This is a genomic window from Bradyrhizobium sp. 139, assembly GCF_023074175.1.
GTDB lineage: Bacteria > Pseudomonadota > Alphaproteobacteria > Rhizobiales > Xanthobacteraceae > Bradyrhizobium.
Genome location: NZ_JADPKS010000050.1, coordinates 52758 through 103919 on the forward strand (window position 1 = coordinate 52758; position 51162 = coordinate 103919).

The following is a 51162-nucleotide window of genomic DNA, read 5'->3' on the forward strand; positions in this document are numbered from 1 at the left end:
CGGGTGGTATTGTGCTGCGGCGTGGGGCGCCGCCGCTGATCGCCGTCGTGCGCCAGCGCAAGCGTAACGAATGGGTTTTGCCCAAGGGCAAGCTCGATGACGGCGAGACGCCGAAACAGGCAGCGCATCGCGAGGTGCTGGAAGAGACCGGCCACCACGTCGCCATCCACGAATTTTTGGGCACGCTCGTCTATCAGTCGGGCGGCCGCTCCAAGGTCGTGCATTTCTGGCGCATGGAGGCCGAGGGCGGTCCCGTCCGCAAGCTGATGAGCGACATCAAGGCGATCGACTGGCTGACGCTGGAGGACGCGCTCGCGCGCCTGTCGCGCGAATATGAGCGCGCGTTCCTGACCCAGACCGGCCCGATCGCGATCGCAGCCGCCGGCCTCGCGGCGGCTGATGCGGAAGCCACACCGCGGCTAGCGACCGACGATGTCGACGTCGCCATGCAGGCGCTGACATCGACCGAAGCCGCCACGGTCGACGAGCCGCGTCATGGCCTGTTGCAGAAGGTGAGGGTGTGGCTGCGCGGCGAGGCGTGAGTTCTCTTCTTCACCTCGCCCCGCTTGCGGCAGGGCAATCGCATATGAAAAAAACGGGCGGGAGCTCGCCTGCGGCCATCCTTCGAGACGCCCGCCTGCGGCGGGCCCTCAGGATGAGGTCGCGTTTCGCGGAGAGATATCAGACCCTCGCATGGGCGGGGCGACGTTCAAACGCCAGGTCCCTGGGGCCGGCGTCGTCACATCGTCATGGCCGGGCCGTCCCGGCCATCCACGCCTTGATGCGCGGTACGAAGAACGTGGATGTCCGGGACAAGCCCGGGCATGACGAGTGATTGTGTACGTCGCGGCGGGTGACGCCTTCGGCATCAGCTCACGCGCTTCCAGATCTGGCCGCCGCAGAACATGCCGCCGAAGGCGCAGCCCTGAACACGCATCGCGTTCGGTCCCTTCATCGCGATCGTCGAATCGTAGTTGCGGCCGGAGTCGGGGTCGTGGATGCGGCCGCTCCACTTCGAGCCCTCAGGCTTCATGTTGATCAAGATCCGCTCATTGGTCTTCTCTGCATAGCCGCACAGGCTGGTGCCGCACTGTTCGACGCGGACATTGCCCTTGTTCTCTTCGCTCGCCCACACGCCGATCGGCGTGCTGGCGGCCGGCGCAGGCGCGGTGGCCATCGGAGCCGGAGCGGGCGCCGGAGCAATCGCGACCGGCGCGGGCGCAGCAACGGGCGCCGTCTGCATCGTGTTGTCGTAGGCGGCGGCCGGAGCAGCGGTGATTGTCGCGGCCGGGGCGGCGGGAGCAGGAGCGGCGGACGCAGCCGGCGCGGTCGCCTGCACCGGCGCCTGCTGCACGGGAGCCGGCGCGGGCTGCGCAGTCGTGGCCGGAGCCGGCGTGGTGTCGATGTCATCGTCCTTCGAACCGCCAAGGCCGTTGAGGTTGATGTTGTTCAGCTTGATCGGCTTGTCCGACAGACCCGGCGCGACGATGGTCACGCAGTTGAGCGAGGCGCAGTTGCGCGGCGTCTCGATGCGGATGTGCTGGCCTTCGATCTGGAACGAGATCGAATTGCCGGCATGCGCGGCGGTGGTCGAAGCGAGGAAGAGCGCGGTGGCGGCGATGGTGAGCTTGTTCATGACAACCTCCGAAAATTGCGTGGTGCCGATATGGACTGAAGTCGCTGGTGGATGAAGCCGGGTTCGACCCTAGGCCTGCTAGGTCCCGCCTTCTGTGATGGACGTCACAAGGGTCCGGCGCCGTCTGGGCGAGGCAGACGATGACGTTGAAAGCCTCCGGCAAGCTCCGTGTCAAAGCCTGCGTGCCTGGCCACTTCTTTTGCTGCGGCAATGACTGGATGCGCGTCGAGGAGCAGCGGGAGAAGCTGATCACGACGTCGCGGCAATGGAGTGCGAGGTCGTAGCGTATCGCGATACAAGCGCAATCTACGAAAAGGGAAGAGCGGCAGCCTTCGATGCGCTTTGATGCGTCGCTAGATCATGCCGAGCACGATGGCGCCGACGAAGGCCATGGCGAGGTACGCGGCGATAACGCTCAATCTTGCAGCGAACGTCATGAGGTCGCTCCCGCTGCTCGCGCGCTCTGCGCGGGAGCAGCATGGTTAACAGAAAGTCTCTTTTCGAAAAAGTCAGCCTTGCTGTCGCTCATCCCGGCGGCATTCTGGCGTGCGCAGGCCGGCATGGTTAAAGAAGGCTGAAATCAACGCGTTGAAGAGTCTTTAAGTAAATTCACCGAACCTGCGTGCATGACGCGCGGAGTTCGTTTGTATCTCGTCGGCTCCATCGTCCTTGTTTCGCTAGCGGGTTGCGGACGCGGCTTCTTCCAGGCCGAACGTGAACCGTGGCGGGCCGAGGCCGAAGCGGCGTGCCTGAAATCGGGCGCGGTGAAAGAGGGGCCAGATCTCGTCCGCATCGACCCGATCTCCGGGCCAGGCATGTGCGGCGCCGAGTTTCCGCTCAAGGTCGCGGCCATCGGCGAAGCCTCGAGCAGCTACGGCTTTGCCGATGAGGAACTGCGCCCGCCGGGGAGCGTCGGCAACCAGCCGCGCTGGCCGGTGACGCAGCCGCGATCGAACTTGCCGCAGAGCCAGAACTATCCGGCCTCCTCCTATCCGCAGCGGTCGAATTATCCCGAGAGCGCGGTGCGTCAGCCCTCCGGCTATGCCGCGCCGTCCGGCCCGGTGTCGTTGAACGCGCCCGGCGTGGCGCCGCAGGACGACGAGATCGACCTGCCGCCCGAGGGCACCGATGCCGCGGGCGCGGCGCGCTACATGAATGCGCCGAGCTATCCGGCGCGGCCGGCACCGTACTCGCAGGCGCCCGTGCAGCAACCGCTGCCGCGTCTTGGTCCGGCGCAGGGCAATCCCGTCACCGCCGTCGGTCCCGTCGCGATCAAGCCGACTGCGACGCTGGCCTGTCCGATCGTCTCCGAGCTGGACCGCTGGCTCGCCGACACCGTGCAGCCATCGGCGATGCGCTGGTTCGGCGCACGCGTCGCCGAGATCAAGCAGATCTCCGCCTATTCCTGTCGCGGCATGAACGGCAATTCGCATGCCCACATTTCCGAGCACGCCTTCGGCAATGCGCTCGACATCGCCGCTTTCGTGCTCGCCGACGGCCGCCGCGTCACCGTAAAAGATGGCTGGCGCGGCATGCCGGAAGAGCAGGGGTTCTTGCGCGACGTGCAGTCGGGCGCGTGCGCGCATTTCACGACGGTGCTCGCGCCGGGCTCCAACGTCTATCATTACGATCACATCCACGTCGACCTGATGCGCCGCGCCAGCCGCCGCCTGATCTGCCAGCCTGCCGCCGTCTCCGGCGAAGAGGTCGCCGGGCGCGCTCAGCAGCGCAACCCCTACGCTGGCCGGCGTGATCCCACCATCACCGGCTCGCTCGGAACGCGCAAGAGCACGACGCGCAAGCAGGAAGAGGACGAGTACGCCGACGATTAAGATGACCGCCGACATCATCCGCTATCTCACCCACCCGCAGGTGCAAATCGATCCCGCCGTGCCGGTGCCGCAATGGGGCCTGAGCCCGGTCGGTCGCGTGCGCACCGAGACGGCGGCACAGGCGAACTGGCTCGCGAACACCACGCAAATTATCTCCAGCGGCGAACGCAAGGCGATCGAGACCGCCGAGATCATTGCAGCCCGGCTCGGCCTCATGATCGAGATCCGCGAGGCCATGCACGAGAACGACCGCTCCGCGACCGGCTTTCTGAAGCCCGTCGAGTTTGAAGCGGTTGCCGATCAGTTTTTCGCGGAGCCGCATCTCAGCGTCCGCGGCTGGGAGCGCGCCGTGGATGCACAGGCGCGCATCGTGCGCGAGGCCGAAACCGTGCTCGCCCGCAACCGTCCGGGCGATGTTCTCTTCGTCGGTCACGGCGCCGTCGGTACGCTGCTGTTCTGCCGCACTGCCGGCCATCCTATCGATCGCGCCTACGATCAGCCCGCCGGCGGCGGCCACGTCTTTGCGTTCACGCGCGAGGCGCGCCAGATCCTGCACAGCTGGCGACGACTGGAAGAGATCGGGACGTAGCTCGGTGAAGCTGGAAACTCATTTCGAGGTCGGCTTCGACGGTGCGGGGACCAGCCCCATGCACCGCTGCACCTCGCCGGGGACGTTGTAGGTCCGCATGATATGGCGGCTGTCGCGCAGGCCGGTCGCCTCACGTTGCACCACGAACATCCAGAGCGCCTGGCCGGCTTCCATCACCAGCTTGCGCCGGACCGGCTGCATCGAAGCAGGCACCTCCGCGGCAGCGTGCGCGGCGTCGAACTCGCGCAAACGCGTGAGCGCCTGTTCGAGTGTACGGCCCATCCGGCCAAGCGCGGAGGCCTGTTCCTGGACGATCTCATAATGGAGGATATCGACGGGCGGGCGAAGATCACGAGACATGAGCCCAAATATAATGGCGCCGGAGCGGCCGACGCAACGCGCGTCCTGCTTGCCGTTATTTCGCGCGGTACGCCGCCAGAAACATCCGCGTCGCGCTGTCGACCACCTCGATCATGCGTTCTTCCGACGGCGCGGGTGCGGCCTGGAAGACGAAGGGCAGGAACAGTGAGGCCTTGCACAGTTCCATGAACTGCGACGCCGCAAGATCGCTATCGTCGATCTTGAGATCGCCGGACGCGACGTGGGCCTTGAGATAGTCGGAGAGGCGGTTGATGGTCTTGTCCAGCACGCGCAAATAATAACGGCGGCCGACATCGGGCATGCGCTCGGCGATCGCCATCACGGTGCGGATCGCCGATCCGCCGCCGGGCCGGCAAAGTAGGTGGATGTAGGCGCGGCCGAAATCCCTCAGCGTGGTCTCAGCGTCGCGCGCGGGATCGAAATTGAACACGACCTGGCCGAACTGGAGCGCCTCCTGCTCGAGGATGGCTTCGAACAGGGCGCATTTGTCGGCGAAGTAGACGTAGAGCGTGCCCTTGGAGACCTGCGCGGCACGCGCGATCTCGCCCATGCTGGCGCCGTCAAAACCGAGATCCATGAACACCTTGCGGGCACCGTCCAGAATTTGGCGGCGCTTGGAGCTGTCCTCCTCCGGAATGACGTGCAGATGTTCGCGACTGGCTACAACCATTGGTTCAGCGTCTCGGAAGGTTTTTGCATTGGGCCCGGACTATGAAACCCAAATAGAGGATTCGGGCCAGTAGGGTCCCGCCCGGCATATTATGTATGTTGACCGAACCGTTCGGTCAATGGTATTTGGAATGGCGGGAGGGAACCGGTCGCAGGACGGCCGTCCTTGATCGCGCTTTATTTCGGGGAGGCCTTTATGGCCGTATCGAGAGACCAGGCTGCGCGCGTCCTTCACCAGGAAACGGTGGAGACGCCGGAGCAGGCCGGCAGCGAGGCTGCGACCGAGAAATCTGCCGTGCTTGCCGAGCAGTTGCGCTCTCATGTGGCCGAGGAAACCAAGCGCCGCACCGCTCAGGCGCCGGAGAAGCCCGTGACCGACAAGCCGGCCACGCCTGTGCTGGACGCGTCCGCCGCCGCTGGCGCGCGGAAGTCCGGCAAGCGCAAGTTCGTCCTGACGGGTGTTGGCCTCGTGCTGGCGCTCGCGGTCGCGAGCTATGCCGGCTACTACACGCTGGTCGGCCGTTTCCACATCGCCACCGACGACGCCTATGTCCGCGCCAACAACACCATGCTGGGCGCGCGCGTTGCCGGCCACATCTCTTCGATCCTCGCGGGCGACAACACGACGGTGCGCGCCGGGGACATCGTCTTTCGTATCGATGACGGTGACTACAAGATCGCGGTCGATGCCGCCGCGACCAGGATCGCCACCCAGCAGGCCACTATCGATCGCATCGGCCGCCAAATTGCAGCGCTCGACAGCCAGGTTGCGCAGGCCAAGGCGCAGCTCGTCTCCGCCGAAGCCGGCCTCAAGCGCGCCGATCTCGATTATGAGCGCCAGCAGGCGCTGAACAGCAAGGGTTTTGCCTCGCGCGCTACCTTCGAGAGCTCCGAAGCCGGACGCGACCAGGGCGCCGCCGCGGTCAAGGCTGCGCAGGCCGCTTACGACGTCGCCGTCAGCAATGTCGATGTCGCCAAGGCGCAGCAGGCTGAAGCGAAGGCGCAGCTCGCCGAGCTCAAGACCTCGCTCGCCAAGGCCGAGCGCGATCTCGCCTTCACCGCGGTGCGCGCGCCGGTCGACGGCACGTTCTCGAACCGCCTGGTCAGCGCCGGCGACTTCGTCGCGGTCGGCCAGCGTCTCGGCAACATCGTCCCGCTCAATGACGTCTATATCGACGCCAATTTCAAGGAAACGCAGCTCAAGCGCATCCGTCCCGGCCAGCCGGTGACGATCAAGGTCGATGCCTACGGCATGCGCAAATTCTCCGGCGTCGTCGACAGCATCGCGGCGGGCGCGGGCTCGGTGTTCACGCTGCTGCCCCCTGATAACGCCACCGGCAATTTCACCAAGATCGTGCAGCGCGTGCCGGTCCGCATCCGCGTGCCGAAGTCGGTCGCCAGGCAGAACCTGCTGCGCGCCGGCATGTCGGTCTACGCGAGCGTCGACACCAACAAGGGTGCGGCCGACGCCGACAGCGAGATCGATCTCGACGATCCCACCATGGTCCATCCGCAGTAGGCGCTTCAAGCGCTGCGAGGTCAGACCATGGCGAACGCCACGACTGCTTCACCTGCCATGATGGGCAACCCCGCATCGGAGCGCATCGCGCCGAAGCGGCTGTTCGCCTTCGTCATCATGGTGTTCGGGATGTTCATGTCGATCCTGGACATCCAGATCGTCTCGGCCTCCTTGAGCGAAATCCAGGCCGGATTGTCGGCGAGCTCGAGCGAAGTGTCCTGGGTTCAGACCGCCTATCTGATCGCTGAAGTCATCGCGATCCCGCTGTCGGGATTCTTGTCGCGCGCGTTCGGCACGCGGCTGTTGTTCGCGATCTCGGCGGCCGGCTTCACCGCCTCGAGCCTGCTCTGCGGCTTTGCCACGACCATCGAGGAGATGATCCTCTGGCGCGCGCTGCAGGGTTTCCTCGGTGCAGGCATGATCCCGACGGTGTTCGCCTCGGCCTACACCGTCTTCCCGCGTTCCAAATTCCACATCGTCGGTCCCATCATCGGCCTCGTCGCAACGCTGGCGCCGACCATCGGGCCGACCGTGGGCGGCTACATCACCGATCTGATGTCGTGGAACTGGCTGTTCTTCATCAACATCGTGCCCGGCATCGCCATCACCCTGGGCGTGCTGGCGCTGGTCGATTTCGACGAGCCGCATTTCGAGCTGCTCGATCGTTTCGACTGGTGGGGCTTGATCTTCATGGCCGGCTTCCTCGGCACTCTGGAATATGTCCTCGAGGAAGGCCCGCAATATGAATGGATGCAGGACACCTCGGTCGCGATCTGCGCCTGGATCTGCGCGATGTCGGCGATCGCCTTCTTCTGGCGCGTCTTCACGGCGGCCGAGCCGATCGTCAATTTGCGCACCTTCTCCAATCGCAATTTCGCTGTGGGCTGCGTGCTGCAGTTCTGCATTGGCATCGGCCTCTACGGCCTGACCTATATCTATCCGCGCTATCTCGCCGAAGTGCGCGGCTACAGCGCACTGATGATCGGCGAGACCATGTTCGTCTCCGGCATCACCATGTTCCTGGTTGCGCCTCTGGTCGGCCGCCTCATGGTGAAGTTCGACATGCGCTACATGATCGCGTTCGGCCTCATCGTGTTCGCGATCGGTTCCTACCAGATGACCTGGATCACGCGCGACTACGATTTCTACGAGCTGCTCGTGCCGCAGATCCTGCGCGGCGTCGGCATGATGTTCGCGATGGTGCCGACCAACAACATCGCGCTCGGCACGCTGGAGCCGGACCGGGTCAAGAACGCGAGCGGCCTGTTCAACCTGATGCGCAATCTCGGCGGCGCCGTCGGCCTCGCCGTCATCAACACCGTGCTCAACGACCGCACCGATTTGCACATCACCCGTCTCCAGGAGCGCGTGACCTGGGGCAATGCGGCCGCGACCGAAACCCTGACCATGTTCATGCAGAAATTTCAGGGGCTCGGCGATGCCACACTGATGGCGATGAAGCAGCTCAGCCAGCTCGTGCACCGCCAGGCGGTGGTCATGAGCTTTGGCGACGCCTTCCTCATGCTGACACTGTTCTATCTCGGCCTCAGCCTGCTGGTCACACTGCTGAACAAGCCGGCGTCGATGGCCGGCGGCGGCGACGCGCACTAATTTGCAACACTCGTGCGTGATCTCGCGCGAGCCCCGTTGCAAATCACCAACTCCACATCTATAAAGCGCACCTCATTCATTGAACCGGGGAGGGATTTGCATGATTTCGTCGCATTCGCAGATCGCACGCCCGCGCTCGGTGAAGTTCTGGCTCGGTATGTGCTCGGCCTCCTAGAGGCCCTTTCCGCCAGCTTCGATTGGGCTCCAGGTCCCGATCACACCGCTTCCCAAGTTAAAGCCAATCTTAAGTGACGCCGCCTCGGCCCTCGCGGCCGGCTTGCGTCCATCGATGGAGCCGGCTCGCAAAAAGCGGCCGGATGATGCCATGACCGCTCTGTCAAAAAAGCCCGCGGCGATACGCGTGGTGCTGCCCTTCGTGTTCCGGCACTGGCTGAACCAGCCGGGGCGCGGCCTCGTCGTGGCCGGCAGCCTGCTGGGGGCGACCATCGCCGACCTGTTCATGCCGGTCTTCTCGGGACATTTGATCGATGCGCTGACCCGCGGCCCGTCTGATCCCGATGCGCGCCATGCGGCGCTGGTTGCGTTCGGCGCCATCGTGGCGCTGGGCGCGGCTTCGATGGTGCTGCGACTCGCAGGCCTCCAGGCCATCGTGCCGTTCACGTTGAAGATCATGTCGGACGTCGCGCAGGACGCATTCATGCGCGTGCAGCGCTTCTCGACCGACTGGCATGCGAACGCCTTCGCGGGTTCGACCGTGCGCAAGATCACGCGCGGCATGTGGGCGCTTGATCTGCTCAACGACACCATCCTGCTCGCGCTTCTGCCTTCCCTCGTCGTGTTGATGGGGTCGATGGTCCTGCTTGGCGCGCACTGGGCCTCGCTCGGCGCAGTGATCGCGCTCGGCGCGCTCGCCTATGTCTCGATGACGGTGCTGTTCTCGACCCGCTACATCGCGCCGGCCGCGCGTGTCTCCAACGCCTGGGACACCAAGGTCGGCGGCACGCTGGCGGACGCATTGACCTGCAATGCCGTGGTGAAATCCTTCGGTGCGGAAGCGCGCGAGGACGCGCGGCTTGGCCGCGTCATCAGCCGCTGGCGCGTGCGGGTGCGGCGGACCTGGTTTCGCTACAACTACACCGCTATGTCGCAATTTTCGCTGCTGCTGTGCCTGCGCGGCTCGGTGATCGGCGGGGCGGTCCTGTTGTGGATGTCCGGGCATGCCTCGCCCGGCGACGTCACCTATGTGCTGACGAGCTACTACGTCATCCATTCCTATTTGCGCGACGTCGGCATGCACATCAACAACCTCCAGCGTTCGGTGAACGACATGGAGGAGCTGGTGGCGATCCATGACGAGCCGATCGGGATTGCGGACGCGGTCGACGCGCGACCGACCGCGATTGACGGCGGCGAGATCGTGTTCGACGACGTCACGTTCCATTATGGCGGTCATCGCGCGCCGCTCTATGACGGACTGTCGCTCACGATCCGCGCCGGCGAGCGCGTCGGCCTAGTCGGCCGCTCCGGCTCCGGCAAGACAACCTTCGTCAAGCTGGTACAGCGGCTCTACGACGTCTCTGATGGCCGCGTGCTGATCGACGGGCAGGACATTGCTCTCGCCACGCAGCAATCGCTGCGCAGCCAGATCGCGATCGTGCAGCAGGATCCGATCCTGTTTCACCGCTCGCTCGCCGAGAACATCGCCTATGGCCGGCCCGGTGCCAGCCTGGAGGCAATCGAGCGGGCAGCGCGGCTGGCCAATGCGCACGATTTCATCCTGCGCCTGCCGAAGAGCTACGGCACGCTGGTCGGCGAGCGCGGCGTGAAGCTGTCGGGCGGCGAACGACAACGCGTGGCGCTGGCGCGCGCTTTTCTGGCGGATGCGCCGGTGCTGATCCTGGACGAGGCGACTTCGAGCCTGGATTCTGAATCGGAGGCGCTGATCCAGCAGGCGATGGAGCGGCTGATGAAGGGCCGGACCTCGATCGTGATTGCGCACCGGCTGTCGACGGTGCGCAGCCTCGATCGCATCCTGGTGTTCGACCGCGGCGCGATCGTCGAGCAGGGCACGCACGCCCTGCTCGCAGGCAAGCCCGGCGGCATCTATCGCGGCCTGTTCGAGCGCCAGGTGGTGGAGCTCGGGCACGTCGCAGCGGCGGAATGAGAAATGGCGCACGGCTGACGGACGAAGGTCCGGAAAGCCGCGACGCCAGGGAATGGACGACATGAAAGATCTGACGAACGGCTCCATCGCGAAGCACATCCTGGCCATGGCACCGCCGATCATGGTCGGCATGGTCACGATCATGGTTTGCCAATTGGTCGATCTGTACTTCGTCTCGGGGCTAGGCGAGGCGGCGATCGCGGGTGTCGCTGCGGCCGGCAACGCCGGCTTTCTCGTCAACGCCCTGATGCAGGTGCTCGGCGTCGGCGCGGTTGCTTTGATTGCACACGCCGTGGGCCGCAAGGACCGCGGCGACGCCAATCTCGTCTTCAACCAGTCGGTCGTCCTGTCAGTGCTGTTCGGGCTGCTGACGCTGGTGGCGGGCTTCGCACTGTCGCGCCCCTATATGCGCGCGGTTGCGGCCGACGAAGCCACGGTTGAAGCCGGCACGATCTATCTGCTCTGGTTCATGCCGGCCTTGGCGCTGCAATTTGCGACGCAGGTGATGGCGTCTGCATTGCGGGCGACCGGCATCGTGCGGCCGAGCATGCTGGTGCAGGCGCTCGCCGTGGCCATCAACATCGCGCTGGCGCCGGTGCTGATTTCGGGCTGGGGCACCGGGCATGCGCTCGGTGTTGCCGGAGCCGGGCTTGCCAGCTCGATCGCCGTGTTCGTCGGCGTGCTGATGCTGCTCGGGTATTTCCTCAAGCTGGAGCGTTACGTCGCGTTCCATCCTGCGCAATGGCGGCCGCAGCTTCGGCAATGGAAGCGGATCCTCAATGTCGGCCTGCCCGCGGGCGGCGAGTTCGTGATGGTCTTCATCATCATGGCGTGGGCTATTACGTGCTGAGCGTTTTCGGCCCGGCGGCGCAGGCCGGATTTGGCATCGGGACGCGTCTCCTTGGCCTGATCCAGATGCCGGCGCTCGCCGTCGCCCTCGCCGCAGGGCCGATCGCCGGCCAGAATTTCGGTGCAGGCAACGGCGCGCGGGTGCGGGAGACTTTCGTCAAAGCGGCGCTCATCGCGACTGCCGTGATGGTCATTCTCCTGATCCTCGCGCAGCTCGCGCCAGGCCTGTTGCTTGCCGGCTTCTCGAATGATCGAGAGACAATGGCGGTCGCGTCGCTCTTTCTGCGGATCGTCTCGCTCAACATGATGGCGCAGGGGCTGATCTTTACCTGCTCCAGCATGTTCCAGGGGCTCGGCAATACCAAGCCGGTGTTGTGGACCTCGGCAACGCGGGTCCTGACCTATTCCCTGCCGTCGATCTGGCTCTCGACGTGGCCGGGCTTCCGGATGGAGCACGTATGGTATTTGTCGATCGCGACGACAACGCTTCAGGCCGGCTTAAGCGTCTGGCTGTTGCGCCGCGAGTTCAGCAAACGCCTCGTACTGCCGCCGCGAGAGAACGTTGCGGAGCCAACGCTTGTCGAGCCGGCCGTGCCACCCGTGCGCGAGCCCGCGTAGCGACGGTTTGAACGGACGCGCGCTTGTCCCCCACCCACGGCCGTGGGGATGGCGCGAATCTACCGGGGATCGGAATGACCGAGCTGTTGACCGAGTAGGGGCGAGCGTCCTGGCTCTCCGCGATCTGGGCGGCGCGTTACCGCACGCCGGCCCGCTTCGTCGCTCTGGTCGCGCTGCTACTGCCGTGGACCACCACCGGGCTGACCTTTGCACTCGTGTCCTGGCTGATCGCCTTCGCGTTCGTGGATCTCAGGGAGTTTCCGCGCTCATTGCGGCGCCCGATCTGCCTCCTGCCGATCGGACTGGTCGTTCTCGCCGTCGCCGGGATGCTCTGGTCGGATGCGCCATGGCCTGAGCGAGCCCATGCGATCGGACCGCCGGCGAAGCTCCTGGTGATTCCGCTGCTGATCTATCAGTTCGAGCGCTGGCCCCACGGCAACTGGGTGTTTTCCGCGTTCCTGGCGTCGTGCGCGGTGTTGATGCTGTATTCCTTCGCCGCCGCGATCGACCCCGCACTGTCGCTGAAACTGTATCTGTCGCGCGGACCCTACAAGGTCGAGAGCGGGATCGCGGTCCGCAACTATATCGACCAGAGCCAGGAGTTCGCGCTCTGCGCGATCGCGCTGGTCTATCCGATCGTGACGCTGGTCCGCCGGGGTCCGCATTCGGATCGCGGCGCTGTTCGCCATATCGGCGATCGGCTTCCTTGCCAACATGATGTTCATGGTGGTCTCGCGCACGGCGCTGGTGACGCTGCCGATCCTGCTCGCGGTGTTTGCGCTGCTGCATCTGCGCTGGCGGGCGGCGCTCGTCGCCGGCGGAGCGACGGCGTTGGTCGCCGTATCGCTCTGGGCCGTGTCGCCGCATCTGCGCGCGACCGTCGGCAAATTCCAGAGCGATTATGAAAGGAGCTTGGAGGCCGAGAACAATTCGATCAGCGGCATGGGCTCACGTCTGGAATACTGGCGGAAGTCCCTGGGATTCATCGCCGACGCGCCGCTGATCGGGCACGGCACCGGCCCGATCCGAGGCCTGTTCGCAAGTGTGGCCGTCGATGCGGATATCGATCCACTGCGCGGCGAGGTCGTCAGCAACCCGCACATCAGACCCTCAGCGTTGCCGTGCAGTGGGGCGTCGTCGGAATCCTGGTGGTGCTCTATGCGCTGTGGCTTGCGCACCTTCTGATGTTTCGCGGCGAGGGGCTGGCCTGCTGGATCGGCATGCTGATCGTGGTGCAGAACATGCTGTCCTCACTGCTCAACACGCATTTGTTCGATTTCACCTCGGGCTGGATCTACGTGCTCGATGTCGGCGTCGCCGGCGGCATGGCGCTCGCTGCGAAGAAGACACAGAGCTAATGCGCGCCAAAGCTGTTCCAGACGAGGCCGAGACCTGACAGGAACAAGAGGCCGAGCACGACATCGCCGAAATGTTTGTCGCTCAGCGCGTGATAGACGCGCGCACCGGCCCATGCGCCGATCAGCGTGCCCGGGAAGGCGACCAGCGCGAGCCAGACCACCTTGAAGGCGACGAGGCCTGACGCCGTCTGCAACACCAGCGCGGTGGCGAGCACCGTGGAATTGAAGAGCTGGAAGATGCCGCGGCGCTCGTGCTTGTTCCAGCCGCGGATATTGGCCCACAGGATCGGCAGCGGTCCCGACAGGCCGGCCAGGCCGCCCAAAATGCCGCCGGCAAAGCCGATTGCGCCGTCGGCGATCCGGCCGCCGAACGTGACGGCGAGCGGCCTCTTGTTCAGGTAGAGAGCCGTTGAAAAAATCAGGATCAGCACGCCGACGCTCAGCTTGAACACTTTTGGATCGGCGGAGGCGACCATCATGGTCCCGAGCGGCACGCCAATCAGTCCTCCGATCAGGAATGGCCAGACCAGCGACAGGTCAAAACTCTTCCACATCGACGGCAGCGTCGAGCTCTGCGCGATCACCGAGCAGATCAGCACCAGCGGCACCGCGAGCGAGGGCGGCAGCACGTAGAGCCAGATGCCGAGCGCCATCAGCGCCGTGCCGAAGCCGGCCAGCCCCGAGACGAAGCCGCCGGCCAATGCGCCGAACAGCAGCAGCGCGTAAGTGAGCGTTTCCAACAGATTGTCCTTGTCGCAATGGGCGATACCGAACTGTTGATCGCCACCGCCCGCATAGCACGGTTGCGGCCGTGCAGGTCAATTTCAAAACCGCACGCAAGCGTGATCCCCACCGGTGGGCGTTCGCGAAAGACAGGCCTACATGATGGCCGTAGCTGAATCTGGGGGCCCGCCCGACGCGATGATGCGCTCCGATTGGCCTCTCCCCGAACGAGATGATGGAGAACGACCATGACCCGCACGAAGATTGCCGTTGCGGCCGCGCTGCTGTCTGCTGCGGCCCTGATGCCGACCATGGCGCAGGCGCAGTTTTCCGAGCCCGCGGCCTATCAGGCCGCCCATCCCGATCGCGATGTGCTGAATGGCGGCCAGCTCACGCCTGCGGCGCGCGCGGCTCTCGGCCAGCAGGGAACGCCGAGCGATGCCTATGCATCGCAGGCCTATCCGTCAGCCGTTGCGCCGGTGGTCCGCTCGCGCCATCGCCATCGCCATCGGCAATAGTAAGCGGCTCATTGGTTAAGCATGATCATTCTCGGACAACCGCTGCACACTTTTCCGGATCATGCTTTAGACGATCTGCCTGGTGTCGGCGGGTCTGTGCAGCGCGCCGACCAGGATGCGCAGCGCTTCCGTCAATTCCGCTCGATTGCGCGCTGCGCCGAGCGAGACGCGCGCTGCATGCGGCGGTGTTCCGTTCACAGTGAAAGCATCGCCGCCGACGACTGCAAGACCATTCCGCAACAGATGCGCGGCGACGTCGGGACGGCCATCCGGCAGCCGCAGCCAGAGATGATGCGCGGCTGGCTTGGCCAGGAACCGAAAGCCTTTCAGCGCGCGTTGGGCAAGCTGCTGGCGGCCGACCGCCTCGTTGCGGATGGCGGTGATGATGCGATCGGCGATGCCGTTCTCGATCCAATGCGTCACCAGCGCTACCATCAACGGCGCCGGCATCTGCACGGTGGCCTGCAAGCAGGCACGCATGTCCTGCTGCGCGGCGTGGTCGGGAGCGACGAGGTAAGCGACGCGCAGCGCCGGCGCGATGCATTTTGAGAGCGTTGTCGCAAGATAGGTCCGCTCCGGAATGAGGTTTGCGATCGGCGATGCCGAACGGTCGAGCAATCCGTAGGCATCGTCTTCGATCAGCGCCGTATCGGCTTCGCTGATGATCTTTGCGATCGCGTTGCGCCGTTCGGCGGAAAGCGTCGCGGTGGTCGGATTGTGCAGCGTTGGAATGAGATAGACGGCTTTCGGTCGGTGCGTGCGGCACGCCTTCGCAAGTGCATCGGGCAGGATGCCGCCGTCATCCATGGCGACGCCAACGAGCTTGACGCCGAGCTGTGCCGCGGCGGCCTTGATGCCGGGGAAGGTGAGGGCTTCCGTCAGCACGATTTCGCCGGGCCGCGCCAGATGGGCGAGCAGGTTGAACAGGATCGTCTGTGCGCCCGGAAAGATCACGACTCTGTCGGCCTGCGCGTGCGGAACGCGTGCACGCATCCAGCGTGCCGCGACCTCGCGCTCATGCGCGCTGCCGCCGGGCGGCTGATAGTTGAGATGCGCGGTCAGGCCCGATTGCGCGCGGACGGCTTCCATTCCCGCGATGATGCGCTCGTCGAGCTGGGCCTCGAGTGGATGCGGCGGCACGTTCATCGAGAGGTCGATCGCGACGGGGTGGGGCATGTCGACCGCGCGGCGCGCGCTGGTCTCCGATACGAAGGAGCCTCGTCCGACCCGGGCTTCCATGATGCCGCGGCGCCGCGCCTCGGTGTAGGCGCGCGTCACCGTCGTGAGATCGATGCCGAGCACTTTGGCCAGCGCGCGCTGCGTCGGCAGTTGCTGGCCGCGCACCAGCCGGCCCGCGGCGATGTCGGCCTCCATGGCCTCGACGATGCGCTGGTAGCGCGGCCCGCTCAGCTCCGAAATTGTAGGGGTCCAATCCATGCAATATAGCCCATTCTCCTTTGAATGTATGGATAGAGGATATTATTGTATGGATCGGCGAAAAGGAAGAGGTGTGGTCATGGCGACCAATTCAGTTTCTCTGGCGAAGGCGATGTGGCGCGGTTTTCGCGGCAAGTGCCCGAACTGCGGCGAAGGGCATCTGTTCGGCCGTTTCCTGAAGGTCACCGATACCTGCGATCATTGCGGCGAGGAGCTGTTCCACCAGCGCGCCGATGACCTCCCCGCTTATCTCGTGATCGTCGTGGTCGGCCATCTCGTGGTGCCGGCGATCCTCGCGGTCGAGACCGCCTATGCGCCGGCAGTCTGGTTGCAGCTGGCGGTGTGGCTGCCAATGACGCTGTTTGCTTCGCTGGCACTGTTGCAACCGACCAAGGGCGGCATCGTGGGACTGCAATGGCAGATCGGCATGCACGGCTTCGAGGCAAGCAAGCTGCGGCGCGAGCTTGCGCCGGTGCTGGTGAAGGTGGACACGCGCGCGGCCTGAGCGGCAGCGTTTACATCGCGCGCTCGGCCCCTACACTCCATCGTACAAACAAGAACGATGGAAACACCGATGGCCGCACGCTCGAAGACTTTTCTGCTCTGTCATGGCGCATGGTCCGGCGGTTGGGCCTTGATTCGTCATTGCGGGGCGTGCGCAGCACGAACTATGAATGCGCAATTGCGCATCATGGCTCTCGCTTCGCGAGCCCCGGAATGACAGCCGGGCCAAAATGGTGAGGGGCCCGATGCGGTCAGCATCGAACCCCTCGTTGCAAGATATCAGCCGGCCTGTAAGCCGGGTTCTGTAGGGCACCGTCCGCTTGCGCGAACGATACGTGACGGCCATTCCTCTGGGACCATGTTTGCACATGGCCTCGAGCAACCTACCCGGACGGCGGGCCTGACATCGCCCCGCGGCGTTATCGCTTGCGCGAACAGCCCGCTACGCCGTCCCTATTCGGTTTTGCTCCCGGTGGGGTTTACCATGCCGGCTCCGTTGCCGCAGCCGCGGTGCGCTCTTACCGCACCTTTTCACCCTTACCTCGCCAAAGCCCCCGAAGGGGCGACGGCGGGCGGTTCGTTCTCTGTGGCACTTTCCCTAAGGTCACCCTCGCCGGACGTTATCCGGCACCGTATGTCAAGGGAGCCCAGACTTTCCTCCCCGGCGGCCTTTCGGCCCCTGCCGGAGCGGCCGTCCGGCCGACTGACGGCTTACGCATGGGGCATTTGTGACGGTTCCGTCAAGCGGAGATCGCCGCGCACGCGGTCGTCAAATAATTTATCCTGAAGATGTCGTTTGGTGTGTGCCCCGTTCGACTGCATGTCGGCGATCCAGCCGAACAACAGGAGTAACCGATGCAGTATCTGCTGCTGATCTACCGGAACGAAGCGAAACTGATCAACATGACTCCCGAGGACCGGCAAAAGGTGTCGGCGGAGTACGGTGCTTATACCCAGTCCATCGTCCAGAGCGGCAACTTCAAGGCTGGCGATGGCCTGCAGCCGACCACGACGGCGACTACCGTCCGCGTGCGCGAGGGCAAGATCATGACAACCGATGGTCCGTTCGCGGAGACCCGCGAGCAACTCGGCGGCTACTATCTGGTCGAAGCCAAGGATCTCGATACCGCGATTGCACTGGCTGCGCGGATTCCGGAAGCCAAAGAGGGATCGATCGAAGTCAGGCCGGTCATGATCTACAAGTGATTTCGTCCACCGATATCGACAAGATCTTTCGCGACGAGGCGGGGCGGGCGCTGGCCACCCTGATCCGCCTCGTCGGCGATTTCGATCTCGCCGAGGATGCGCTTCAGGATGGCTTTGCGGTCGCGCTCGAGCGCTGGCCTGCGTGCGGGATGCCGGACAATCCGCGCGCCTGGCTGGTCAACGTCGCCCGCAACAAGGCGATCGATCGGGTCCGCCGCCAGATTGCGTTTCGCGGCAAGCAGCAGGCGCTCGTACACGAGCTCGAGCTGAACGCGCAGGCGCCCGACGAGACGCCGGCGATGCTCGACGATGATATGCTGCGGCTGATCTTCACCTGCTGCCATCCCGCGTTCGCGCCCGAGGTCCAGGTCGCATTGACGCTGCGCACCGTCGGCGGGCTCTCGACCTCGCAGGTCGCGCGGGCTTTCCTCGTCGGTGAGGAAGCGATGGCGCAGCGCCTCGTCCGCGCCAAGCAGAAGATCAGGCTCGCCGGCATTCCCTATGAGGTGCCCGAGCCCGACGCGCTGGCGCCGAGGCTCGACGGCGTGCTGGCCGTGATCTATCTCGTCTTTACCGAAGGCTATGTCGCGACCTCGGGTGCAGATCTGATGCGGGCCGATCTTGCGGTCGAAGCCATCCGGCTCGGCCGTTTGCTCGATCGGCTGATGCCCGATCGCGCCGGGATCAAAGGCCTGCTCGCCCTGATGCTGCTGCATGACGCGCGGCGCGCCGGGCGCGAGACCGCCGCCGGCGACATCGTGCTGCTGGAAGAGCAGGACCGCACGCTGTGGGATCGCGCGCAGATCGAGGAAGGTCTGCGATTGGTGGACGATGCGCTGCGCGTGCTCGGGCTGCCGCAAGCCTATGCGGTGCAGGCCGCGATCGCGGCGCTGCATGCGCGTGCGTCGAGCTTTGAGGAGACTGACTGGCCGCAGATCGCCGGACTCTATGAGGTGCTGCTGCGCATCAGCCCGTCTCCCGTGATCGAGCTCAACCACGCCGCGGCGGTGTCGATGGTCGACGGTCCGGACCGCGCGCTCGATCTCGTCGACGCGATCACCGCGCGCGGCGGGCTTCGTGGCTATGAGCCATTGCCGGCGGTGCGTGCGGATCTGCTGCGACGGCTCGGCCGCAAGGACGAAGCGCGCGAGGCCTATCGCGCGGCGACGGAAGCGACGCAACTGGAGCCGTTGCGGCGGCTGTATGCGCGAAGGATGAGGGAGATGGATTGAGTTTCGTCATGGCCGGGCTTGTCCCGGCCATCCACGTTCTTCCTGCGCGGAGACAAAGACGTGGATGCCAGGGACAAGCCCGGGCATGACGGAGCAAGAGGTACATTCGCGACGACGGATCCTATTTCGACGCCACCGCCGCCCCCTCCGCCGGGAGGCTCGCCAGCAGCGCCTGCAAGGTCGACAGCGTCGAGTGATCCGCGACGCCGTCGAGCCGCGCCGGGCGGAAGTGGCGCTGGAAAGCGGTGACGACTTCCATCGTCGCGGCGTCGTATTTACCGGTCAGCGGCACGCCGTAGCCATATCGGGCGAGCGCCTGCTGGAGGCTCAGCACCTCGTCGCTGATGGTGCCGAGCATCAGGCTCTCGCCGCGCACGACCGGCGCGGGTGTCACCCAATGGCCGACGCCGGAATTGGCCAGCGAATGCCATGGGAATTTCTCGCCGGGGTCCTTCTTGCGCGCAGGTGCGACGTCGGAATGGCCGAGCACCCGGTGCGCGGGCACCTTGCGGCGGAGCATGATGCCGCGGCACAGCGCGATTACGGCAGCAATCTGGCGCAGCGGAAACTCCGGATAGCCCCAGTCATGGCCGCGATTGATGATCTCGATGCCGATCGAGCAGGAGTTGACGTCGTCTTCGCCGGCCCAGGACGAGGCCCCCGCGTGCCAGGCGCGCCTTGACTCGGGCACGCATTGCACGATGCGGCCGTCCTCCAGCACGACGTAATGCGCCGACACTTCGGTGCCCGCGGTGCACAGCCTCGCCAGCGCACCCTCGACATCGGGCATGCCGGTGTAGTGCAGCACGATCATATCCGGCTGCCGTCCCTTGTTGCGGTCGCCATGATTCGGCGAGGGGATGATGTCGGAGACGGTCGAGGAATCCGGGTCGAACGTCCGCGTATTCGCCGCGGCCTTGGGAACCGGGAGAACGCGTTGACGCTTCGAATCAGATCCAGACGGCGTGGACGAACCGGACGACATAGACAGCTCAAGTCTGACAGAGAGTGGGCCAAGCCCTTCTCTTTACTATTCCTTTACCCTCCGCCGCGCGCAATCGCGCGGCGCGGTTAACGGATGCATTTTGGCGCATGTGTGTGGATGGAGCATCACCGCGGAGTCGGTTTATGACGCCAGGTCACTTTTTTGCGTCAAGTCACCTTTTCGACTTGGAGCGAGCCGATCAACGCTTTCTTAACGCTAAGGGCCGTTACTGAGGGATGAAGAGCCGACCCGCGTCCGGAGGCGGCCAAAGCGTTTTTGGCTCGAAATCCCATGGCTGCCCGACAAATTCCACTGGGAATACTGGGTTGGCGGCCCGGGATGACCGGGCTCGGTAACCATGCTGCACAAGGGTTGGGTCGTGGAACCGCCGCGACGCGGAATCATTCGAGGTGCTATGGGCTCGTTCGTCCCCGATCTGGCATCGACGTCAGGCTGGGCGTCCGGCAGGCGTGGCGCATGAGCTCGGCTCCGCATATCCCCGTTCTCGGCCGCGAGGCCATCGACCATCTCGCCCCGCGCGAGGGTGGTATCTATATCGACGCCACCTTCGGCGCCGGCGGCTATAGCCGCGCCATCCTCGACGTCGAGGGAACCCGCCTGATCGCGATCGACCGCGACCGCACTGCGATCGCGGGCGGTGCCGAGCTGGTCGAACGCTCCGCCGGCCGGCTGACGCTGGTCGAGGACCGCTTCTCCAATCTCGCCGAGGTCTGTGCGGCGCAAGGCCTCGATGTCGTCGACGGCGTCGTGATGGACGTCGGCGTCTCCTCGATGCAACTCGACCAGGCCGGCCGCGGCTTCTCCTTCCGCCTCGACGGTCCGCTCGACATGCGGATGGGGCAGGCAGGTCCGACGGCGGCCGACATCGTCGCGCGCGCTTCGGAAAGCGATCTCGCTGACATCATCTATCTCTTTGGTGAAGAGCGGCATTCGCGCCGCATCGCCCGCGCCATCGTGGCGGACCGGCAGGAGACGCCGTTCACCACCACGCGCGCGCTCGCCGATCTCGTCGGCAGGGTCGTGCGCTCAAAACCCGGCGATATTCATCCCGCGACAAGAACGTTCCAGGCCCTGCGCATCTTCGTCAATGAAGAGCTCGAGGAACTTCAGACCGCGCTTGCTGCCGCCGAGCGCGTGCTCAAGCCCGGTGGCCGCCTGGTGGTGGTCTCGTTCCATTCGCTGGAAGACCGCATCGTCAAGAATTTCCTTGGCGAGCGCTCCAGGACCGGCGGCGGCTCGCGGCATCTGCCGGAAGTGGCGCAAGTTCCGCCGAGCTTCCAGCTCCTGACGCGGCGGCCGGTGATCGCCGGTGAGGAGGAAGTTGCGCATAACCCACGCGCGCGTTCGGCAAAACTGCGCGCTGCCGAGCGCACCTCTGCGCCCGCGCACGAGGACGGCGAGACGTCGTCCTGGCCAAAACTCTCCGACGTGATGAGGGGCGGCTAGCGCATGCGCTTCATCCACCTTCTCGTCATCGGCGCGCTGATCTTTGCGGCAGCCTATGTCTACCGGATCAAGATGGACTCCACGGCGCGCACCGAGAAAGTGCTGCGGCTGCATGCGGAGATCCGCGAGCAGCGCGACGCCATCGCGGCGCTGCGTTCCGAATGGGCCAAGCTCGATGCGCCGCTGCGCCTGCAGGGCCTGTCCGACCGGCATCTGCAGCTCAAGCCTGTCAACGGCACGCAATATGATCCGCTGAAGAACCTGCCGGAGCGTCCGCCGCGGATGTTCAGGCCGGGCGAGCCGGATCCGATCGGGGCCATGCTCAACACCATCGAAGCCGCGAGCGATCCCGACACGGTGACGGGCTCGGTGACTCAGCCCGAGGACAAGCCATGAGCGCTGCCGTTCCGGCCAAACCAACTGAACCGTTGCGGCAGCGGCTGATCCGTAGCCTGCTCTACGGGCGCAATGTTGACCGCGCCGCGAAGGCGCGCGCGCGCGTCGGCCTCGCGATGCTGGCCTTCGCCGGGGTCTACATCCTGATCGGCAGCCGGCTCGTGATGTTTGCGATCGGCGCCGACGCCCACGGCGCGCGCCGTGCTGCTGCGCAGGAGGTGGTCGCGACCGCGCGGCCCGACATCGTCGACCGCAACGGCGCTATCCTTGCAACCGACGTCAAGGCGGCGAGCCTGTTCGGCGAGCCGCGCCGCATCATCGACAAGGACGAAGCGATCGAGTTGCTCACCGCGACAGTGCCCGACCTCGACGAGGCCGAGGTGCGCGAGCGCCTGTCGGCGCGAAAGGGTTTTGTCTGGCTGAAGCGCGAGATCACGCCGAAGCAGCAGCAGGACATCCACAAGCTCGGCATTCCCGGCATCGGCTTCCTGCGCGAGAACAAGCGCGTCTATCCGACCGGCAACGAGGTCGCCCACCTCATCGGTCTGGTCAACATCGACAATCAGGGCATCGCCGGCATGGAGAAGTGGCTGGACAATCAGGGGCTCGCCGATCTCCACCGCGCGGGCTTTGCCACCGACCGGCTGCAGAAGCCGATCGAGCTGTCGGTCGATCTGCGCGTCGAGCACGCGCTGCGCGACGAACTCCTGAAGGCCAAGGAGAAGTTCCACGCCAAGGCGGCTTCCGGCATCGTCTCCAACGTCAAGACCGGCGAGATCGTGGCGATGGTCTCGCTTCCGGATTTCGATCCCAACAATCCGAAGGAAGCGCACGACCCCGATCGCATCAACCGCCTGACCACCGGCGTCTACGAAATGGGATCGACGTTCAAAGCGTTCACGCTGGCGATGGCGCTCGATTCCGGCAAGATCAACCTGAACTCGTCGTGGGATGCGCGCGGAAACCTGCACTACGGCAAGTTCACCATCCATGACAGCCACTCGCTCGGGCGTTTCATCAACACCAAGGAAGTGTTCACCTTCTCGTCCAATATCGGCGCCGCGCGGATCGCGCTCGGCCAGGGGGTCGAGGCGCACAAGGCGTTCCTGGCCAAGATGGGACAATTGACGCGGCTGCGCACCGAATTGCCCGAGAGCGCGGCTCCGCTGGTGCCGCGCCGCTGGGGTGAGCTGAACACGGTCACCATCGCGTTCGGTCAGGGCCTGTCGGTAGCGCCGCTCCAGGCGGTGATGGGCATCAACGCCCTGGTGAACGGCGGTTATTTGATTCCGCCGACATTCATGAAGCGTAGTGAGTCCGAAGCTGCGGCGATGGCCAAGCGCGTGATCAAGCAGGAGACCAGCGACAAGATGCGGTTCCTGATGCGGCTCAATGCCGAAATCGGGACCGCAAAAACCGCCGACGTCAAGGGCTACTATGTCGGCGGCAAGACCGGCACGTCCGAGAAGGTCATCAATGGCCGCTATGCGAAGAAGCGGGTGCTCAACTCCTTCACCGCGATCATGCCCTGCGACGATCCGAAGTATCAGATACTGATCATGCTGGACGAGCCGCAGGCGCTGCCCGAAACGCATGGTTTCATCACCTCAGGCTTTAACGCGGTGCCGACCGGCGGCAAGGTGATCGAGCGGATCGCGCCGCTTCTGGGCATTGAGCCGCGATTCGACCTGCCGCCGTCCGAGCGCCTTATTCTTGCAGCATCCAGGACAACTCAGTAATCAACCGGGAAGGCCGTCGCCGCCGCTGAGTCGGGAGTTCCCTGGAGATTCGGCTTTCCGGCAGGGCATGTCGACTGGAAGACCATGAAGCTGCGCGACCTCCTGGGTCAGGACATTCCGGGCAATGATGCCGCAATCGGGCCCGCTGCCGCGGTGCTCGAGGTGACGGGTGTTGCGCTCGACAGCCGCGTGGTCAGGCCGGGCGATCTCTTCTTTGCACTCGCGGGCAGCAAGACCGACGGCACCCGCTTCACCGATGCCGCGATTGCCGCAGGCGCGGTGGCGGTCGTCGGTGATCACGCGCCGGCGGCGAGCAAGGTGCCGTTCATTACGGTCGCCAATCCACGCCGCGCGCTGGCGCTGACTGCTGCACGATTTTATCCGGCGCAGCCCGCGACGATTGCGGCGGTGACTGGCACCAGCGGAAAGACGTCGGTCGCCGCATTCACGCGGCAGATCTGGGAACGGCTGGGGCATGTCTCCGCCAGCATCGGCACCATCGGCCTCGTCTCGCCCAAGCGCACGGTCTACGGCTCGCTGACGACGCCGGATCCGATCGCGCTGCATCGACAGCTCGACGAGATCGCGCGCGAGGGCGTCACCCATCTCGCCGTCGAAGCGTCCTCGCACGGGCTCGACCAATATCGCCTCGACGGCGTGCGCGTCTCCGCCGGCGGCTTCACCAATCTCTCCCGCGATCACATGGATTACCATCCAACCGTCGCGCATTATCTCGCAGCAAAGCTCCGGCTGTTCCGCGAGCTGGTCCCGCCCGGCGGCGCGGCCGTGATTTCGGCTGATCACGACAGTTCGGCGGAAGCGATCGGCGCGGCGAAGTCGCGCGGTTTGCGCGTGATGGCGGTCGGGCGCAATGGCGACGGGGCAGGCGAGGGCATTCGTCTCGTGGCCGCCGAGGTCGATGGCTTTTCGCAAGTCCTCGCGCTCGAGCATCGCGGCAAGCGCTCTTCGATCCGGCTGCCGCTGGTCGGCGAATTCCAGATCGAGAATGCGCTGGTGTCGGCCGGCCTTGCGATCGGCACCGGCAGTGACGCGGCGAGTGTGTTTGCGAGCCTCGAGCATCTCGAAGGCGCCAAGGGACGTCTCGAACGCGTTGGCGAGCGCAATGGCGCGCCGATCTTCGTCGACTACGCGCACAAGCCCGATGCGCTGGCGAAGGCATTGCAGGCGCTGCGGCCTTACGCCAAGCGCAGGCTGGTCGTCGTGTTCGGCGCCGGCGGCGACCGCGACGCCGGCAAGCGTCCGATCATGGGCGAGATCGCGGCGGAGAATGCCGACCGCATCATCATCACCGACGACAATCCGCGCAGCGAGAAGCCGGAAGCCATCCGCGCCGCGATCCTCGCCACCGCAAAAGGTGCCCGCGAAATTGGTGACCGCGCAGCGGCGATCCGCACCGCGATCGGGGAGTTGGAGGATGGCGATGCGCTGCTGATCGCCGGCAAGGGACACGAGACCGGGCAGATCGTCGGCGGCGAGGTTTTGCCCTTCAGTGATCACGAGGCGGTCGCCGCCGCATTAGCGTCGAGGATTGCATGAGCGCGCCGATATGGACGGTTGCCGAAGTGGCGCGTGCGCTGGGCGCCGCCGGATCATTCCCGGACACGCCGATCGACTTCGTCACCCAGGACAGCCGCCTGGTGAAGCCGGGCAGCCTGTTCGTCGCGCTGAGCGGCACGCCGAGCGGCGGCTTCATCTCGGCCTTCGCCAGTGCGCGCGACGGCTGGGAGTTCGCGGACAAGGCGGAAGCCTCGGGCGCTGCCGCGATGATCGTGCCGCACGAGATCGCGGGCATCGGCATTCCGCAGATCATCGTGAAGGACACGCTGATCGACGGCCTCTGGGGCCTCGCACGCGGCGCCCGCGCGCGCTTCAACGGCCCGGTGATCGGGCTCACCGGCAGCGCCGGCAAGACCAGCACCAAGGAATTTCTGGCGGCCTATCCGAACGCCTATGCCAGCCCGTCGAGCTTCAACAATTTCTGGGGCGTGCCGCTGACGCTGTGCAACGCCAGGCCCGACGCCAGCCTCTGGGTCGTCGAGATGGGCATGAACCAGACCGGCGAGATCGCGCGGCTCAGCGAATTGACGCGGCCGACCGTCGCGCTCGTCGTCAACGTTCAGCCGGTGCATCTGGAAAAGCTCGGCTCGCTCGAAGCCATCAGGCGCGAGAAGGTGTCGATCGCGCTCGGCCTGCCCTCGGACGGCGTGCTGGTGCTGCCCGCCGGGATCAAGGCGCCCGAATGGAAGGGCAAGGTCGTGCGCTTCGGCGAGCACGCCGAGGTGCACGAGGTCGCGCACGCGCCGCACGGCGAGAGTTGGCAGGTGGTGGCCGCGATCGGCAAGAAAGAGATCGCCTTCAGCCTCACCCCGGGCGCACCGCACCGCGTGCAGAATGCGCTCGCTGCGTTGGCTTCGATCCGCGCAGCGAACCTCGATGTGGCGACGCTCGCGGTCAAGCTCGACCGGGTCGGCATCATGACCGGCCGCGGCGTCGAGCAGGCGGTTGGCGGCGTCACATTGATCGACGACAGTTTTAACGGCAATCCGGCCAGCGTGGCTGCTGCGCTGCAAAGCCTCCAGGCGCGCAACATGACCGGCGGCCGCCGCATTGCGGTGCTCGGCGACATGCTGGAACTGGGCGATGATGCTCCAAGCTACCATACCGGCCTCGCCAGGCATCTCGAAGGCATCGACGGCGTCTACTGCGTCGGGCCGCTGATGCGTCAGCTGTTCGAGGTGCTTCCAGCCGGCAAGGGCCTCGGCTGGCACGACGATCCCGCCACGCTGAGGCCGGGCGAGGTCGCAAATCTGCTGAGGGCAGGCGATGTCGTGGTTGTCAAGGGCAGCAAGAAGATGTTCTGGGTCAACAAGTTTGTGCCGGGCCTAGTGGCCGCCTTGCAGGCAAAGGCGTAAACTGCTTGGAAGGCGCTGTTCCCGAATCCCACCCCTTGCGGCGCGAAGCCGTCCGTTTTCCCAGAGGTCGCCCGACCCCATGATGAAGACCAGCGAATGCGCATGAGGCACGCAAGGCCAAGGTTAAGCCAAGGCGACGTGCGAAAGGCGCCATAGGACCATCTGAATGTTTTACTGGCTGATCGAGCTCTCCAATACATTTCCGGGCTTCGGTGCCGTTCGCACCTTCCTGAACGTCTTCCGCTACATCACCTTCCGCACCGGCGGCGCCGTCGTCACCGGCGCGCTGTTCGTGTTCCTGTTCGGACCCTGGATCATCGACCATCTGCGCATCCGCCAGGGCAAGGGCCAGCCGATCCGGGCCGATGGCCCGCAATCGCATCTCGCCAAGAAAGGCACGCCCACCATGGGCGGGCTGATGATCCTGTCCGGCCTCACGGTCGGCACCGTGTTGTGGGCCAATCCGCTCAACCCCTACGTCTGGATCGTGCTGGCAGTGACGCTCGGCTTCGGGTTCGTTGGCTTCTATGACGATTATCTCAAGGTGACCAAGCAGACTACGACGGGCTTCGGCAGCAAGCTTCGCCTGCTGATCGAGGCGGCCATCGCGCTGGTCGCCTGCTACGCACTGGTGCGGCTGAACCGCGATCCCGCGTCGACCGCGCTGACGATTCCTTTCCTGAAGGACACCGTGCTGCATTTCGGCTGGTTCTTCGTCGCGTTCGGCGCCTTTGTCATCGTCGGCGCCGGTAACGCGGTGAACCTCACCGACGGTCTCGACGGCCTTGCCATCGTGCCTGTGATGATCGCGACCGCGAGCTTTGCGATGATCGCCTATCTCGCCGGCAACGCGGTGTTCGCCGATTATCTCCAGATCAAATATGTCGCCGGCACCGGCGAACTGGCCGTGCTCTGCGGTGCGCTGCTGGGCGCCGGCCTCGGCTTCCTCTGGTTCAACGCGCCGCCGGCCTCGATCTTCATGGGCGACACCGGCTCGCTTGCGCTCGGCGGCATGCTGGGTGCGATCGCGGTGGCGGTGAAGCACGAGATCGTGCTCGCGGTGATCGGCGGCCTGTTCGTGCTGGAGGCGGTCTCCGTCATCGTGCAGGTCGTATCGTTCAAGCTCACGGGCAAGCGCATCTTCCGGATGGCGCCGATCCATCACCATTTCGAGCAGCTCGGCTGGACCGAGCCGCAGATCGTGATCCGCTTCTGGATCATCTCGGTGATGCTGGCGCTCGCCGGCCTCTCGACGCTGAAGCTGCGGTGACCGGTCGATGATCCCGGTTACGTCCTTTGCCGGCAAGACAGTCGCGGTGTTCGGCCTCGGCGGCTCGGGGCTCGCCTCCTGCCACGCGCTGAAGGCCGGTGGCGCCGAGGCGATCGCCGCCGATGACAATGCCGAGAACGTTGCCAAGGCTGCGCAAGCCGGTTTCATCACCGCCGATTTGCGCAATGTCTCCTGGGCAAATTTTTCGGCCCTCGTGCTCGCGCCTGGCGTGCCGCTGACCCATCCAGTTCCGCACTGGAGCGTCCTGAAGGCCCGCGAGGCCGGCGTCGAGGTGATCGGCGATATCGAGCTGTTCTGCCGCGAGCGTCGGCGGCATGCACCGGACGCACCGTTCATCGCGATCACCGGCACCAACGGCAAATCGACCACCACGGCGCTGATCGCGCATCTGACCAGGTTCGCGGGCTACGACACCCAGATGGGCGGCAATATCGGCACCGCGATCCTGTCGCTGGAGCCGCCGCGCATGGGCCGGGTCCACGTCATAGAGATGTCGTCCTACCAGATCGACCTCACGCCCTCGCTCGATCCCTCCGTCGGCATTCTGCTCAATGTCAGCGAAGACCATATCGACCGTCACGGCACCATCGCGCATTACGCCGCGGTAAAGGAGCGTCTCGTCGCCGGCGTGCAGGCCGGCGGCACTGCGGTCGTCGGTGTCGATGACGGTTTTTGCCGCGACATCGCCGACCGGCTCGACCGCGCCGGCAAGAACGTTGTGCGGATCTCCGTCAAGAATCCGCTGGCGAGCGGTATCCATGTCGAGCACGGCATCATCGTGCGCACCGCGGGCGGCGCCCGCAGCGAGATCGCAAAGCTCGGCGGCATCGGCTCGCTGCGGGGCCTGCACAATGCACAGAACGCGGCCTGCGCCGCGGCTGCCGCGCGCGCGATGGGCATCGGCCAGGATGTGTTGCAGAACGGCCTGCGCAGCTTTCCGGGCCTTGCGCACCGCATGGAGCAGGTCGGCCGCCGCGCCAACGTGCTGTTCGTCAACGACTCCAAAGGCACCAACGCCGACGCCACCGCGCATGCGCTGTCGTCCTTTGCCGACATCTTCTGGATCGCCGGCGGCAAGCCGAAGGCAGGCGGCATCACGGGCCTTACCGGCTACTTCCCGCGCATCCGCAAGGCCTATCTGATCGGCGAGGCCGCGCCGGAGTTTGCCGGCACGCTGGGCACGCAAGCTCCGCACGAGATCAGCCAGACCCTCGACGTCGCGGTCGAGCACGCCGCGCGCGATGCGGAAGCATCGGGCATCACCGACGCGGTCGTGCTGCTGTCGCCCGCCTGTGCCTCCTTCGACCAGTACCGCAATTTCGAAATCCGCGGCACAAAGTTCCGCGAACTGGTGCAGGCGCTGCCGGGTGTGAAGCCGGCAGTGTAAGTTCCCGTAGGATGGGTAGAGCGAAGCGAAACCCATCGCTCTCGAATTGATGGGTTTCGCTTCGCTCTACCCATCCTACAATTCGAAACATCCGCGATTCCTTAACCCCCCGGTAACCAACCTCGGCGACCAATGGATGACCTCCGTCCGAAAGCGGCCGCCCATGCTCTCCCGAGAAGAACGCACCCCCTTTTCCGAGTGGTGGTGGACCGTCGACAAGCCGCTGATGGGCGCCATCCTGGCGCTGATGCTGACCGGCGTGATCCTGTCGCTGGCGGCGAGCCCGCCGGTTGCGACCCGCATCGGGCTCGATCCTTTCCATTTCTTCAGCCGCCATGTGATGTTCCTGGCGCCGTCCTGCATCGTGCTGCTCGGGGTGTCCTTCATGTCGCCGCGCGCGATCCGCCGCTCGGCGTTGATCATCTTCGCCGCCAGCATCATCCTCATCGTGCTGACGCTGGCGATCGGCCCCGAGGTGAAGGGCTCGCGGCGTTGGATCACGCTGCTTGGACTCAATATCCAGGCCTCTGAGGTGGCCAAACCGTCTTTCGTCGTCATCGCGGCCTGGCTTTTCGCGGAATCCACCAGGCGGCCTGAGATGCCGGCGACCTCGATGGCGCTGGTGCTGCTGTTGATGCTGGTCTCGCTGCTGGTGATGGAGCCCGACTTCGGTCAGACCATGCTGATCCTGATGGTGTGGGGCTCGCTGTTCTTCATCGCGGGCATGCGCATGATCTGGGTGTTCGGCCTTGCGGGCGCCGCCGCGGCCGGCTTGTTCAGCGCTTATCTGTTCGTTCCGCACGTCGCCGGCCGCATCAAGCGCTTCATGAATCCGGCTTCCGGTGACACCTTCCAGGTCGATACCGCGATGGAAGCCTTCTACAACGGCGGCTGGTTCGGGCTCGGGCCGGGCGAGGGCATTGCCAAGCGTAGCCTGCCGGACAGCCACACCGACTTCGTGTTCGCGGTTGCCGCCGAGGAGTTCGGCATCATCCTGTGCCTTGCGATGCTGGCGCTGTTCGCCTTCGTCGTCATCCGCACGCTCTCGCGCGCCTATGCCAATGAGGACATGTTCTCGCGCTTTGCCGCCTCCGGCCTTGCGATCCTGTTCGGCGTACAGGCCGCGATCAACATGTCGGTCAATCTCCAGCTCATCCCTGCCAAGGGCATGACGCTGCCCTTCATCTCCTATGGCGGTTCATCCATCGTGTCGCTGGCCTACGGCGTCGGCATGATGCTGGCGCTGACGCGCCTGCGCCCGCGCACCGAGGTCGAGGCGAGCGGCCACGCCGAGGCGATGCGCAGTTACGCGTGATCCTCATCCTGAGGAGCCGCGCTTGCGCGGCGTCTCGAAGGGCGAGGCCACCGGCCGGGCCTTCATCCTTCGAGACGCTTGCTGCGCAAGCTCCTCAGGATGAGGAGCTGACAGTTGTGTCGCTCGCAATGGGCGTACTTTCCCTGTAAATACGGCCGCCATGGACACCTCCCCCCTGATTCTTCTCGCCGCGGGCGGCACCGGCGGCCATTTGTTTCCGGCCGAGGCGCTCGGCGTCGAGCTGATCCGGCGCGGCTTTCGCGTCCGCCTCGTCACGGACGAGCGGGCGCTGCGCTATAGCGGGCTGTTCAACAAGGACATGATCGACGTCGTCCCGAGCGAGACTGCGCGTGGACGCAATCCGTTCCAGCTGGCCTATGCCGGCCTCTCGCTCGCCGCCGGCACGCTGTCCGCCTACACCCTGATCAGGCGATTGAAGCCGGTCGCCGTCGTCGGCTTCGGCGGCTATCCGACGCTGCCGCCGCTGGTCGCTGCAAAATTCGCCGGCGTGCCTGGCATCATCCACGAGGCCAATGCGGTGCTCGGCCGCGCCAACCGGTTTCTGTCGGGTCGCGTCCGCGCCATTGCGACATCGTTACCTGGCGTGCTCGACCGCGATCCGGCGCTGGCTGGCAAGACCACGACGGTCGGCACGCCGATGCGTCCGGCCGTCCTCGCTGCGGCCGCTGTGACCTATGCCACGCCTGAAGTGAGCGGGCCGCTGCGCCTGCTCGTCGTCGGCGGCAGTCAGGGCGCACGCATCATGGCCGACGTCGTGCCGGGTGCGATCGAGCGGCTCGAACCTGCGCTGTGGAGTCGGCTTATCCTGACCCAGCAGGTCCGCGACGAAGATATGGATCGCGTGCGCGCGGTCTACGACAAGCTCAAGATCAATGCCGAACTCGCGCCGTTCTTCGCGGATCTTCCGGCACGGCTGGCCTCCAACCATCTGGTGGTGTCGCGCTCCGGCGCCGGCACGGTCGCCGAGCTCGCCGCGATCGGACGGCCCTCGATCCTGGTGCCGCTGCCCGGCTCGATCGACCAGGACCAGTTCGCCAATGCCGGCGTGCTGGCCAAGGTCGACGGCGCGGTCCGCATCCCGCAGACCGAGTTCACCTCCGACCGGCTTGCCGCCGAGATCGCCGCCTTCGCCGCCGAGCCCGCGCGCCTCGCGTCCATGGCGCAGGCCGCCCGCGGCGCCGGCCGGCTCGATGCGGCCGAGCGGCTGGCCGATCTGGTGGTCAAGGTTGCGGGAATCTGACGCGAAACCGGCCAAATTTCCTGCTTTTTCCGTCGTGGCCGGGCTTGTCCAACCAAGTCGGATTTATCCGACTTGGTCCTTTAAAAAGAGACGGCACTCGGTATACCGAGTGCCTGTGCATCCACGTCTTGCAAGAAGTGGTAAGGATTCGTGGATGCCCCGGGACAAGCCCGGGCATGACGACGGAACGACGGGATAAACCATGAGACTGCCGCGCGAGATCGGACCCATCCACTTCGTCGGGATCGGCGGGATCGGCATGAGCGGCATCGCCGAGGTGCTGGTCAATCTCGGCTATGCCGTGCAGGGCTCGGACGCCTCCGACAATTACAATATCGATCGTTTGCGCAACAAGGGTGCGAAGGTGTCGGTCGGTCACAGCAGCGAGAATGTCGACGGCGCTGCGGTCGTCGTGGTGTCTTCCGCGATCAAGCGCGACAATCCGGAACTGATGGTGGCGCGCGAACGGCGCATTCCCGTGGTGCGCCGCGCCGAGATGCTGGCCGAGCTGATGCGGCTGAAGAGCTGCGTCGCGATCGCCGGCACGCACGGCAAGACCACGACGACCACGATGGTCGCAGCGCTGCTCGATGCCGGCGGCCTCGATCCCACCGTGATCAACGGCGGCATCATCAACGCCTACGGCTCCAACGCGCGGCTCGGGGCCGGCGACTGGATGGTGGTGGAAGCCGACGAGAGCGACGGCACGTTTTTGAAGCTGCCGACCGAGGTTGCGATCGTCACCAATGTCGATCCTGAGCATCTCGACCACTTCAAGACCTTCGAGGCCGTGCAGGACGCGTTCCGAAGCTTCGTCGAGAACCTGCCGTTCTACGGCTTTGCCGTGATGTGCATCGATCATCCCGTGGTGCAGAGCCTGGTCGGCCAGATCGAGGACCGCCGCATCATCACCTATGGCGAGAATCCGCAGGCCGATGCCCGGCTGGTCGATCTCACCCCGGGCGGCGGCGGCTCGAGATTCAAAGTCGTGATCCGCGACCGCAAGGCTGGCACCACGCATGAGATCGCCGACCTCGCGCTGCCGATGCCGGGCCGGCACAACGCCTCCAACGCGACGGCGGCGATTGCAGTCGCGCACATGCTCGGCGTCTCCGGCGACAGGATCCGCAGTGCCCTGGCAGGCTTCGGCGGTGTCAAGCGGCGCTTCACCAAGACCGGCGAGTGGAACGGCGTCACCATCATCGACGATTACGGTCATCACCCCGTGGAGATCGCGGCCGTGCTGAGAGCGGCCCGCGATTCCTACACTGGCAAGGTGATCGCCGTGGTGCAGCCGCATCGCTACACCCGCCTGCAGTCGCTGTTCGAGGAATTTTGCAGCTGCTTCAACGATGCGGATACGGTGATCGTCGCCGACGTCTATGCCGCAGGCGAAGCGCCGATCAAAGGCATCGATCGTGACCATTTCGTCGCGGGCCTGCGCGCCCACGGCCACCGCGAGGTGATCCCGCTGCCGGCGGCGTCTGAGCTTGCGGGTATCGTCAAGGGATTGGCACAGTCGGGCGATCTCGTCGTGTGCTTAGGGGCCGGCAACATCACGCAATGGGCGTATGCGCTGCCCGGCGAACTGAAGGCGCTGGGGTGAGAGGTGACGATCGGGATCGAAAAAGAGAATTTAGAATTTCTGACGGCTATCGGTGCCGTCAGAGAAGCTCTGCGACTTTCCAAACCTTTCTACGTCTACGTACTCCACCGACCCGACGGCGAACCTTTCTATGTTGGCAAAGGCGTTGCCGATCGGATATTGCAGCATGAATCTGAAGCAAGAAACACACGTCGATTGACGCATAAACTCAACGTTATTCGTGCCCTTCATCGCAAAGGCGATCTAGTTCACTACCGTTTTGATGGGTTTTTTGATGACGAATTGGAAGCTCTCGCTCGCGAACGACACTTGATTCAGAAGATAGGCCGCCATGATCTGAAACTCGGTCCTCTAACTAATCAGACAGACGGTGGAGAAGGAACTTCGAACCCTTCCGAAGAATCGCGACAAAAAAGACGAGAATCTCTCTGGGGTGACGACGCGCAGGACCCTGAGCGACAGATTGCAAATAGCTACTTTAGGAAGCTCGCTTCGGTTCAATCGGTCACGCTGAAGCCAGCTAATACTTTTAGGCGGGCCGCAGCTCTCAGGCGGAATCGAGCCAGCTTTCCCAAATCGCCTCGGCAGGCCGCTACCCTCGTAGCTAGCGCAATCGAAAATAGAGTCATGCTCTGTGCCGGTGCGTTGATTCCACGTAGGCTGGCTGTGGATGGGGCGGAGCTAATCATCGAGAATGGTGTCGGCTGTGACATGCTTTCTAGCGAGATGATTGAATTGACGGACGGGACTCCAACCAGGGAAATTCTAAGGCTGACGCCAAGCGGCTTCAACTACATCGTCCAGGAGCTTGGTGCGGACTTCCTTATCGATGCCGGCATACTCTTGCCTGAATTAGAGAAGCGGTAAATGAGCTTTCCCGACATCACGCCCGATCTCAAAGCCGCGCTGCCCGATCTTCGCGGCCGGCTGCTGGCCAACCAGTCGCTCGCCGAGTTCACCTGGTTTCGCGTCGGTGGTCCCGCGCAGGTGCTGTTCACGCCGGCGGACGAAGACGATCTCGCGTATTTTCTCGCGCATCTCGCTCCTGATATTCCCGTCTATGTCGTCGGCGTCGGCTCCAACCTGATCGTGCGCGACGGCGGCATTGCGGGCGTGGTGATCCGCCTCGCGCCGCGCGCGTTTGGCGAGTCGAGCGCGAGCGGCGCTGTCGTCACCGCTGGAACTGCCGCGCTCGACAAGCGCGTAGCGGAAGTGGCGGCCTCCGCCAATATCGGCGGGCTCGAATTCTACTTCGGCATTCCCGGCACCATCGGCGGCGCGCTGCGCATGAACGCGGGGGCCAATGGCGGCGAGACCAAGGACGTGCTGATCGAGGCGCGAGGTGTCGGGCGCGACGGCACCAAGCACGTGTTCTCGAACGCCGACATGAAATTCGTCTACCGCAACAGCGGCGTCGATCCCTCCATCATCTTCACCTCCGCGCGCTTTCGCGGCGAGATCAGCGACACCGATATGATCCGCGCGCGCATGGCGGAGGTGCAGACCCATCGCGAGACCGCGCAGCCGATCCGCGAAAAGACCGGCGGCTCGACCTTCAAGAATCCGCCCGGCCATTCCGCCTGGAAGCTGGTCGACGCTGCCGGCTGCCGCGGCCTGCGCGTCGGCGGCGCGCAGGTCTCGGAGATGCACTGCAATTTCCTGATCAACACGGGCGAGGCCACCGCGCACGACATCGAGATGCTGGGCGAGACCGTGCGCGAACGGGTGAAGGCAAATTCCGGAATTGAGCTACACTGGGAAATCAAGCGGATCGGAGTTTCATGATCACCGTCATTCCGGGGCTCGCGACTTCGTCGCGCCCCGGAATGACGAATTGGAGAGATTGCGGACTATGAACATGCGCATCACCATCCTCTTCGGCGGCTCCAACCGGGAGCGTCTGGTTTCGGTCGCCTCAGCCCAGGCGCTGCATCAGGCGCTGCCCGAGGCCGATCTCTGGTGGTGGGACATCGAGGACAAGGTGCATGTCGTGCAGTCGAAGCAGCTGCTCGAACACGCCCGTCCGTTCGAGGACGAGTTCAAGCCCGGCACATCAGGCATTGCGCTGGAGCAGGCGCTCGACCGGGCCAAGGCGGAAGGCCGCGTGCTGGTGCTGGCCCTGCATGGCGGGCGCGCGGAGAACGGCGAATTGCAGGTGATGTGCGAGGCGCGCGGCGTGCCCTTCACCGGTTCGGGCTCGGCCTCCTCGCATCTCGCCTTCGACAAGATCGCGGCCAAGCATTTCGCCGCGCTCGGCGGCGTGACGCCGCCGGCAAACGTTGCGCTGGACAAGATCGACGAGGCCTTCGCCGAATACGGCCGGCTGATCGCAAAGCCGACGCGCGACGGCTCAAGCTATGGCCTGATCTTCGTCAACGCCAGGCAGGATCTCGTCGCCGTCCGCAATGCGGCGAAGCACGAAGACTATGTGATCGAGCCCTACATCGCAGGTGTCGAGGCAACCTGCGGCGTGCTGGAGCGGCCGGACGGGTCGATCCTCTCACTACCGCCGATCGAGATCATTCCGGGCGAGGGCAATTTCGATTACGCCGCAAAATATCTCCTGAAGTCGACCCAGGAGATCTGCCCGGGCCGTTTTTCGCCCGAGATCACCGCGGCGCTGAAGCAGCAGGCGATGCTGGCGCATCGCGCGATGTCCTGCACCGGTTATTCCCGTTCGGACTTCATCGTCTCCGAGAGGGGCCTGGTCTATCTCGAGACCAACACGCTGCCCGGTCTGACCAAGTCCTCGCTCTACCCCAAGGCGCTGAAAGCCGAAGGCATCGAATTCGTCGACTTCCTGCGCGGCCTGATCGAGCTCGCCGGGCGGGCGGGCGAAAATAATTAGGACTGGTTAACGGCCGAACGGGTGAAATGGCCGGTTTTGGAACCCAAAATCGATAAAATGCCGGAAATCGCGGCATAAATGCCTCACAGGCCTGGGCAAAACGCATCCCGCGTTAACGAACTTTACCTTTTGTTTACCAGGACGTCCGAAGGTTAACGCTGGCGGCGCATATGACGCTTTGGCTGCCGGCGCGTGGGCTGTTGCGGGTGATCTCACCTCCAGCGAACGCTTTGAAGGGGAGAGGTTTTCTTCTTCTGAAGACCAGCACCCGGCCCGGCAAGTCCGAGACGTCATGTTCGCCAGGACCCGCGCGATGTCGCGGGCTAACTGTTGACGAGCTCGTGCAATGGATGGTGCAGGAAGCCTCACCCGGTCGTTTTTGAGATCGCTGAGGCCCCAAGCTGACCTGAAGGCGGCCGCTATCGGAGCGGTCGTGCTTCTGCGCGAGTGGGTGCAGGACAAGCGCCAGGAAAGACTTCACGGGACGCGCGCTGCCGCCCAAGAAAAGATAAAGGACAAGATCAGGACCAAGACCAAGCCCGTCGTCGAGCGCGAGCCGCCGCCGCGCGTGATCGCGCTGGTCGAACGCTATATGCCGCGCCGGGTCGGCATCAGCATGACGGTTCTGCTGCTGATCGGAAGCTGCGGCTTCGGCATCGTCAGGGGCGGCCATCTTCAGGATTTCATCACGGCGGTCAGCGACACCCGCAACGCGCTGGCCAATTCCGCCGGCTTTCGCATCACCTCGGTCGTGATTAACGGCCGCAAACAGCTCAGCCAGGACGAGATCCTCGCGGTCGGCGGCGTCAGCGGCCGTTCCTCGCTGCTGTTCCTCGATGCCGACGCCGTGCGCGACAAGCTCAAGGCCAATCCCTGGATCGCGGATGCGACCGTGCTGAAGCTCTATCCGGGCCGGCTCATGATCGACATCACCGAGCGTCAGGCGTTCGCGCTGTGGCAGGAGGCCGGCCGGCTCTCCGTCATCGCCGATGACGGTGCCGTGCTCGAACCCTATGTCTCGCGCCGGTTCCTGTCGCTGCCGCTCGTGGTCGGCAAGGGCGCCGAGACGCAGGCGCGCGATTTCCTGGCGCTGCTGGCGCGCTATCCGCAGATCAATTCGGTGACCAAGGCCGCCATCTTCGTCGGCGAGCGCCGCTGGAACCTGAGGCTCAAGGACGGGCTCGACATCCGCCTGCCCGAGCAGGACGTCGGCAACGCGCTTGCGATGCTGTCCAGGCTCGACAAGGAGGACAAGCTATTCTCCCGCGACATCGTCGCCGTCGACATGCGCCTGCCGGATCGTCTGGTGGTGCAGCTGTCCGACGACGCCGCCAAGGTGCGCGAAGATTTGTTCAAGGACAAGAAGAAGAAAAAGGCCGGGGACGCTGCATGACCGGTCTCGATCGCACCCAAACGCCCAAAACGCGCCAGATGCCGCACAAGCGCGTCGGCCTCGTCGCCTGCCTCGACATCGGCACCAGCAAGATCGCCTGCATGATCGCGCGGCTGAAGCCGTCGGCGCCCAGCGACGCCTTGCGCGGCCGTACCCATGCGGTGGAATTGATCGGCTACAGCCAGATCCAGTCGCGCGGCATGAAGGCCGGCGCGGTGGTCGATCTCGCCGAATGCGAGCAGGCTGTGCGCCAGGCCGTCGGGCTGGCGGAAAAAATGGCCAAGGTGCAGGTCGAGTCCGTGCTGCTGTCGGTCTCCGGCGGCCGGCTTTCCGGCCAGCTGGTCGAAGCCGCGGCCGATATCCGCGGCGGCGCCGTGACGCCGGCCGATGTCAGCCGCGTCACCTCCACCGGCATGCGCCACGCCACCGGCGAAGGCCGTACCGTGCTGCACGCGCTGCCGGTCGGCTACACGCTCGACGGCGTCAAGGGCATCCGCGATCCCCGCGGCATGGTCGCGCATCAGTTCGGCGTCGACATGAACGTCGTCACCTGCGATGCCACCGTGGCGCGGAACCTGATGCTGGCGGTGGAGCGCTGCCACATCAATGTCGAAGCCATGGCGGCGAGCCCCTATGTGGCCGGCCTGTCGGTGCTGACCGACGACGAGGCCGATCTCGGCGCGGCCGTCGTCGAGATGGGCGCGGGCACCACTACGATCGCGGTCTATTCCGGCGGCCGCTTCGTGCATGCCGCGGGCTTTGCGGTCGGCGGGCAACACATCACGATGGATCTTGCGCGTGGACTCTCCGCGACCATTGCCGATGCCGAGCGAATCAAGACGTTATACGGGACCGTCATCACCGGCGGATCGGACTCGCGTGAGCTGATGTCTGTACCGACAGCCGGTGACGAGCAGGATCTGCCGCAGATCGTCTCCCGCGCCACCATCGCCAACATCGTCAAGCACCGTGCCGAGGAAGTCTTCGAAATGGTCCGGGACAAGCTGAAGGATTCGCCCTTCGCCTCAGAGTCCAACGGCCGCGTCGTGCTCTCGGGCGGCGCCTCGCAGCTCACCGGCCTCGTTGAACTCGGCACACAGATTCTCGGCCGGCCCGTGCGGGTCGGACGCCCGCTCGGTTTCGGCCGGCTGCCCAACGAGGCGAAGAACGCCGCGTTCGCGGTGCCGGCCGGGCTTCTCGTCTACCCGCAATATGTTCACCACGAGCATGTCGAACCGCGGCATACGCGGCAGCAGGTCAAGACAGGGACGGGCGGCTATTTTGGAAAGGTCGGACGATGGCTACGCGAGGGCTTCTGATGAACCGGTTCCGCAATCTTCGAATTTCACCAACTCCCGCGGCCGCCGGCCGGGGCGAACCCACGCGCGCGTGATCGAGAGGCAAACATGACCATCAGCATCAATGCTCCTGATATTCACGAATTGAAGCCCCGGATCACCGTGTTCGGCGTCGGCGGCGCCGGTGGCAACGCCGTCAACAACATGATCACGGCGGGCCTTCAGGGCGTCGACTTCGTGGTCGCCAACACCGATGCGCAGGCGCTGACGATGTCGAAGGCGCAGCGCATCGTGCAGATGGGCACGGCGGTCACGCAAGGCCTCGGCGCAGGTTCGCAGCCGAACGTCGGCGCGGCGGCGGCGGAAGAGGTGATCGACGAGTTGCGCGACCATCTCTCGGGCGCCAACATGGTGTTCGTCACCGCCGGCATGGGCGGCGGCACCGGCACGGGTGCAGCCCCCGTCATCGCCAAGACCGCGCGCGACATGGGCATTCTCACCGTCGGCGTCGTGACCAAGCCGTTCCACTTCGAAGGCGGCCGCCGCATGCGCACCGCCGAGGCCGGCATCAACGAGCTGCACAAGGTCGTCGATACGCTCCTGATCATCCCGAACCAGAACCTGTTCCGGGTGGCCAACGAGAAGACCACCTTCGCCGACGCCTTCGCGATGGCCGACCAGGTGCTCTATTCCGGCGTTGCCTGCATCACCGACCTGATGGTCAAGGAAGGTCTGATCAACCTCGACTTCGCCGACGTTCGCGCCGTCATGCGCGAGATGGGCAAGGCGATGATGGGCACCGGCGAAGCTTCCGGCGACAAGCGCGCGCTGACCGCCGCTGAAGCCGCGATCGCCAACCCGCTGATCGACGATAGCTCGATGAAAGGCGCCAAGGGCCTCCTCATCTCGATCACCGGCGGCAAGGACCTCACCTTGTTCGAGGTTGATGAAGCCGCGACCCGCATCCGCGAGGAAGTCGATCAGGACGCCAACATCATCGTTGGCGCGACCTTCGACGAAGCGCTCGACGGCCTGATCCGCGTCTCGGTCGTTGCCACCGGCATCGAGCAGGCCGCGATCGCCCGCAACAGCCAGGCCACCAGCGCTCCGGTCGCGAACGCGGCGCCGCAGCAGGGTCAACAGGTACAACAGGCTCCCGCTGCTCCGGCTGCCCCTGCCGAGAGCCGTCTCGCCGACCTGACCGCGCGTCTGCGTGCCGACAATCAGCGGATGGCCGAGCGCGCCCAGAAGCTGGAAGGCCAGGTCCCGGCGGGCGCGCCTGTCGCGCCGCGTCCGAATGTCGAGCGTGCGGCGCTTGCGGCCATCGCCGCCGCCGTTGCCGATGTCTCGCAGGCGCCCGCGCCGATGCAGACCTATGGCGACGTCACCGTGCGCCCGATCGCGCAGAAGCCCACGCTGTTTCCGGAGCCTGAGCTGGCCCCCGTCGCGATGCAGGAGCCGATGACGCCGGAAACCTTCATCCCGCCGCAGGCCGAGCGTGCGCCGGCACGCGCGCCTCGGATGCCGCGCCTCGATGAACTGCCGATGCCGGCTCAGGCCGAGATTCGCCAAGCCCGCGGCGAAGTCGAGGACGAGACTCCGCAAAAGACGCGCCTGTCGCTGCTGCAGCGCCTCGCCAACGTCGGCCTCGGCCGCCGCGACGAGGAGAGTGAGGCGCCGATCGCAGCCCGCACCGCCGGTCCCGCGATGCCGCCGCTGCCCGATCGCCGGGCGCAGAAGACCGTGGCGCAGCAAATCGCGGCCACCGAGCCGGTATCCGAGTATGCCCGCCGTCCCGCCCCGCAGGGACTGGACATGCATGGCCGCCCGGCACCTGTTGCGCCGGCGCCACAGGGTGACGACCATCTTGATATCCCCGCCTTCTTGAGGCGGCAGGCGACCTGAAGATTGTTACAATAAGGCAGACGAAAAAAGGTCCCGGCGGGAAGCTTGCCGGGACCTTTTCTGTTCTCCCGTGCATGCCCGGATTGCGCGCCCAAGCAACTGATTTTAAATCATTAATTACGTATTCGGTGGTTCAGTAAAACTGCCGATAACAGTCTCAAACTCCGGCCCAATTTGGTTAAGCCTTGGCGCGAATACGGCAGGTTTGGGGTAACAATCGGTAAAAAAGCGTGAGTTGGCGCTGTTTGAGGCAGTGACTATGGTTTGCCGTGACTTGGGGATACGGATTCGCAGCGGGCGGCACTGGCCGGCCAAGCGGGTCCAGTATAAGTCGCGGTGATCGTAGTGGGGCGGGTTCCTGATGAAATTTAGCCGGCAAACAACGCTTCGTGCGCAAGCCACCGTGGCCGGCGTCGGCGTTCATTCCGGTCTTCCCGTCACTCTCACGCTTGGGCCTGCACCTGTCGACGCGGGTTTTATTTTTGTCCGCACCGGCCTCGAGGGAAGTGACCGTGAAGTTCAGGCGACCGCCGAGCAGGTGATCGCGACCGACTTCGCCACCGTCCTCGGCGATCGTAGCGGCCCGTTGGTTTCCACCGCCGAGCACGTGCTTGCTGCTTTGCGGGGCATGGGTGTCGACAACGCCACCATCGAGATCGATGGCCCGGAAGTGCCGATCATGGACGGCAGCGCCGCGGCTTTCATTGCGGCGATCGACCAGGCCGGCATCATCACTCAATCGGCGCAGCGCCGTTTCATCCAGGTTTTAAAGCCGATCTCGGTCAAGACCGGTGACTCCTTCGGCGAGATCCGGCCCTATGCCAGCGGGTTCCGCGCCGAGGTCGAGATCGATTTCACTAATCCCGTCATCGGCCAGCAGAGCTACGCCTTCGATCTGAGCCCGGAACGCTTTCGCCGCGAGATTGCCCGTGCCCGGACCTTCGGTCTGATGTGCGATCAGGCGCGCCTCTGGGGCGCGGGCTACGCGCGCGGTGCTTCCTTCGACAACACCGTCGTGTTCGATGAGGAGCGGCTGCTCAACACCGAAGGCCTGCGCTACGCCGACGAATGCGTGCGCCACAAGGTGCTGGACGTCATTGGCGACCTCGCGCTGGCCGGTCTGCCCCTGCTTGGCGCCTACCGCTCGGTGCGTGGCGGCCACAAGCTCAACCACGCTGTCCTGACCGCGCTGCTCGCCGACCGTACCGCTTGGCGGGTGGTCGAGGGCGAGGCGGCCCGTCGCACCACGCGTCCCATGGTCGAAACCGGACGCGGCATCGTCGGCGGCCGGATCGCCGCGGCCTACGGGCCGGACGTGTCCTGAAGAGACCTGTCGCTACCGGCGTTTCGTCGCTGCAAGCGTTTTGTTGCCGCGGGTGTTTGGCGGCGGCTTTCCCCAGGAAACTCCTGGTAACGATGATCGTCTAGGATTGCGGCGCGTTCGCCTTAATCCGGGCGAAATGCCTGCCTATCCGGTTGGTTCAAGATCGTTTTTCGGTTACACCGGCGTAGTCGCATGGCAGGCACCACGGCTACATTTCGCGCCCATGACGGGGTTCATGGGCTGGCGGACACCGCATCACAGGGCGTCAGGGCTTAAACTCATGTCGGCACAGCGGATGACGCGCGGATATCTCTCGGTCTCGTCTCGAGTCCGCGGGCTGCTTCACGCTGCCACCTTCATCGTGCTCGCGCTGCCGCTCGCCGGCTGCGGCACCGGCGCGCTCTGGGACAAGTTCACCGCCAAGGACGACACCTTCCTCGAGGAGCCCGCCGACAAGATCTACAATGAGGGCCTGTACCTCATGAACGAGAAGAAGGACATGAAGGCGGCGAACAAGAAGTTCGAAGAGGTCGACCGCCAGCATCCTTATTCCGACTGGGCCCGCAAATCGCTGCTGATGTCGGCCTATGCGTCCTACCAGGGCGGCGACTATGATGGCTGCATCGGCGCTGCGACCCGCTACGTCACGCTGCATCCCGGCAGCCCGGACGCGGCCTATGCGCAATACCTGATCGCCGCCTCCCATTACGACCAGATCCCGGACATCAGCCGCGACCAAGCCCGCACCGAGAAGGCGATCGCCGCGCTGGAAGAGGTGAACCGCAAATATCCAAACTCGGAATATGCGACCTCGGCCAAGGCCAAGATCGAGGGTGCGCGCGACCAGCTCGCCGGCAAGGAAATGAATGTCGGCCGCTACTACATGCAGAAGCGCGACTACACGGCGGCAATCAACCGCTACAAGGCCGTCGTCACGCAGTACCAGACCACTCGCCATGTCGAGGAGGCGCTGTTCCGGCTCACCGAGGCCTATTTGGCGATCGGCATCGTCGGCGAAGCGCAGACCGCGGCGGCCGTGCTCGGGCACAATTTTCCTGATAGCCGCTGGTACAAGGACGCCTATAATCTTGTAAAATCCGGCGGTCTCGAACCGAGCGAGAATCAGGGGTCCTGGATTAGCCGGACCTTCAAGAAGTTGGGTCTCGGCTAGGAAATTTGGTTCCATGCTCGCGCGTCTGTCGATCCGTGACATCGTCCTGATCGAACGGCTCGATATCGAATTCGCCACCGGGCTTGCGGTTTTGACCGGCGAGACCGGTGCGGGCAAATCCATTCTGCTCGATGCCTTTGCACTGGCGCTCGGCGGCCGCGGCGACGCCGGCCTCGTGCGCCATGGCGCGGAGCAGGGGCAGGTCACTGCCGTCTTCGATATCCCCAAAAGTCACCCCGCAACGAAGATTCTGGTCGAGAACGGCCTGGATGACACCGGCGAGATGATTCTCCGCCGGGTGCAACTCGCCGACGGCCGCACCCGCGCCTTCATCAACGACCAGTCGATCAGCGTGCAGACGCTGAAGGCGGTCGGCGCCGCCTTGGTCGAAATCCACGGCCAGCACGACGAGCGCGCGCTGGTCGATGCCGCCACCCACCGCCGCCTGCTCGATGCCTTCGCCGGGCTCGAAAAGGACGTCGCGGCCGTTGAGGCGCTCTGGGATGCCCGCCGCACCGCCAACACGGCGCTGGAGGAGCATCGCGCCGGCATGGAGCGCGCCGCGCGCGAGGCCGACTATCTGCGCCACGCCTCCGACGAGCTGAAGCAGCTCGCGCCCAAGGATGGCGAGGAGACCTTGCTCGCCCATCGCCGCACCACCATGATGCAAGGCGAGAAGATCGCCTCCGATCTGCGCGAGGCGCAGGAAGCCGTGGGCGGCAATCATTCGCCGGTCGCCTCCCTGTCGGCCGCGGTGCGCCGGCTGGAGCGCCGCGGCGTCAACTCGCCGGCGCTGGTCGAGCCTGCCGTGAAGGCGATTGACGCCGCGATCAACGCGCTGGAGGAAGCCGACCAGCATCTCCAGGCGGCACTCGCCGCGACCGACTTCGACCCGGCCGAACTCGAACGCATCGAGGAGCGGCTGTTCGCACTGCGCGCCGCTTCGCGCAAATATTCGACGCCGGTTGACGGTCTCGCCGCGCTTGCCGCCAAATATGCTGCCGATGTCGTCCTGATCGATGCCGGTGCTTCGCGGTTGAAGAAGCTGGAGCAGGCCGCGATCGAGGCTGACGCGCGCTATGCCGCTGCCGCCAAGAAACTGTCGATGGCGCGGCAGAAATCGTCGGACAAGCTCAACAAGGCCGTCAACGCCGAGCTCGCGCCGCTCAAGCTCGAACGCGCCAAGTTCATGACCCAGGTCGAGACCGACGAGGCCGCGCCGGGCCCGCAAGGTTTTGACCGCGTCGAGTTCTGGGTGCAGACCAATCCGGGCACCAAGCCGGGTCCGCTGATGAAGGTCGCTTCCGGCGGCGAGCTCTCGCGCTTTCTCCTGGCGTTGAAGGTCGTGCTGTCGGACCGCGGCTCGGCGCCGACCCTGGTGTTCGACGAAATCGACACCGGCGTCGGCGGTGCGGTCGCGGACGCCATCGGTGGGCGGCTGGCACGGCTTGCCGGCAAGGTGCAGGTGATGGCCGTGACCCACGCCCCGCAGGTCGCCGCCCGTGCCGACCAGCACCTGCTGATCTCCAAGGACGCTCTCGACAAGGGCAAGCGCGTCGCCACCCGGGTCAATGCGCTGGCCGCCGACCACCGCCGCGAGGAAATCGCGCGGATGCTCGCCGGCGCCGAGATCACGGCGGAGGCGAGGGCCGCCGCGGACCGGCTGCTGAAGGCGGCGACGGCCTGATTTCTTGTCCCGGACGCGCGTAGCGCGAGCCGGGACCCAGAATGCCGCCCCATGGGCCCCGGCTCTGCAGCGCACCGCCAAAGCGCGCTGCGCAGCGTCCGGGCACGAGATCTCCACACGTCTTTACCGTCCCGCCCGCTCCGTCGTATCCAAGCACCATGGCCAGAGCAGCAAAATCCAAAGCAACACCGCTTCGCGACATCGCCGATCTCACCAAGGCGCAGGCCAAGGTCGAGCACACGCGGCTGGCGCTCGAAATCGAGGGGCACAATGAGCGCTACTATCAGGACGACGCGCCCATCGTGGCCGACGCCGAATACGACGCGCTGCGCCGGCGCTTCAACGCGATCGAGAAGCGCTTTCCTGAATTCGTCACCGCGGAATCCCCCTCGCAGAAGGTCGGCGCGGCGCCATCAGGCCGCTTCAAGAAAGTCCGGCACTCCGTTCCGATGCTGTCGCTCGACAACGCGTTTGCCGAAGAAGATTTGCGCGACTTCGTCGGCCGCATCGTGCGTTTCCTGAAGCTCGCGGACAATCAGGTCGACTTCTCCGCCGAGCCGAAGATCGACGGTCTTTCGATGTCGCTGCGCTACGAGGGCGGCGAGCTGGTGACGGCGGCGACGCGTGGCGACGGCGCGGTGGGCGAGGACGTCACCGCCAACATCCGCACGCTCGAAGACGTGCCGCAGACGCTTAGGGGTCGCAACGTCCCTGATATCTGCGAGGTGCGCGGGGAGGTCTACATGACCAAGAAGGCGTTCCTCGCGCTCAATGAGCGGCAGAAGGCCGCCGGCGATACCATCTTTGCCAATCCGCGCAATTCGGCCGCAGGCTCGCTCCGGCAGAAGGACCCGACCATCACCGCCTCGCGCCCGCTCGGTTTCTTCGCCTATGCCTGGGGCCAGATGAGCGTGATGCCGGAGGGTACGCAGAGCGGCATGATCGGTTGGTTCGAGCGCTGCGGCTTCAGGACCAATCCGTTGACCAGGCTCTGTCATTCCGTCGAGGAGTTGCTCGCCTTCCATCATTCGATCGAGGAGCAGCGCGCAAAACTCGACTACGACATCGACGGCGTGGTCTACAAGGTCGACCGCATCGACTGGCAGGAACGGCTCGGCTTCGTCTCACGCACGCCGCGCTGGGGCATCGCGCATAAGTTCCCGGCCGAGCAGGCTATGACGGTGCTGCGCGATATCGAGATCCAGGTTGGCCGCACCGGCTCGTTCACGCCGGTCGGCAAGCTCGAACCGGTCGGCGTCGGCGGCGTGATAGTGCAGAACGTCACGCTGCACAACGAGGACTATATCAAGGGCATCGGCAACAAGGGTGAGGTGCTGCGCGAGGGCCGCGATATCAGAATTGGCGACACTGTCGTGATCCAGCGCGCCGGCGACGTCATCCCGCAGGTGGTCGACGTCGTCCTCGACAAGCGGCCGGAGAATGCGAAAGAGTTCCACTTCCCGAAGAAGTGCCCGTGCCCGCTGCACACCGACGTCACGCGCGAGGAGACGGCGGCGGGCGAAGAGGGCTCGCGCGCCCGCTGCACCGGCGAATTCGCCTGTCCCTATCAGAAGATCGAGCATCTCAAACTATTCGTGTCGCGGCGCGCGTTCGACATCGACGGTCTCGGCGAGAAGCAGCTCCAGTATTTCTTCGACGAGGAGTGGGTGAGGGAGCCCGCCGACATCTTCACGCTGGAGAAGCGCAATGCGAAGCTGAAGCTCGAGGAGATCGAGGGCTACGGCGCCACCTCGGTGCGCAATCTGTTCGGCGCGATCGAGAGCCGGCGCAAAATCGCGCTGGAGCGCTTCGTCTATGCGCTCGGCATGCGCCATGTCGGCGAGACCACGGCGCTGGCGCTCGCACGCGGCTACGGCTCGTGGGACGCTTTCCACGACGCCTGTCTCAAGGTCGCCAAGGGCGACGAGGAGGCGATGACCGAGATGGACGCGCTCGATCAGATAGGCGACACCGTGATCAAGAGCATCGCCGACTATTTCGGCGAGAGCCACAATCGTGGCATCGTCGAGCGGCTGACGAAGGAGGTCGAGATCATCGACGCCGAGAAGCCGAAGAGCAACTCGGTCGTCGCCGGCAAGACGGTGGTGTTTACGGGCTCGCTGGAGAAAATGACGCGCGATGAGTCCAAGGCCACCGCGGAGCGTCTGGGGGCGAAGGTTTCGGGTTCGGTGTCGAAGAAGACCGATCTCGTCGTCGCCGGCCCCGGCGCGGGCTCCAAGCTCGCGGAAGCCAACAAGCACGGCGTCAAGGTATTGACCGAGGACGAGTGGCTGAAGCTGATCGGGGAGTGAGGGGGCGCTCGCGCCTTTTACACCGCTGTCATCGGCCGCGAAGTGCGGGGGATCCAGTACGCCGCGGCCCCTCCGTATCCCTGCGCTTTCTCTGGAATACTGGATCCCCCGCTTTCGCGGAGGATGACACCGCGCGTGTTGCGATGGCCGTCGCGTCCCGCGGCAGTCACATCATCCCGCTCTCTTCCTCCTCCGCCTGCTCGATCAGCGTCTCGCTCACCACGACCTCGCGGCGGGGGACGACGAAGATCATCGTGCAGGCGCAGAGCAGCGAGATCGCGAGGAGCGCGGAGGTCAGCGGCAGCGTCGTGGCGGAGTGACCGCCGAGATAGGCGCCGAATTGCGACATCAGCGCGCCGATGCCCTGCTGGAGGAAGCCCATCGCGCCGGACGCGGTGCCTGCGGCCTCGGGACGGATGCTGATCGCGCCGGCCGCGGAGTTCGCCATCACGAAGGCATTGCCGGCCATCACGATCATCTGCGTGCCGAACAGCCAGGCGGGCGCCTCGTTCCAGCCGGTGAAGCTCCAGAGCAGGTTCAACAGGCTGCCGCAAAGCTGGAGACCTAGCCCGAACCAGATCAGCTTCTCCAGCGAATGCCTGGGCGCAAAGCGCACGCAGAGCAGATTGCCGACCAGATATGCGAAGCCGGTCGTCGCGAACCAGGCGCCGTATTCGGCGCTGGTCCGGCCCATCTGCGTCACCACGATGTAGGGACCGCCGCCGGCAAAGGTGAAGATGATTTGCGAGGCCAGCACCTGGCACATCACGTAACCGACGAAGGCGCGGTTGCGAATGAGAATGCCGACGTCGCCGCGAAAGCCGCTGCCGGCGGCGCGGGTGCGGCGTGTCTCCGGCAGCGCGACCGCAATGCCGACGGCGACAATGATCGCACCGATCGTGATGGCGTAGAAGATCGCGCGCCAGCCGAATGCGGTCTCGATCAGGCCGCCGGTGAGCGGGGAGACCATCTGCCCGATCATCAGCGCCGCGACCACGAGGCTGATCATCGAGGCGACCCGATCGCGCTCGTAGATGTCACGGATGATGGCGCGGCTCACCACCATGCCGGCGGCGCCGCCCAGCGCCTGGAAGAAACGTGCGGCGATCAGTTGCGGCAAGGTTTGCGCGAAGATGCAGCCGATGCTGGCCGCCACCATCAGCGTCAGCCCGCCGAGCAGCACCGGGCGCCGCCCTAACCGGTCCGACAGCGGGCCCATGATGAGCTGCGACAGCGCGATGCCGACCATGTAGAGCGACACCGTCATCTGCGCGATCGAGATGTCGCTGCCAAATGTCGTCGCCAGAACCGGCAGCGCCGGAACCAGCATGTAGAGCGAGATCGGCGCGATCCCGGTCATGACGACGAGCAGCAGCAACACCATGCGCGAGGTCGCGAGGTTCGTCGCCGTTTCCGGCGGCTTGCTGATCATGCCGTGCATGTGTGTCCGTCTCGTAGAAATTCGAATCGGACTGTAGCGTGCTCGCGCAAGACGGACATCGGCGTTTCGGAATGCGGCTATACGGATCCCGGGATGGTTATGACTGCCGCGCGATCTCTGGAATACTGGATGCCCGCCTGCGGGGGCATGACAGCTACAAGGTGGGAACGAGCCTTGCGCAAATCGCGTAGCGCCATGCGCAGCGCTACTTCAGCTCCGCCGTCGCCTGATCGAGCCACGCCTTCGTCGCCTCGTCCAGCGCCGGCCGCACCTCGGCCCTCACGCGCGCGTGGTAGGCATTGAGCCAGTCGAGCTCGTCCTTGGCCAGCATCGCGACATCGATCAGCCGGCGGTCGATCGGCGCCAGGGTCAGCGTCTCGAACGCGTTCATCGGTTTTTCCGCGCCCTTGATGTCGGCGGCGACCACCAGCTCGAGGTTCTCGATGCGGATGCCGAAACCGTCGGTCTTGTAGTAGCCCGGCTCGTTGGAGAGGATCATGCCGCGCTTCAGTGGCGTGGTGCCGAGTTTTGAGATTCGCGCCGGTCCTTCATGGACCGAGAGATAGCTGCCGACGCCGTGGCCGGTGCCGTGCTCGAAATCGACGCCGGCGGCCCAGAGATATTGCCGCGCCAGCGTGTCGAGCTGCGCACCCGTGGTGCCGTCGGGAAACACCGCGCGCGCGATCGCGATGTGGCCGCGCAGCACGCGGGTGAAACGGTCGCGCATCTCGCCCGTCGGATTGCCCACGGCCATGGTGCGGGTGACGTCGGTGGTGCCGTCTTCATATTGCGCGCCGGAATCGATCAGCAGCAGATCGCCCGGCGCGATGCGCCGGTTGCTCTTGCGGGTGACGCGGTAGTGCACGATGGCGCCGTTCGGGCCGGTGCCCGATATGGTCGGGAACGATACGTCCTTCAGCGCGCCGGTGTCGCGGCGGAAGGTCTCAAGCGCCTCGACCGCGTCGATCTCGGTCAGCTTGCCGCTTGGTGCCTCGCGGTCGATGAATGCGAGGAAGCGCGCCAGCGCCACGGCATCGCGGCGGTGCGCCGTCTGCGTGCCCTTGATCTCGGTCGTGTTCTTGACCGCTTTCAGCAGCGCAATCGGATCGTTGCCGCGCACCGGCTTGCCGCCTGCGCCCACGATCAGCCGGCTGAGCGCGTCGGCCGCGGTGGCATTGTCGAGCGCGATCGCCGCGCCGCTCTTGGCGAGCGCCATCAGCGTCGGCGCCATCGCGTCGGGCTCGCGCACGTCGGCGGACTGCTCGAGATGGTCGCGGGTCAGGTTGGAGAGCTTGCGGTGATCGATGAACACGGTCGGCCGGCCGTCTTTCGGCACCAGCGCGTAGGACAGCGGCAGCGGCGTATGTGCGACGTCGGCGCCGCGGATGTTGAAAGTCCAGGCCACGGCGTGGCTGTCAGACAGCACCAGCGCGTCGACGCCGAGCTTGTCGATCTCGCTCCTGACCTGTGTGATCTTCTCGGCCTCGGCGATCCCGGCATGCTGCATTCCGTGCACCGCGACGGGCGCGAGCGGAGGCTGCGGCCGGTCCTGCCAGATCGCGTCGACCGGATTGCTGTCGACGGCGACCAGCTCGGCGCCGGCCTTGGCGCAGGCGGCGGCGAGGCGCTCGGCTGCCGAAAAAGTGTGCAGCCACGGATCAAATCCGAGGCGGTCGCCGGCTTTCAGGTGCGCCGACACCCAGCTTTCCGGGGGCGGATCGATCAGCGATTCCACAGCCCAGGCCTTTGCGTCGACCTGCTTGGCCGCCTGGATCGTGTAACGGCCATCGACGAACACCGCGGCTTCATGCGTCAGCACCATCGCCAATCCGGCCGAACCGGTAAAGCCGGTCAGCCAGGCCAGCCGCTCTTCCGACGGGGCCACATATTCGTTCTGCTGCTGGTCGGCGCGCGGAATGACGAAGCCGGTCAACTTGCGGCGGGCGAGTTCTTCACGGAGCGCGGCAAGGCGCGCCGTCAATGCGACGCCGGCCTCGGGCTCCTCGAATGTCTGGAAGTGCGCTTCGAACATGTGGATCACTTTAGGATCATGGGCATCAGTCCGCAATGTAGACGCATTCGCGGGGCATCTGGCATGGACTGTGCTTGAAAAAGCTCTGCTTGAGTCGAGTGGAGTAAAGGGATGCGGCCTTTGAGCTTCGTCCGGACAACAGGGAAATTCGAGCAAGTGTTTCTACTCAACGGCGAGGGGATACACGATGCCTGCGTTCACGTTTGAGAAGATCTCGCCGCCGGCTCGGCGCACGCCGGCCGCGACGACACCGAAGAAGCGGCGCGGCCTCATCACCCAGATGATCGACCGTCTGGCCGAGCGCCGCGCCAGACGCGCCTTGCGGGGCGAGCGCGCAATGCGCCGGGACGATAAGCCGGCGCAGTAGGGCCCCGAGGATCTCGTAGGGTGGGCAAAGGCGCGCTCTTCGCGCGCCGTGCCCACCATCTATCCTTACGGCTTAAGTCGATTGGTGGGCACGCTTCGCTTTGCCCACCCTTGTATTAGCGCGCCGAGGTAGGATGGCGTCGTTCCGTGAGGAATGGCCCAGCCCGGGCGGCCACCCGAGCTGGGCCGCCGATCGAT

Annotated in this window: 41 protein-coding genes, 1 other RNA gene and 2 pseudogenes (1 of these 44 cut by a window edge); 35 read left to right on the plus strand and 9 right to left on the minus strand. The window is 65.1% G+C overall.

What is annotated here, in order from left to right; all coding sequences use genetic code 11:
- Positions 1–542: the 3' portion of an NUDIX hydrolase gene (locus IVA80_RS12965; protein WP_247430009.1), read on the plus strand. Its footprint begins 25 nt before the window's first position; the window shows 542 of its 567 coding nt (coding positions 26–567); its start codon lies beyond the left edge, outside the window; its stop codon occupies positions 540–542.
- A 326-nt stretch (positions 543–868) separates the two neighbouring features.
- On the opposite strand, the gene IVA80_RS12970 is transcribed toward IVA80_RS12965, so the two are convergent.
- Positions 869–1636 (minus strand): DUF2147 domain-containing protein, encoded by a 768-nt coding sequence (locus IVA80_RS12970; protein WP_247430011.1) that lies wholly within the window; start codon positions 1634–1636, stop codon positions 869–871.
- Between the two features lie 140 nt (positions 1637–1776).
- Here IVA80_RS12970 and IVA80_RS12975 point away from each other — a divergent pair, with 140 nt between their 5' ends.
- From IVA80_RS12975 to IVA80_RS12990, 4 genes are read left to right on the plus strand one after another with little or no spacing between them, the layout of a single operon-like run.
- The gene (locus IVA80_RS12975) at positions 1777–1920 is read left to right on the plus strand and encodes a hypothetical protein (protein WP_247430013.1); all 144 of its coding nucleotides are present in this window, start codon (positions 1777–1779) and stop codon (positions 1918–1920) included.
- Positions 1921–1971: 51 nt separating this feature from the next.
- Positions 1972–2214 carry a hypothetical protein gene (locus tag IVA80_RS12980; RefSeq protein WP_247430015.1) on the plus strand — a complete coding sequence of 81 codons (243 nt, stop codon included), beginning with the start codon at positions 1972–1974 and terminating at the stop codon, positions 2212–2214.
- A 48-nt stretch (positions 2215–2262) separates the two neighbouring features.
- Entirely contained in the window at positions 2263–3468 is a 1206-nt protein-coding gene (locus IVA80_RS12985) for an extensin family protein (RefSeq protein ID WP_247430017.1), read from the plus strand.
- Between the two features lies 1 nt (position 3469).
- Positions 3470–4057 carry a histidine phosphatase family protein gene (locus IVA80_RS12990; protein ID WP_247430019.1) on the plus strand — a complete coding sequence of 196 codons (588 nt, stop codon included), beginning with the start codon at positions 3470–3472 and terminating at the stop codon, positions 4055–4057.
- 18 nt (positions 4058–4075) lie between these two features.
- Here the strand turns inward: IVA80_RS12990 and IVA80_RS12995 are convergent, their stop codons facing one another.
- Positions 4076–4417 carry a DUF6665 family protein gene (locus IVA80_RS12995; protein ID WP_247430021.1) on the minus strand — a complete coding sequence of 114 codons (342 nt, stop codon included), beginning with the start codon at positions 4415–4417 and terminating at the stop codon, positions 4076–4078.
- Between the two features lie 55 nt (positions 4418–4472).
- On the minus strand, positions 4473–5108 hold the full coding sequence (locus IVA80_RS13000) for a TetR/AcrR family transcriptional regulator (protein WP_247430023.1): 636 nt from the start codon (positions 5106–5108) through the stop codon (positions 4473–4475).
- A 195-nt stretch (positions 5109–5303) separates the two neighbouring features.
- Here IVA80_RS13000 and IVA80_RS13005 point away from each other — a divergent pair, with 195 nt between their 5' ends.
- The 5 genes and pseudogenes from IVA80_RS13005 (at position 5304) to IVA80_RS13025 (ending at position 13187) form a co-directional block, all read left to right on the plus strand.
- Positions 5304–6626, plus strand: a complete 1323-nt coding sequence (locus IVA80_RS13005) for an HlyD family secretion protein (protein ID WP_247430026.1) — start codon at positions 5304–5306, stop codon at positions 6624–6626.
- Between the two features lie 27 nt (positions 6627–6653).
- Positions 6654–8237 (plus strand): DHA2 family efflux MFS transporter permease subunit, encoded by a 1584-nt coding sequence (locus tag IVA80_RS13010; protein ID WP_247430030.1) that lies wholly within the window; start codon positions 6654–6656, stop codon positions 8235–8237.
- Between the two features lie 325 nt (positions 8238–8562).
- The gene (locus tag IVA80_RS13015) at positions 8563–10362 is read left to right on the plus strand and encodes an ABC transporter ATP-binding protein (RefSeq protein WP_247430033.1); all 1800 of its coding nucleotides are present in this window, start codon (positions 8563–8565) and stop codon (positions 10360–10362) included.
- A 61-nt stretch (positions 10363–10423) separates the two neighbouring features.
- Positions 10424–11829, plus strand: a pseudogene (locus IVA80_RS13020) (MATE family efflux transporter).
- A 122-nt stretch (positions 11830–11951) separates the two neighbouring features.
- Positions 11952–13187, plus strand: a pseudogene (locus tag IVA80_RS13025) (O-antigen ligase family protein).
- On the opposite strand, the gene IVA80_RS13030 reads toward IVA80_RS13025, so the two are convergent.
- A complete protein-coding gene (locus tag IVA80_RS13030) occupies positions 13184–13927 on the minus strand; it encodes a sulfite exporter TauE/SafE family protein (protein ID WP_247430036.1) in 744 nt (247 codons plus the stop codon). The pseudogene IVA80_RS13025 and the gene IVA80_RS13030 overlap by 4 nt on opposite strands.
- A 231-nt stretch (positions 13928–14158) precedes the next feature.
- Between IVA80_RS13030 and IVA80_RS13035 the strand changes: the two genes are divergently transcribed.
- Positions 14159–14428, plus strand: coding sequence for a hypothetical protein (locus tag IVA80_RS13035; protein ID WP_247430039.1), 270 nt, complete (start codon positions 14159–14161; stop codon positions 14426–14428).
- 66 nt (positions 14429–14494) lie between these two features.
- On the opposite strand, the gene IVA80_RS13040 is transcribed toward IVA80_RS13035, so the two are convergent.
- Positions 14495–15865 carry a PLP-dependent aminotransferase family protein gene (locus tag IVA80_RS13040; protein WP_247430045.1) on the minus strand — a complete coding sequence of 457 codons (1371 nt, stop codon included), beginning with the start codon at positions 15863–15865 and terminating at the stop codon, positions 14495–14497.
- Positions 15866–15914: 49 nt separating this feature from the next.
- On the opposite strand from IVA80_RS13040, the gene IVA80_RS13045 reads away from it, so the two are divergent.
- On the plus strand, positions 15915–16370 hold the full coding sequence (locus tag IVA80_RS13045; protein ID WP_256467375.1) for a DUF983 domain-containing protein: 456 nt from the start codon (positions 15915–15917) through the stop codon (positions 16368–16370).
- 274 nt (positions 16371–16644) lie between these two features.
- Here IVA80_RS13045 and rnpB read toward each other — a convergent pair.
- Positions 16645–17076: RNase P RNA component class A (gene rnpB, locus IVA80_RS13050), an RNA gene on the minus strand.
- Between the two features lie 148 nt (positions 17077–17224).
- Here rnpB and IVA80_RS13055 point away from each other — a divergent pair.
- Together IVA80_RS13055 and IVA80_RS13060 are read left to right on the plus strand one after the other, a co-directional pair.
- Positions 17225–17575: a YciI family protein gene (locus tag IVA80_RS13055; protein WP_247430051.1), complete on the plus strand. Its 351-nt coding sequence runs from the start codon at positions 17225–17227 to the stop codon at positions 17573–17575.
- The gene (locus tag IVA80_RS13060) at positions 17575–18807 is read left to right on the plus strand and encodes an RNA polymerase sigma factor (RefSeq protein ID WP_247430135.1); all 1233 of its coding nucleotides are present in this window, start codon (positions 17575–17577) and stop codon (positions 18805–18807) included. Before IVA80_RS13055 ends, IVA80_RS13060 begins: the two co-directional genes overlap by 1 nt.
- A gap of 121 nt (positions 18808–18928) precedes the next feature.
- Here IVA80_RS13060 and IVA80_RS13065 read toward each other — a convergent pair whose 3' ends face one another.
- On the minus strand, positions 18929–19792 hold the full coding sequence (locus IVA80_RS13065) for an N-acetylmuramoyl-L-alanine amidase (protein WP_247430054.1): 864 nt from the start codon (positions 19790–19792) through the stop codon (positions 18929–18931).
- A 477-nt stretch (positions 19793–20269) separates the two neighbouring features.
- On the opposite strand from IVA80_RS13065, the gene rsmH reads away from it, so the two are divergent.
- From rsmH to ligA, 20 genes are all read left to right on the plus strand, one after another.
- Entirely contained in the window at positions 20270–21259 is a 990-nt protein-coding gene (gene rsmH, locus IVA80_RS13070; protein ID WP_247430057.1) for a 16S rRNA (cytosine(1402)-N(4))-methyltransferase RsmH, read from the plus strand.
- Positions 21260–21262: 3 nt separating this feature from the next.
- Positions 21263–21655 carry a hypothetical protein gene (locus IVA80_RS13075; protein WP_247430060.1) on the plus strand — a complete coding sequence of 131 codons (393 nt, stop codon included), beginning with the start codon at positions 21263–21265 and terminating at the stop codon, positions 21653–21655.
- A complete protein-coding gene (locus IVA80_RS13080; RefSeq protein WP_247430063.1) occupies positions 21652–23394 on the plus strand; it encodes a penicillin-binding protein 2 in 1743 nt (580 codons plus the stop codon). Before IVA80_RS13075 ends, IVA80_RS13080 begins: the two co-directional genes overlap by 4 nt.
- Before the next feature lie 84 nt (positions 23395–23478).
- Entirely contained in the window at positions 23479–24951 is a 1473-nt protein-coding gene (locus tag IVA80_RS13085; RefSeq protein WP_247430065.1) for a UDP-N-acetylmuramoyl-L-alanyl-D-glutamate--2,6-diaminopimelate ligase, read from the plus strand.
- Positions 24948–26327: a UDP-N-acetylmuramoyl-tripeptide--D-alanyl-D-alanine ligase gene (gene murF, locus IVA80_RS13090; protein WP_247430068.1), complete on the plus strand. Its 1380-nt coding sequence runs from the start codon at positions 24948–24950 to the stop codon at positions 26325–26327. Before IVA80_RS13085 ends, murF begins: the two co-directional genes overlap by 4 nt.
- Before the next feature lie 166 nt (positions 26328–26493).
- Positions 26494–27597, plus strand: coding sequence for a phospho-N-acetylmuramoyl-pentapeptide-transferase (mraY, locus tag IVA80_RS13095; RefSeq protein ID WP_247430071.1), 1104 nt, complete (start codon positions 26494–26496; stop codon positions 27595–27597).
- 7 nt (positions 27598–27604) lie between these two features.
- Positions 27605–29005 (plus strand): UDP-N-acetylmuramoyl-L-alanine--D-glutamate ligase, encoded by a 1401-nt coding sequence (gene murD, locus IVA80_RS13100; RefSeq protein WP_247430074.1) that lies wholly within the window; start codon positions 27605–27607, stop codon positions 29003–29005.
- 163 nt (positions 29006–29168) lie between these two features.
- Complete coding sequence (ftsW, locus tag IVA80_RS13105; protein ID WP_247430078.1) at positions 29169–30320, plus strand: putative lipid II flippase FtsW; 1152 nt, start codon at positions 29169–29171, stop codon at positions 30318–30320.
- 160 nt (positions 30321–30480) lie between these two features.
- Positions 30481–31581, plus strand: a complete 1101-nt coding sequence (gene murG, locus IVA80_RS13110; protein ID WP_247430081.1) for an undecaprenyldiphospho-muramoylpentapeptide beta-N-acetylglucosaminyltransferase — start codon at positions 30481–30483, stop codon at positions 31579–31581.
- Positions 31582–31783: 202 nt separating this feature from the next.
- Entirely contained in the window at positions 31784–33187 is a 1404-nt protein-coding gene (murC, locus tag IVA80_RS13115; protein ID WP_247430084.1) for a UDP-N-acetylmuramate--L-alanine ligase, read from the plus strand.
- 3 nt (positions 33188–33190) lie between these two features.
- Entirely contained in the window at positions 33191–34054 is an 864-nt protein-coding gene (locus IVA80_RS13120) for a GIY-YIG nuclease family protein (protein ID WP_247430087.1), read from the plus strand.
- The gene (gene murB, locus IVA80_RS13125; protein WP_247430090.1) at positions 34055–34972 is read left to right on the plus strand and encodes a UDP-N-acetylmuramate dehydrogenase; all 918 of its coding nucleotides are present in this window, start codon (positions 34055–34057) and stop codon (positions 34970–34972) included.
- A 73-nt stretch (positions 34973–35045) separates the two neighbouring features.
- Positions 35046–36035: a D-alanine--D-alanine ligase gene (locus IVA80_RS13130; protein ID WP_247430093.1), complete on the plus strand. Its 990-nt coding sequence runs from the start codon at positions 35046–35048 to the stop codon at positions 36033–36035.
- A gap of 346 nt (positions 36036–36381) precedes the next feature.
- Complete coding sequence (locus IVA80_RS13135) at positions 36382–37428, plus strand: cell division protein FtsQ/DivIB (RefSeq protein WP_247430096.1); 1047 nt, start codon at positions 36382–36384, stop codon at positions 37426–37428.
- Complete coding sequence (gene ftsA, locus IVA80_RS13140; protein ID WP_247430099.1) at positions 37425–38747, plus strand: cell division protein FtsA; 1323 nt, start codon at positions 37425–37427, stop codon at positions 38745–38747. Before IVA80_RS13135 ends, ftsA begins: the two co-directional genes overlap by 4 nt.
- Before the next feature lie 87 nt (positions 38748–38834).
- Positions 38835–40631 (plus strand): cell division protein FtsZ, encoded by a 1797-nt coding sequence (gene ftsZ, locus IVA80_RS13145; protein ID WP_247430102.1) that lies wholly within the window; start codon positions 38835–38837, stop codon positions 40629–40631.
- Between the two features lie 361 nt (positions 40632–40992).
- Positions 40993–41955, plus strand: coding sequence for a UDP-3-O-acyl-N-acetylglucosamine deacetylase (gene lpxC, locus IVA80_RS13150; protein ID WP_247430105.1), 963 nt, complete (start codon positions 40993–40995; stop codon positions 41953–41955).
- A gap of 280 nt (positions 41956–42235) precedes the next feature.
- On the plus strand, positions 42236–43126 hold the full coding sequence (locus IVA80_RS13155) for an outer membrane protein assembly factor BamD (RefSeq protein ID WP_247430108.1): 891 nt from the start codon (positions 42236–42238) through the stop codon (positions 43124–43126).
- 13 nt (positions 43127–43139) lie between these two features.
- The gene (recN, locus tag IVA80_RS13160) at positions 43140–44813 is read left to right on the plus strand and encodes a DNA repair protein RecN (protein WP_247430111.1); all 1674 of its coding nucleotides are present in this window, start codon (positions 43140–43142) and stop codon (positions 44811–44813) included.
- A gap of 158 nt (positions 44814–44971) precedes the next feature.
- Positions 44972–47125, plus strand: a complete 2154-nt coding sequence (gene ligA / locus IVA80_RS13165) for an NAD-dependent DNA ligase LigA (protein ID WP_247430114.1) — start codon at positions 44972–44974, stop codon at positions 47123–47125.
- Between the two features lie 166 nt (positions 47126–47291).
- Here the strand turns inward: ligA and IVA80_RS13170 are convergent, their stop codons facing one another.
- Both IVA80_RS13170 and IVA80_RS13175 read right to left on the minus strand, forming a co-directional pair.
- Positions 47292–48566 carry a multidrug effflux MFS transporter gene (locus IVA80_RS13170; protein ID WP_247430117.1) on the minus strand — a complete coding sequence of 425 codons (1275 nt, stop codon included), beginning with the start codon at positions 48564–48566 and terminating at the stop codon, positions 47292–47294.
- A gap of 205 nt (positions 48567–48771) precedes the next feature.
- The gene (locus IVA80_RS13175; RefSeq protein WP_247430120.1) at positions 48772–50598 is read right to left on the minus strand and encodes an aminopeptidase P family protein; all 1827 of its coding nucleotides are present in this window, start codon (positions 50596–50598) and stop codon (positions 48772–48774) included.
- A 187-nt stretch (positions 50599–50785) separates the two neighbouring features.
- Here IVA80_RS13175 and IVA80_RS13180 point away from each other — a divergent pair, with 187 nt between their 5' ends.
- Positions 50786–50965: a hypothetical protein gene (locus IVA80_RS13180; RefSeq protein ID WP_247430123.1), complete on the plus strand. Its 180-nt coding sequence runs from the start codon at positions 50786–50788 to the stop codon at positions 50963–50965.
- The last annotated feature ends 197 nt before the right edge of the window (positions 50966–51162 follow it).

Bases quoted from the DNA above. Each gene is read 5' to 3' on its own strand.
- IVA80_RS12970 (WP_247430011.1), bottom strand. From the start codon at position 1,636: ATGAACAAGCTCACCATCGCCGCCACCGCGCTCTTCCTCGCTTCGACC.
- IVA80_RS12975 (WP_247430013.1), top strand. From the start codon at position 1,777: ATGACGTTGAAAGCCTCCGGCAAGCTCCGTGTCAAAGCCTGCGTGCCT.
- IVA80_RS12980 (WP_247430015.1), top strand. From the start codon at position 1,972: ATGCGCTTTGATGCGTCGCTAGATCATGCCGAGCACGATGGCGCCGAC.
- IVA80_RS12985 (WP_247430017.1), top strand. From the start codon at position 2,263: ATGACGCGCGGAGTTCGTTTGTATCTCGTCGGCTCCATCGTCCTTGTT.
- IVA80_RS12990 (WP_247430019.1), top strand. From the start codon at position 3,470: ATGACCGCCGACATCATCCGCTATCTCACCCACCCGCAGGTGCAAATC.
- IVA80_RS12995 (WP_247430021.1), bottom strand. From the start codon at position 4,417: ATGTCTCGTGATCTTCGCCCGCCCGTCGATATCCTCCATTATGAGATC.
- IVA80_RS13000 (WP_247430023.1), bottom strand. From the start codon at position 5,108: ATGGTTGTAGCCAGTCGCGAACATCTGCACGTCATTCCGGAGGAGGAC.
- IVA80_RS13005 (WP_247430026.1), top strand. From the start codon at position 5,304: ATGGCCGTATCGAGAGACCAGGCTGCGCGCGTCCTTCACCAGGAAACG.
- IVA80_RS13010 (WP_247430030.1), top strand. From the start codon at position 6,654: ATGGCGAACGCCACGACTGCTTCACCTGCCATGATGGGCAACCCCGCA.
- IVA80_RS13015 (WP_247430033.1), top strand. From the start codon at position 8,563: ATGACCGCTCTGTCAAAAAAGCCCGCGGCGATACGCGTGGTGCTGCCC.
- IVA80_RS13035 (WP_247430039.1), top strand. From the start codon at position 14,159: ATGACCCGCACGAAGATTGCCGTTGCGGCCGCGCTGCTGTCTGCTGCG.
- IVA80_RS13040 (WP_247430045.1), bottom strand. From the start codon at position 15,865: ATGGATTGGACCCCTACAATTTCGGAGCTGAGCGGGCCGCGCTACCAG.
- IVA80_RS13045 (WP_256467375.1), top strand. From the start codon at position 15,915: ATGGATCGGCGAAAAGGAAGAGGTGTGGTCATGGCGACCAATTCAGTT.
- IVA80_RS13055 (WP_247430051.1), top strand. From the start codon at position 17,225: ATGCAGTATCTGCTGCTGATCTACCGGAACGAAGCGAAACTGATCAAC.
- IVA80_RS13065 (WP_247430054.1), bottom strand. From the start codon at position 19,792: ATGTCGTCCGGTTCGTCCACGCCGTCTGGATCTGATTCGAAGCGTCAA.
- rsmH (WP_247430057.1), top strand. From the start codon at position 20,270: ATGAGCTCGGCTCCGCATATCCCCGTTCTCGGCCGCGAGGCCATCGAC.
- IVA80_RS13075 (WP_247430060.1), top strand. From the start codon at position 21,263: ATGCGCTTCATCCACCTTCTCGTCATCGGCGCGCTGATCTTTGCGGCA.
- IVA80_RS13080 (WP_247430063.1), top strand. From the start codon at position 21,652: ATGAGCGCTGCCGTTCCGGCCAAACCAACTGAACCGTTGCGGCAGCGG.
- IVA80_RS13085 (WP_247430065.1), top strand. From the start codon at position 23,479: ATGAAGCTGCGCGACCTCCTGGGTCAGGACATTCCGGGCAATGATGCC.
- murF (WP_247430068.1), top strand. From the start codon at position 24,948: ATGAGCGCGCCGATATGGACGGTTGCCGAAGTGGCGCGTGCGCTGGGC.
- mraY (WP_247430071.1), top strand. From the start codon at position 26,494: ATGTTTTACTGGCTGATCGAGCTCTCCAATACATTTCCGGGCTTCGGT.
- murD (WP_247430074.1), top strand. From the start codon at position 27,605: ATGATCCCGGTTACGTCCTTTGCCGGCAAGACAGTCGCGGTGTTCGGC.
- ftsW (WP_247430078.1), top strand. From the start codon at position 29,169: ATGCTCTCCCGAGAAGAACGCACCCCCTTTTCCGAGTGGTGGTGGACC.
- murG (WP_247430081.1), top strand. From the start codon at position 30,481: ATGGACACCTCCCCCCTGATTCTTCTCGCCGCGGGCGGCACCGGCGGC.
- murC (WP_247430084.1), top strand. From the start codon at position 31,784: ATGAGACTGCCGCGCGAGATCGGACCCATCCACTTCGTCGGGATCGGC.
- murB (WP_247430090.1), top strand. From the start codon at position 34,055: ATGAGCTTTCCCGACATCACGCCCGATCTCAAAGCCGCGCTGCCCGAT.
- IVA80_RS13130 (WP_247430093.1), top strand. From the start codon at position 35,046: ATGCGCATCACCATCCTCTTCGGCGGCTCCAACCGGGAGCGTCTGGTT.
- IVA80_RS13135 (WP_247430096.1), top strand. From the start codon at position 36,382: ATGGATGGTGCAGGAAGCCTCACCCGGTCGTTTTTGAGATCGCTGAGG.
- ftsA (WP_247430099.1), top strand. From the start codon at position 37,425: ATGACCGGTCTCGATCGCACCCAAACGCCCAAAACGCGCCAGATGCCG.
- ftsZ (WP_247430102.1), top strand. From the start codon at position 38,835: ATGACCATCAGCATCAATGCTCCTGATATTCACGAATTGAAGCCCCGG.
- lpxC (WP_247430105.1), top strand. From the start codon at position 40,993: ATGAAATTTAGCCGGCAAACAACGCTTCGTGCGCAAGCCACCGTGGCC.
- IVA80_RS13155 (WP_247430108.1), top strand. From the start codon at position 42,236: ATGTCGGCACAGCGGATGACGCGCGGATATCTCTCGGTCTCGTCTCGA.
- recN (WP_247430111.1), top strand. From the start codon at position 43,140: ATGCTCGCGCGTCTGTCGATCCGTGACATCGTCCTGATCGAACGGCTC.
- ligA (WP_247430114.1), top strand. From the start codon at position 44,972: ATGGCCAGAGCAGCAAAATCCAAAGCAACACCGCTTCGCGACATCGCC.
- IVA80_RS13170 (WP_247430117.1), bottom strand. From the start codon at position 48,566: ATGCACGGCATGATCAGCAAGCCGCCGGAAACGGCGACGAACCTCGCG.
- IVA80_RS13175 (WP_247430120.1), bottom strand. From the start codon at position 50,598: ATGTTCGAAGCGCACTTCCAGACATTCGAGGAGCCCGAGGCCGGCGTC.
- IVA80_RS13180 (WP_247430123.1), top strand. From the start codon at position 50,786: ATGCCTGCGTTCACGTTTGAGAAGATCTCGCCGCCGGCTCGGCGCACG.